The organism is Aquimarina algiphila, assembly GCF_947494415.1.
In the GTDB taxonomy this organism is placed as follows: domain Bacteria; phylum Bacteroidota; class Bacteroidia; order Flavobacteriales; family Flavobacteriaceae; genus Aquimarina; species Aquimarina algiphila.
Window position 1 is genome coordinate 634,388 of the sequence record NZ_CANLVC010000006.1, and the last position, 57,671, is coordinate 692,058.

At 32.1% G+C, this 57,671-nt stretch carries 43 protein-coding genes (2 of these 43 running past the window's edge); 14 read left to right on the forward strand and 29 right to left on the reverse strand.

The features are described from left to right. The 8 genes from PQF96_RS12225 to PQF96_RS12260 form a co-directional block, all read right to left on the reverse strand. Nucleotides 1-121: the 5' end (the start) of a hypothetical protein gene (locus tag PQF96_RS12225; protein ID WP_271766437.1), read on the reverse strand. Its footprint begins 392 nt before the window's first position; only the first 121 of its 513 coding nucleotides appear in the window; the start codon lies at nt 119-121; its stop codon lies beyond the left edge, outside the window. A gap of 192 nt (nt 122-313) precedes the next feature. Further along, complete coding sequence (locus tag PQF96_RS12230; protein WP_271766439.1) at nt 314-1,153, reverse strand: HAEPLYID family protein; 840 nt, start codon at nt 1,151-1,153, stop codon at nt 314-316. Between the two features lie 216 nt (nt 1,154-1,369). Continuing rightward, the gene (locus tag PQF96_RS12235; protein ID WP_109436846.1) at nt 1,370-1,828 is read right to left on the reverse strand and encodes a hypothetical protein; all 459 of its coding nucleotides are present in this window, start codon (nt 1,826-1,828) and stop codon (nt 1,370-1,372) included. A gap of 84 nt (nt 1,829-1,912) precedes the next feature. Then, complete coding sequence (locus PQF96_RS12240) at nt 1,913-3,298, reverse strand: sensor histidine kinase (protein ID WP_271766440.1); 1,386 nt, start codon at nt 3,296-3,298, stop codon at nt 1,913-1,915. After that, the gene (locus tag PQF96_RS12245; protein ID WP_271766442.1) at nt 3,288-3,989 is read right to left on the reverse strand and encodes a response regulator transcription factor; all 702 of its coding nucleotides are present in this window, start codon (nt 3,987-3,989) and stop codon (nt 3,288-3,290) included. The genes PQF96_RS12240 and PQF96_RS12245 overlap by 11 nt, the downstream gene beginning before the upstream one ends. Before the next feature lie 328 nt (nt 3,990-4,317). Further along, nucleotides 4,318-4,722 (reverse strand): glyoxalase, encoded by a 405-nt coding sequence (locus tag PQF96_RS12250; protein ID WP_109436844.1) that lies wholly within the window; start codon nt 4,720-4,722, stop codon nt 4,318-4,320. A 206-nt stretch (nt 4,723-4,928) separates the two neighbouring features. Beyond that, complete coding sequence (locus tag PQF96_RS12255; protein ID WP_271766444.1) at nt 4,929-7,997, reverse strand: WD40/YVTN/BNR-like repeat-containing protein; 3,069 nt, start codon at nt 7,995-7,997, stop codon at nt 4,929-4,931. A 75-nt stretch (nt 7,998-8,072) separates the two neighbouring features. Further along, entirely contained in the window at nt 8,073-8,810 is a 738-nt protein-coding gene (locus PQF96_RS12260; RefSeq protein ID WP_271766446.1) for a LolA-like protein, read from the reverse strand. A gap of 90 nt (nt 8,811-8,900) precedes the next feature. On the opposite strand from PQF96_RS12260, the gene PQF96_RS12265 reads away from it, so the two are divergent. From PQF96_RS12265 to PQF96_RS12275, 3 genes are all read left to right on the forward strand, one after another. After that, a complete protein-coding gene (locus tag PQF96_RS12265; protein ID WP_271766448.1) occupies nt 8,901-9,791 on the forward strand; it encodes a DUF72 domain-containing protein in 891 nt (296 codons plus the stop codon). 220 nt (nt 9,792-10,011) lie between these two features. After that, a complete protein-coding gene (locus PQF96_RS12270) occupies nt 10,012-10,392 on the forward strand; it encodes a hypothetical protein (RefSeq protein WP_271766450.1) in 381 nt (126 codons plus the stop codon). A gap of 86 nt (nt 10,393-10,478) precedes the next feature. Then, complete coding sequence (locus tag PQF96_RS12275; protein WP_109436839.1) at nt 10,479-11,588, forward strand: DEAD/DEAH box helicase; 1,110 nt, start codon at nt 10,479-10,481, stop codon at nt 11,586-11,588. A 22-nt stretch (nt 11,589-11,610) separates the two neighbouring features. On the opposite strand, the gene PQF96_RS12280 is transcribed toward PQF96_RS12275, so the two are convergent. The 14 genes from PQF96_RS12280 to PQF96_RS12345 form a co-directional block, all read right to left on the reverse strand. Then, nucleotides 11,611-12,003, reverse strand: a complete 393-nt coding sequence (locus PQF96_RS12280) for a response regulator (RefSeq protein ID WP_200825117.1) — start codon at nt 12,001-12,003, stop codon at nt 11,611-11,613. Continuing rightward, nucleotides 12,000-14,204, reverse strand: coding sequence for a PAS domain-containing sensor histidine kinase (locus tag PQF96_RS12285; RefSeq protein WP_271766451.1), 2,205 nt, complete (start codon nt 14,202-14,204; stop codon nt 12,000-12,002). Before PQF96_RS12285 ends, PQF96_RS12280 begins: the two co-directional genes overlap by 4 nt. Nucleotides 14,205-14,425: 221 nt before the next feature. Further along, entirely contained in the window at nt 14,426-15,268 is an 843-nt protein-coding gene (locus PQF96_RS12290; RefSeq protein ID WP_271766453.1) for an endonuclease/exonuclease/phosphatase family protein, read from the reverse strand. Between the two features lie 2 nt (nt 15,269-15,270). After that, entirely contained in the window at nt 15,271-16,917 is a 1,647-nt protein-coding gene (locus PQF96_RS12295; protein ID WP_271766454.1) for a sulfatase family protein, read from the reverse strand. Next, nucleotides 16,917-19,181, reverse strand: a complete 2,265-nt coding sequence (bglX, locus tag PQF96_RS12300; RefSeq protein ID WP_271766455.1) for a beta-glucosidase BglX — start codon at nt 19,179-19,181, stop codon at nt 16,917-16,919. Before bglX ends, PQF96_RS12295 begins: the two co-directional genes overlap by 1 nt. Continuing rightward, nucleotides 19,178-19,978 carry a carboxylesterase family protein gene (locus PQF96_RS12305; RefSeq protein ID WP_271766457.1) on the reverse strand — a complete coding sequence of 267 codons (801 nt, stop codon included), beginning with the start codon at nt 19,976-19,978 and terminating at the stop codon, nt 19,178-19,180. The genes bglX and PQF96_RS12305 overlap by 4 nt, the downstream gene beginning before the upstream one ends. Beyond that, nucleotides 19,968-21,335 (reverse strand): glucoamylase family protein, encoded by a 1,368-nt coding sequence (locus PQF96_RS12310; protein WP_271766459.1) that lies wholly within the window; start codon nt 21,333-21,335, stop codon nt 19,968-19,970. Before PQF96_RS12310 ends, PQF96_RS12305 begins: the two co-directional genes overlap by 11 nt. 36 nt (nt 21,336-21,371) lie before the next feature. After that, the gene (locus PQF96_RS12315; protein WP_271766460.1) at nt 21,372-22,796 is read right to left on the reverse strand and encodes a RagB/SusD family nutrient uptake outer membrane protein; all 1,425 of its coding nucleotides are present in this window, start codon (nt 22,794-22,796) and stop codon (nt 21,372-21,374) included. Nucleotides 22,797-22,822: 26 nt separating this feature from the next. Next, nucleotides 22,823-25,933: a SusC/RagA family TonB-linked outer membrane protein gene (locus tag PQF96_RS12320; RefSeq protein WP_271766463.1), complete on the reverse strand. Its 3,111-nt coding sequence runs from the start codon at nt 25,931-25,933 to the stop codon at nt 22,823-22,825. A 242-nt stretch (nt 25,934-26,175) separates the two neighbouring features. Further along, nucleotides 26,176-28,932 (reverse strand): helix-turn-helix and ligand-binding sensor domain-containing protein, encoded by a 2,757-nt coding sequence (locus tag PQF96_RS12325; RefSeq protein ID WP_271766465.1) that lies wholly within the window; start codon nt 28,930-28,932, stop codon nt 26,176-26,178. 236 nt (nt 28,933-29,168) lie between these two features. Further along, complete coding sequence (locus tag PQF96_RS12330; RefSeq protein WP_271766467.1) at nt 29,169-30,125, reverse strand: gliding motility protein GldB-related protein; 957 nt, start codon at nt 30,123-30,125, stop codon at nt 29,169-29,171. Nucleotides 30,126-30,141: 16 nt separating this feature from the next. Further along, nucleotides 30,142-30,573 (reverse strand): SRPBCC family protein, encoded by a 432-nt coding sequence (locus PQF96_RS12335; RefSeq protein ID WP_143915419.1) that lies wholly within the window; start codon nt 30,571-30,573, stop codon nt 30,142-30,144. Nucleotides 30,574-30,799: 226 nt separating this feature from the next. Continuing rightward, a complete protein-coding gene (locus PQF96_RS12340) occupies nt 30,800-31,555 on the reverse strand; it encodes a CPBP family glutamic-type intramembrane protease (protein WP_271766469.1) in 756 nt (251 codons plus the stop codon). An 11-nt stretch (nt 31,556-31,566) separates the two neighbouring features. Continuing rightward, on the reverse strand, nt 31,567-31,923 hold the full coding sequence (locus PQF96_RS12345; RefSeq protein WP_143915416.1) for a VOC family protein: 357 nt from the start codon (nt 31,921-31,923) through the stop codon (nt 31,567-31,569). 315 nt (nt 31,924-32,238) lie between these two features. Here PQF96_RS12345 and PQF96_RS12350 point away from each other — a divergent pair, with 315 nt between their 5' ends. From PQF96_RS12350 to PQF96_RS12375, 7 genes are all read left to right on the forward strand, one after another. After that, a complete protein-coding gene (locus PQF96_RS12350; RefSeq protein WP_271766471.1) occupies nt 32,239-32,883 on the forward strand; it encodes a hypothetical protein in 645 nt (214 codons plus the stop codon). Nucleotides 32,884-32,920: 37 nt separating this feature from the next. Continuing rightward, nucleotides 32,921-33,148, forward strand: coding sequence for a LytTR family DNA-binding domain-containing protein (locus PQF96_RS28645; protein WP_408629610.1), 228 nt, complete (start codon nt 32,921-32,923; stop codon nt 33,146-33,148). Nucleotides 33,149-33,556: 408 nt separating this feature from the next. Further along, the gene (locus tag PQF96_RS12355) at nt 33,557-34,450 is read left to right on the forward strand and encodes a 3-keto-disaccharide hydrolase (RefSeq protein ID WP_271766473.1); all 894 of its coding nucleotides are present in this window, start codon (nt 33,557-33,559) and stop codon (nt 34,448-34,450) included. Nucleotides 34,451-34,494: 44 nt separating this feature from the next. Continuing rightward, a complete protein-coding gene (locus PQF96_RS12360) occupies nt 34,495-36,117 on the forward strand; it encodes a ThuA domain-containing protein (protein WP_271766475.1) in 1,623 nt (540 codons plus the stop codon). A gap of 512 nt (nt 36,118-36,629) precedes the next feature. After that, complete coding sequence (locus tag PQF96_RS12365) at nt 36,630-40,877, forward strand: hybrid sensor histidine kinase/response regulator transcription factor (RefSeq protein WP_271766477.1); 4,248 nt, start codon at nt 36,630-36,632, stop codon at nt 40,875-40,877. 231 nt (nt 40,878-41,108) lie between these two features. Continuing rightward, nucleotides 41,109-42,929, forward strand: coding sequence for an arylsulfatase (locus tag PQF96_RS12370; RefSeq protein WP_271766479.1), 1,821 nt, complete (start codon nt 41,109-41,111; stop codon nt 42,927-42,929). A 6-nt stretch (nt 42,930-42,935) separates the two neighbouring features. Then, nucleotides 42,936-44,453 (forward strand): sulfatase-like hydrolase/transferase, encoded by a 1,518-nt coding sequence (locus PQF96_RS12375; RefSeq protein WP_271766480.1) that lies wholly within the window; start codon nt 42,936-42,938, stop codon nt 44,451-44,453. Between the two features lie 27 nt (nt 44,454-44,480). On the opposite strand, the gene PQF96_RS12380 is transcribed toward PQF96_RS12375, so the two are convergent. The 3 genes from PQF96_RS12380 to PQF96_RS12390 are packed head-to-tail and all read right to left on the reverse strand — an operon-like array spanning nt 44,481 to nt 47,661. Further along, nucleotides 44,481-45,251 carry a LytR/AlgR family response regulator transcription factor gene (locus PQF96_RS12380; protein ID WP_271766482.1) on the reverse strand — a complete coding sequence of 257 codons (771 nt, stop codon included), beginning with the start codon at nt 45,249-45,251 and terminating at the stop codon, nt 44,481-44,483. A gap of 29 nt (nt 45,252-45,280) precedes the next feature. Next, on the reverse strand, nt 45,281-47,101 hold the full coding sequence (locus tag PQF96_RS12385; RefSeq protein ID WP_271766483.1) for a tetratricopeptide repeat-containing sensor histidine kinase: 1,821 nt from the start codon (nt 47,099-47,101) through the stop codon (nt 45,281-45,283). Then, the gene (locus PQF96_RS12390; RefSeq protein WP_271766485.1) at nt 47,098-47,661 is read right to left on the reverse strand and encodes a hypothetical protein; all 564 of its coding nucleotides are present in this window, start codon (nt 47,659-47,661) and stop codon (nt 47,098-47,100) included. Before PQF96_RS12390 ends, PQF96_RS12385 begins: the two co-directional genes overlap by 4 nt. Before the next feature lie 559 nt (nt 47,662-48,220). On the opposite strand from PQF96_RS12390, the gene PQF96_RS12395 reads away from it, so the two are divergent. The 4 genes from PQF96_RS12395 (at nt 48,221) to PQF96_RS12410 (ending at nt 53,858) form a co-directional block, all read left to right on the forward strand. Continuing rightward, nucleotides 48,221-49,816, forward strand: a complete 1,596-nt coding sequence (locus tag PQF96_RS12395; RefSeq protein WP_271766486.1) for an MAC/perforin domain-containing protein — start codon at nt 48,221-48,223, stop codon at nt 49,814-49,816. Between the two features lie 62 nt (nt 49,817-49,878). Further along, nucleotides 49,879-51,036 carry a glycosyltransferase family 4 protein gene (locus PQF96_RS12400; RefSeq protein ID WP_271766487.1) on the forward strand — a complete coding sequence of 386 codons (1,158 nt, stop codon included), beginning with the start codon at nt 49,879-49,881 and terminating at the stop codon, nt 51,034-51,036. A 53-nt stretch (nt 51,037-51,089) separates the two neighbouring features. Then, nucleotides 51,090-53,060 carry a glycoside hydrolase family 38 N-terminal domain-containing protein gene (locus PQF96_RS12405; RefSeq protein ID WP_271766489.1) on the forward strand — a complete coding sequence of 657 codons (1,971 nt, stop codon included), beginning with the start codon at nt 51,090-51,092 and terminating at the stop codon, nt 53,058-53,060. A 15-nt stretch (nt 53,061-53,075) separates the two neighbouring features. Then, nucleotides 53,076-53,858 (forward strand): hypothetical protein, encoded by a 783-nt coding sequence (locus PQF96_RS12410; RefSeq protein ID WP_271766491.1) that lies wholly within the window; start codon nt 53,076-53,078, stop codon nt 53,856-53,858. Between the two features lie 66 nt (nt 53,859-53,924). Here PQF96_RS12410 and PQF96_RS12415 read toward each other — a convergent pair whose 3' ends face one another. From PQF96_RS12415 to PQF96_RS12430, 4 genes are all read right to left on the reverse strand, one after another. Continuing rightward, nucleotides 53,925-55,178 carry an MFS transporter gene (locus PQF96_RS12415; protein WP_271766494.1) on the reverse strand — a complete coding sequence of 418 codons (1,254 nt, stop codon included), beginning with the start codon at nt 55,176-55,178 and terminating at the stop codon, nt 53,925-53,927. 114 nt (nt 55,179-55,292) lie between these two features. Next, nucleotides 55,293-56,588: a TRAP transporter large permease gene (locus tag PQF96_RS12420; RefSeq protein ID WP_271766495.1), complete on the reverse strand. Its 1,296-nt coding sequence runs from the start codon at nt 56,586-56,588 to the stop codon at nt 55,293-55,295. Then, a complete protein-coding gene (locus PQF96_RS12425) occupies nt 56,585-57,061 on the reverse strand; it encodes a TRAP transporter small permease (protein WP_235010972.1) in 477 nt (158 codons plus the stop codon). Before PQF96_RS12425 ends, PQF96_RS12420 begins: the two co-directional genes overlap by 4 nt. Next, a protein-coding gene (locus PQF96_RS12430; protein ID WP_271766497.1) for a TRAP transporter substrate-binding protein crosses the window boundary here: on the reverse strand, nt 57,062-57,671 show its 3' portion. The gene runs 380 nt beyond the window's last position; the window shows 610 of its 990 coding nt (coding positions 381-990); its start codon lies off the right edge, out of view — the gene reads right to left on this strand; its stop codon occupies nt 57,062-57,064. It abuts the gene before it with no gap.

Consider the following 57,671-nt stretch of genomic DNA (forward strand, 5'->3'; position numbering starts at 1 on the left):
AAAATGTAGTATTAGTATTTAACTGTAATCGTTTTAGGTTGAAAAGATGATTCAGTTTATACACATAGTGTTGAGTAATTACATGATCTTTATATGATGAGTCTAAAGAGCTTAGTACCATTGATAAGTGTCTTTGATTTAGCCAATTAGTTGTAAGAACCAAGATTACTACCAAAAATATTGCTTTAATCAGACGAAAATTAAAAAATAAGACTGATTTTATCGCTATAATTTTTTTGTATATTTTCATTATACTATTCATCGAAACTGCAACATAAGGTAGGTTTTCAATACGCTTTGCAAGTATTTAATTTTATTTTTTATGTCCTGGTTCATAAATTAATCTTAAAAATGTACTGAATCTTTCATTCTTTCTACTTATCGGAATACCTGTCACTATTCCGATCAATAAGTCGTTCGCTATTCCAACTCGCATTTGTGGTCTTATCGTCATATCAAAGTCTAACTCATTCACATTTTTATTGAACTCAATACCAATGAAATTTCTGGTACCACTTATCATATAATGTATATTGGAGTTTATTTGCCAATTTGTATCAATAACACCATTAGAAAAATGGTGGATAAATTGAGGTCCAGTATATAGTAATGTATGAAAATTTTGCCCCCATCTCTTTGCAACGATATAAAATGGATTATAGACATTACCTGTAAATAGTGTTTTCTTTCCGTAGTTGTCGAACTCGGTCATCTCAAACTCATGGATATATCCAATGGCCATAGAAGTATTAAGCTTTTCTGATACAAAAAAAGAATATTGTGCTGCAAGTTTTAAACTGTTTAGGTTGCTGGAAGGTGCGTTTCCGTTTTGGGATGATGGATAAATGGAAAAAGGCAGCTCAACTTCCAAACCCAGTCTATCTATAGGGGCCCATTCATATTCTACTAAGGCTTCATATTCATCATATACGTTTCTATCGGTAATACCAAATCCAACGTTCCATTCTTTTTCACCTTTTCTTGCGCCCAAATCTCTTATTAAATCAATATATAGGGGTTCGGCATGAAAATTTTTAATGGGCTCCTTTTTTTCGATTTCTTGTATATAAATACTATCCTTGGTTTGTTTTCCTGATTCTTGCGCCTTGACTTTTGCCAATGCGAATAATGTAAAAATAATTGTAAGTCTCATTTTTAATTTATGATTGCTGAAATGAAGTTTATTAATAACTTTTTACGGTCATTTTATGTGAGTTATACAGGAAGATTAATCTGTAGCTATTTTGCTGTGATTTTTTGCAACTCAATTTTTAAAATAGATTTTTACTATTTCGATAAAATACCTACTACATCTAAGTTAATAAAACCCTTTTTTAGGAGAAAAAAAATGACCTCATATTAACCTTCTTTAATACTGTTTAGCCCAATCTTCCTCTTCCTTTGTAAGATTTATTTGATATACTTTAGGCACATTTTTTAAAATGAAATACAAAGGGTCAAATGTAGAATTATGCGAAAAATCCAAATCTCCTTTTTGAGGTACTACTGCAATTTGTATTTGGTGTTCATCCCTGAAGTTGTTAAAAGCGTATGAATTGACCCCAATGAATAACTCTATTAGAATTGAATTAATGTTTATATAATATCTATTAACAAGTTTGTTTTTTGCTTTAGAAAATTCCTCACTATTAAGTTCAGCTATAATTTCTTTCGAAGAGAATCTGTAAAGATCACCCTCCCAAACAGGTAATCGATATGGATAAACCAGTATAAGATTAACTATTTCTTTAGGGTATAGATTAAAAGCGTATTCTGCTAATTTTAATGATTTGATGCTAAAGTCTGTAGGAATCAATATTTTTTTCATAATGCTCGTATTTTATTTTGATTACAATAGTAATCCCGAGACATTAAAAAAAGATAAGAATGAGATTGGAATGAGATTAAAATTTTAACGAGCTATCGTTAACCCTTGATCAACATTAGGTAACTGTACTAAGACTTGTGTTCCTTGTCCTATTTCTGAATGAATTTTTAGCTCTCCACCGTGAAGATGTATTATTTTATGGGATAGGGGAAGTCCAAAACCAAACCCTTCATAAGCCCTTGCATTCGAGCCTCGGTAAAAAGGTTCAAAAATATTTTTAACATCATCTTTGGGTATGCCGATACCTTTATCCTTTATAGAGATGAGAATTGAATTCTCCTTTGCCTTAACACTAAGGTCAACTTTTGCATTTTTTGAATATTTCAATGCATTGTCTAAAATATTTAGTAAAGCTACCTTTATAAGGTCGTGGTTTCCTTGAAAAATGAGCTTCTCAGGATTTTTGGGCAAAAATTGAAAATCACAATTTATTTTGTTTGAAATGGAAGTGTCAAAACTTGTTTTTAATTCGGTTATAAGTTCATCAGCTCGTATATGTTCAATAATCAAACCTTTTGAATCAGATTCGGTATGGGCCAGTTCAAGAAGAGCATTGATAAGCTCATTAAGCCGTAAAGCTTCTTTTTCAATGGTTTGAAGTGTAACAATATATTCTTGTTTCGTTCTAGTACTGTTAAGCGCAATCTCTGATTGACCAATGATAGCCGTTAAAGGATTCTTGAGTTCATGTGAGGCGTTATGTATAAAACTGCTTTTCATTTCAAAAGAGGTTTCGAGCCTATCCAACATATTGTTGAATGTTCTAGATAGTTCGCCTAATTCATCTTTTTTATGTCCGTTGGCCAATCGCAGGTGAAGATTTTTTGCCCTTATTCTGTTTACTTGATTTGTGATATCAGAAATAGGCTTTAAAACTTCCTTTGCATAATAGCGCCCAATTACCAAAAGTATGATCAAACTCAATACATATCCAGTTAATAGTGTTCTTAAGAGATTTTGCATTTTTGCAGATCCATAAAGATCTTCTGCAGAAAGTACTACAATAAAATCTCCCTGATTATCCTTATAAAGAATAGCCGTATAATGTTTTTTCTCTATTTTGGCCTCTGCATATCCAGAGGCAAAGACTTCATTAAAGAATTCCATTTTCAATAAGGATTCGGGAGATGAAACCAAAGTTTTTCGAACCATATCGACTTTCAAAATATCTTCTTTCTCGTTAGGTAAGATTTGTAAGTGTTTTTTACGTATATCTTCGTATATATTTGTACTTAATTCATCTTCTTCTAAATACGTCTGTGCCGCAATTGATGCCCTTTGCTTTAATCTAAGATAAAATTCATTTTCTGTATAATGTTTTACAGAAAAATAGATAAATAAAAATATTGACAGCAGTAACAAGGCAGTGAGCAATACAAACATTAATGTTATTTTATTTCTAATCTTCATTGTCAGCAGGCTCACGCAAAGTATATCCCATACCGATTACTGTATGGATTAGTTTTGGTTTACAATCCTTATCTATTTTGTTTCTAAGGTAATTGACATAAACGTCAACGACATTGGTTCCTGGATTAAAGCTAATATCCCATACATTTTCAAGGATATCGATACGGCTCAAAACCCTATTCTTGTTTTTTAATAAAAACTCGAGTAAACGGAATTCTGTGGAGGTTAATTTGATTTCATCGCCAGATCTTTTTACTATTTTGGCGTCTTTGTCAAGTTCTAGGTCGAGTATAGTTAATTTTTGATTTATGACAATTGAAGATTCATGTCGTCTTGACAATGCTCGGATACGGGCCAATAGTTCTTTAAATTTAAAAGGTTTTACCAGATAGTCGTCGGCTCCTGAATCTAGACCTTTGACTATATTTTCGGTTGTTCCTAGTGCTGTGAGCATTATAATGGGTAGATTTTTATAACCAAGTTCCCTGATTTTTTCAGCTATTAAAATCCCGCTCATACCTGGTAAAATAACATCAAGAATAAGCAAATCTATTTCTTTCTGTTTTAACAGTTCCAAACCTTGTAGACTTTCATAAGCTAAAAAAACTTCATATCCCGATTCACACAATCCTTGCTTAATAAAAGCAGCTACATTCTGTTCATCTTCTATAACCAATATTCGTTTGACCATGTGTGTGTGCCCGATAGTATTTGGAATAGTATGGGTTTTAAAATCATAAAGCTAAAAATTAAGCCTCAGGGTTCATTGCGAATGAGATTAGAATAGTATTAGAATTTTAAAACAGTATCCGTATGATTTTTAATACAACATGCTGAATTATCCTTTTAATTAGAATCTACCCTTAAGGTCCATAATGTTTTTTAACATAACATAGGTTAATAGTTATTATTCCTTTAAAGATATATGTAAAGCTTTGTTTTTTGATATGGCATTACCACAATTAACAATTTTACAAGAAATGTATAATGTAATGTTTAAAAACAAAGTTACTTAGTAATCAGGCAACTTTATATTCTAATAGCTGTACACTATCATGTAAACGTTCTTTTACAATATTCATCATACGTTTATTTAAAGCCGAAGAATTTTTGATATAAATAAGATATTCTTCTACTGTAAATTGCCCAATAATCATCCCTTTAAGGCTATTCCTGAATTTCATATCCTTTTGAATAGCATTTTCGATGAAATCGAAACGCTTTTCTAAGGTTAATTCGTAGAACGTATTTTTTCTTTTTGTGATATAATTTTTAAATACTTCAATTAATAAGTCTCCTTGTAGTTTTATGATAGGCCGAATTGTTTTATTCTGAAACTGCTCATCATTAGACATGTTTTTAGAAACTTTAGCATTTAATAATTGAGGACGTATTGCCAATAAATTTGATTCCCTGTTTTCCATAATAAAGAAGGTTTACTAAAAATACTTAATTGTGGTACTCAAAATCAAGATCTGAATTAGAGTTTTAAACTAGTTATAAACAATAATGGCTTAAATTTAAATCTAATGTACCCTTTTTATAAGTGTGTTATATTATCTTAATGCTAACTTATATATACATTACACCCCTCCAGGGAGGGGTGTAATAGATCATAAAACTATAGATGTTATTTAGTCAAAAACTTCTCTTTATCTAAAATTTCGGCAGTAGTATTTCCTGATTTTTCCAGATATTTGTTAAGTTTTGCGATTTGTTTGTTATTAATTTTTTCGTAAGCAGTTTTACCTTCATTTAGCCTTTTCTCCAAAACTTCTTTATTCTCTATTTGTGAGAAAGAAGGTTTCTCGAATTGATCCGCAACTTCTCCATACAATTTTGATAGTTTTTCTCTTAGTTGAGGTTCTGCTTCGTTAACATAATTATCTCCTGTTGTAACTACCAGGGTTTCTTTTAGAGCATTTAATGCTGCAATTACGGCAGAAGTAACTTTTTGTGATGCGGGATCCTTTTTAGCAATTCCTTCTGCTTTTTTAATGTTTTGATCAATTTTATATACCAAATATGCTAAATCCTCCATGTCATCAAATAACTCTTTTGTTATTTTACGATGTACAATTCTATCATTTTCTGTAATTAAGGATTTAGGATCATTTTGTAGCGTTATAGTGCTTTCATATTGCTTTTTACCTTTGGTAAGTATAATCTTATAGGTTCCTGAAGGAGCTCGCGGAGCCGTAAATCCTCCAAAAGTAAATGTCTTTCCTGCTGCGACCTTTGGTGCTTTTTTCCTAAAATTCCAATCTACAATATTAATTCCTTTACTTTTACCGGGAACAAGACTAACGATTTCATTTGCATTTTGATCCTGAATAGAAAGAGTCATTTTTCCGAAGGTATGTCTCTTTTTGAGGTAGTAAATAATTTTTGCCGAAGCACTTGGATTATCACCAACAAATTGAAGCTCTGTGCTTCCTCCTCCAAAACCACCTTCTTCTTTTATGGCAAACGACTTGGTATCAAAAAAATGAACATCTTTAATAAGTACCTCTTGGTTTATCTGCCTTAAGGGAGAAATATCATCTATAATAATAACACCTCTACCATGAGTTCCTAAAACAAGGTCATTAGTTTTTTTCTGTAGATCAATAAAATGAACTGCTGTTGCAGGCATGTTATTAGTGAAACGAGACCAGTTTTTACCACCATTAATAGTAATAAATAATCCAAACTCGGTACCAAGGTATAATAAGTCTTCATTAACATAATCTTCTTGGATATTTCTTGCAAAACCAATGATTTCATCAGTAACAATGGATTTCCATGTTTTTCCAAAATCAGAAGTTTTGTACACATAAGTAGTCATATCTCCAGATGCGTGACCATCAAAAACAGCATATGCAGTACCTTTATTATGTGCGCTGGCTTCGATGTGATATACCCATGTGTTTTTTGGCAATCCTTGAATATTTGCAACAGTATTGGTCCAGGTAACCCCGCCATCTTGCGTAACTTGTACGTTACCATCATCGGTTCCTACCCAAATAACTTTTTGATCTATAGGTGATTCTGCAATTGTAAAAATTGTAGTATGTGTTTCTGCACCGGATTTGTCTACCGAGATACCTCCGGACTCTTTATCCTGTTTTGCAGGATCATTGGTAGTAAGGTCTGGGGATATTTTTTTCCAATTATCTCCCATGTCTTCGCTTACATGAAGAAATTGACTTCCCATGTAAAAGCGATCGGGTTGATGATTACTTACTGCCATTGGAGCGTTCCAATTAAAACGTAAATCAGCTTCTCCCTTAATAGGGAGAGGTTGTACATTTTTGGTGTAATTTTTATCCACATCATATCTCCATACATTTTGCGCTCCCTGCATCTCAGAATAAATAATGTTTTTTGATGGATGTTTTAAAACTCTAAACCCATCTCCGACACCTACGCGTTTCCAATCGCGAGCTTCTATTCCCCCGGGAGAGGAAGAGGGACCCCACCATGAACCATTGTCTTGTAGTCCTCCATAAATATTATAGGGTTCTTCATTGTCTACACTAATATGATAAAATTGGGATACAGGCAGATTATCTACCATATCCAAGGTAGCACCACCATCCCAACTTCTGTAAACACCGCCATCGGTTCCAACATACATAGCATCAGGATTATTAATATCAAAAACAATATCGTGTATATCTGCATGCATATCCCCAAGATTTTTGAAGGTCTTTCCTCCATCTCTGGATATTGACCCAAACAAACCTCCTTTTACCAGAATATCTGGATTTTTTGGATGAACTACTAATCTTGAGAAATAGAATGGCCTTACTACAAGTCCAAAATCTCCATTGAGTAGTTTCCAGTTTGCACCAGCATCATCAGATCTATATAATCCTTTATTTTCTTTACTTTCTACAACGGCAAATACTATTTTAGAGTTAGAAGGAGCAATAGCAATCGCAAATCTCCCTAAGTCACCTTTGGGAAAGCCATTATGAATTTTATTCCATGTTTTTCCTGCATCTGTAGATTTATATAATGCGCTCTCTGGTCCTCCAGAATTAAAACCCCATGCGGTTCTTCTAAATTCCCACATTGCTGCATACAATGTATTTGGATCATTAGGATCCATGATAAGATCATTAACTCCGGTTTTTTCATTAACATACAATATTTTATTCCATGTTTTTCCGCCGTCTGTAGTCTTATATACTCCTCTGTCTGGGCTATCTCCCCATAGAGCACCCATGACACCAACATATACTTCGTTCGAATTTTTTGGATTGATCTCGATGCTGCTAATTCGTTCTGAATTTTCGAATCCCATCTTTTTCCAGTTAGCGCCTCCATCTGAAGATTTATATAAACCGTCACCGATAGAAACGCTATTTCTTGTCCAGATTTCACCTGTTCCTACCCATACAGTTTTATCAGGATCATTAGGATCAATGGCAACCACACCAATAGATTGAGCATGGTCATCAAAAACTGAAGTAAATGAAGCACCTGCGTTTTCAGATTTCCAAACACCGCCACCCGCAGTTCCTGCATAAAGTACTTTAGAATTTGTAGGGTGATTTTCTAGATCAATTATTCTACCGCTCATAAGAGCAGGACCGATTTGTCGTGCCTCTAAATTGCCAAAAAGCTCTTTTCCTTTTAAGACAATATCCTGAGATTGTATACTTATAGAACATAGTATACAAATAGCCGCAACAATTGTTTTTTTGTACATAATTGTTTTGATTGGTTTAGTGTGAATAAAAAATCCCCAAAAGATTTATTTTTTGGGGATTGTAATAGATGTAGATTATTTTTTTTCTGGAAAAGCAAAAACTGCAGTGTCAACTTCAGGATTTAACTTAATTTCTTTAAAGCCCATAGTTTGAAATTGATTACTTATAGTAAATGGAAAATATACTCCGTTCACTTCCTGATAGTCACTTACAGAAGATTTTACAGTTTGACCTTTCATTGGGCCTTCATTGATTTCTGATTCTATTATTATAGGAACAAAGTTTTCTGTGTCAAAATAGTAATGAGAAATATTAGGTTTTGATTCTCCGTTAATAAGAATTGGATCTTTAGTAAGTTTTACTTTAAATGTTTCTGTACCATCTATAGTTTCTTTACCTATTAACTCTACAGTATATCCTTTTTCTTTATAATTTAATAAAGGGTCTGGGAAATCTTTGACTTGTTTTTTAATATTTTCGGTTGCTTCGTTATCACTTTTTTCTGCCTCCATAGTCATTTGATTTCTTTGCCATGATGTTTCTCCATCAAAAGCAGACCATACCATTCTATTACCTTGAAGTTCGATTGTGACTACTTGTTTACCATCCTTTGTTGCTACCTGTTCAAAAGGAATTTCCATATTTTGCATTTTCATCACTCCAATCATTTCAATACCTTTTAACTTTTCCCAGTTTTCTTTTCCACCGGTATTTTCAAAATAATTGTTTATGATTTCGTCAGCTGTCTGAGCGTAAAAAGAAGATGATATAGCTAAAACAAAAGCTACCAAAATTGATTTTAAAGCATTCATTGTTGTAAGTTTTTATGATGTTGTTATAAAGTTAGTTAACCAAATCATATTTTTGTTACACTTTATATTAATCTTTTTTTAATAATTGATATGCAGTTTGGCAAAGTAGAATATCCGGAAACAATTGACTTCACCTTACCAGAGGATGATGAGAATACTGGAAGAATTTTAAAAGAAACCGCTACAGGAAACCTATCTATACATGTTGGTTGCGCAAAATGGAACAGACAAGATTTGAAAGGTTTTTATCCCAGAGGAACAAAGGATGAGTTAGAATATTATTCTAGACAGTTTAATTGTATAGAACTTAATGCTACTTTTTATAGGATATTTCCTGAAGAACAATTTAAAAAATGGTATGATAAAACACCTGCGGGATTTAAATTTTTCCCCAAACTTGTACAAAACATATCACATTTGAAAAGATTAAATGAAGATGTACAACCTTATGTAGATCAATACTTGTCTAATGTGATTCATTTAAAAGAAAAATTAGGAACTATATTTTTACAGTTACACGGTAATTTTGGTCCCAAGAATTTTGATAGAGTTATTCGATTTATAGAACAATGGCCTAAAGAAATACGACTTGCAGTAGAGTTTAGGCATACCGACTGGTTTAATGATACTGCGGTAGCCAATGATTTATATACCCTTCTCGAAAATAATAACATTGCTAATATTATTACTGATACTGCTGGAAGAAGAGATTTGTTACACATGCGCTTAACCAATAATGAAGCATTTATACGATATGTAGGAGCAAACCATGAAACTGATTATACAAGACTTGATGATTGGATTAAAAGACTTGGTGAGTGGAAAGAGCAAGGAATTTCTAATATACATTTTTTTGTACATCAGAATATTGAAAAAGAGTCTCCATTATTGTCGAAGTATTTTATTTCTAAATTAAATGAACATTTGAATGTAGATTTAAGTTTACCAAGTCATCTATCTGATGATTTATCTCTTTTTTAGGAGTAAAAAAGGATACCTAATTTTGAATTTAGACGATATAGCGTACAGTTTTTGCGCATCAGATTGTTAAAAAAACAAGATATCTTGTATTTCATCGATTTTATTTGTACTTTGCCGATGTTATTGAGAGAGAAATAAAGTTTAAATCCGTTTTTATTTAAGAAATAGATTTACTTTGAAATGAAAGTTAATAGCGAATAATTATAAAATCATGCCCCATATGACTAAACAACTACGTACTATATCTTTATTTTTTGTTTTATTTAGTTTCTTTGCTATGACTGTACAAAGTCAGCAATTAGCAGAACATTCTACAGACTATTTGGTGTTATCTTCAAAAACAAAAAATGTTTTGAACTCGGCGAAACTTCAAAAGAAAGTTTTTTCTGACAATATTGATTCTCAAGAACACAGTCATGATCATGAAGACGAATTTCATGTGCATGATCATAAAGTGGTATTATTAGATATCATTTCTTCTGAAGAGAACTCAGATTTTAATTGCTCTGGAGGTTTTTGTATGAATAGATCTCATTTTCATAAAAAAGGTTTGACTTTAAAAAGACAACTTTTTGAATACTTCATGAGTATTTCTTGTTAGTTTAGATGACTTAAATACGTTATTTTTTGATTAAGTTGAATTATGAAAAGATATTAAATTACTTTTGCAGCTTAAATCAGATATGTATGACATTTTTAGAGTTAGGGGTCTCCAAAGACCTTAACAAAGGTCTTAAGGAAATGGGGATTAGTATTCCTACAAAGATTCAAGAACAAGCAATTCCGGTTCTGATGAATCGTCAGACTGATTTTATTGGAAAAGCTCAAACCGGAACAGGAAAAACAGCGGCCTTCGGAATTCCGTTATTATCACAAATAGATCCTTCAAAAAAACATGTCCAGGCTTTAATTCTGGCACCGACACGTGAACTAGGACAACAAATAGCAAAACAACTTTTTAAGTTTACCAAGTATACAGATAAGATTTTTACAGAATCTGTTTATGGTGGTGAGAAAATCGAACGACAAATATCCAGACTTACCAGACCGACGCATATTGTTGTGGCGACTCCAGGACGACTTATCGATCTTATAAAGAGAAAGGCGGTAGATATTTCTAAAATAGATACTCTGGTTATGGATGAAGCAGATGAGATGTTAAGTATGGGGTTTAAAAAGGAGTTGACTACAATTCTAAGTCAAACTAAAGGTTATAGGAACGTTTGGCTTTTTTCGGCGACAATACCTTCTTCTTTAAATGAAATTATTGATTCTTATGTGAATAAAAACGCTATTAGAGTCAGCATAGATAAAGATGATGCAGTCAATAAAGGTATACATCATCAATTTGTAGTAGGAGATGAGATTAATAAGTTAGATACGCTTACTTATTTCTTAAAAACAGAAAAAGAGGGGAGAGGTATTATTTTCACAAGAACAAAGGTTGCTGCAAGAACGCTTCACAAACAATTAAAAGCTAAGAATTATGAAGTTGGCTTGCTTGAGGGAGAAATGACCCAGAAAGATAGGGATAAAGTGATGAGAGCTTTTAGAAAGAAAACATTACAGTTGTTGGTGTCGACAGATGTTGCTGCAAGAGGAATAGATGTTGCAAATTTATCTTTTGTACTTCATTATCAATTACCAGATCAAACAGAGTATTATACACATAGAAGCGGTAGAACTGCACGAGCAGGAAAAACTGGAATTTCTTTGGCATTAGTAACCAAATCAGAAGTGCAGACTATTCGAGAATTAGAAAAACAATTAGGAATACGTTTTAGCCAGATTCGATAATTAAAAAAATCTTTGTTGTAAATTAAGAAGTCTGTCTTTTATCAAATGAGGAAGAGGTTATATTTGATATTACAGATATAAGTTTATCAAAATTTACAGGTTTAGAAAAGTAATTATCAAAACCGATATTTATAAAACGTTGTTCATCTCCTGGCATAGCATAAGCGGTTACAGCAAATACGGGTATGTTTTTAAGGATTTCCAATTTGCGAAACCTTTGTAATAATTCGCAACCATCCATTTGATTAAGTCCCAGATTAATATCAACTAAGATAAGATCCAGATTTTCTTCTTTTACTACTTTTAGTGCTTGCGAACCATTTTCTGCAATGATAACATTAGAGTCATTTTTGGATAACATCTTATCCATTACCATTGCATTTATTTTATTATCTTCTACGTAAAGAACATTCATAGGCATTTTGGAATTATAATTTTAAACTCGGTACCCTTACCTATTTTACTTTTGACTTTAATTTTTCCGTCCAGTATTTCAATATATCGTTTTGACAAACTTAATCCCATACCAGTCCCTTCATATTTTCGACTTAGACCAATACTTTCTTGCATAAAAGGGTCAAAAATCTTTTTTAGATTCTCTTTATCTATTCCAATACCAGTATCAGTTATCGAAATATAAACATTATTTTTTGATTTTTCTGATTTGATCTTTATAATTATACTTCCAGTATTGGTGTATTTTATTGCATTATGGATGATATTATTTAAGGCAGTTCTAAAGAGATCTTCATCAACATTTATTTGAGGGCAAGCTTGATCTAATTCTAATTGATATAGTAGTCTTTTTGCTTCTGCCATATGTTTATACTCTCTAAATGAGGTTTCTACGGTGTAGTTGGTGTCTACTTCTTGAAGATTGAGATTATTTCTGATAGCTTCAATCTCACTAAAATTTGATAAGTTGTTTATGGTATTTAGAAGCCTGTTTTTACTTTCTTCCAGGTATTCTAATAATTTTTCTCTTTCTTCAGCTTTATCTTCATCAAGTAAAAGTCTGCTTACGGTCATGATACCATTTAAAGGCGTTCTGATTTCATGACTAAAATTAGATAATATGTTTGATTTCAGGCTATTGAGTTCTTGTTCTTTTATATGAGATTCTTTAATAGCTATTTCTGCAAGCTTTTGCTCAGTAATATCATGAAAACTAACGAGAATAGAATTTACCGTTTTTTCCTGATCCAAAATAGGAGTGTACTTTGATTCTAACCATTGCGTATTACCATTATGTGTAATACGTTCAATTTCTTTTTTTACAATATTTCCTTTTAGTGCCTCATTAAATTCGTGAGCAAAGGAATTTTTAAAATTGAGAGGCATAACATCAATAAACCTAGATTGTACTTTATTAGGATTTACCTTAAAATCTCTCTCTATAATCTTTACAGACTTATCATCTGTCATTAAAATCTCACCTTTGGTATTAAGTAAAACAGTATATGCAAATCCATTATTTACCATTGCCTGTAATCTGTTTTTACTTTCTGCAATAGTACGTTCATTAATTTTTTTTTGATGCACATCGATCAAATTACCAATCATTCTTGTAGTCTCCCCTTTTTTATTTTTTCTACGGAAACCATAAACTTCGTAATGTCGAAATCCCCCCTGAAGATGTTTTAAACGGTAATGATTATAGTAGTGATTACCTTCCTGATTAAGATTTTTGAGATGTCTTTGATTAGCATCTTTCAAATCATCAGGATGTATCATTTTGGTAAATTCTTTTTCGGCAACAAAGTCCTGATCCAGTGGTAGCCCCAGCATTTTTTTGAAATCTATACTGTAAAAAACTTCATTTTTTGCAATATGATGATCAAATAATCCAGATTGTATTCCTTTTAAAGCTAAATGTTTGGTCTCTTCACTATATTTTAATCGTTCAATATAATTATGTCTATCTGTGACATCTGCAATGGTACCGTTTACAAAAATCACTTCATTTTTATAGATAACAGGTTGACCAACTACTTTTACCCACTTTTCATTTCCTTTTTCAGTAATAATTTTTTCGGTATACTCGTAAGGTCTCTTTTCTTTAATAAGTGTATCAAGATAATTTTCTACTCTGGCTCTAGAATCTTTTGGATAAAAACTAGCTCCTTTTTCTCTGGTCATGGAAATATTCGGGTCTGCTTCCTTAATAAGGTAACATCCTTTTGACCAATACATTTCATTATTTTTTGGATTAAAATACCATGCACCAGTTTTAGTAAGTTTAGAAATGGTTAATAAAGCTCGATGTTCTTTATATTCCTTTGTGGTATCAATTCCTGCAGCATATATCAGATTGTTGTGTAGAGTAAAATCAAATTTTAAAGATAAAACACCATCTTTTCCAGAGGGAAAACTAAAAGATTCATTAATCATTCGATTTTTGTCAGAAAGACAACAAACTGAATCTTTGAATATTGGAACATCTTCATCGATAATATAATCGGTAATGTACTTTCCTTTAATTTCACTTTTATCCATTGGAAATAATACTTCGCATCTATTATTGAATGCGACTATCTTTCCATCTTTCTTTAAAATAAAAAGAAAAAGTAATGTTTTTTCCGATAAAATTTCAAATTGTTCTAGAGTAAAAGGCATAAATGTTGGTTAATTCCATTTTAAAGTTACAAAATGATTTGTAATTCTTTGCCAGACCTTGTTTCTAAATTTGAATTTTAGCAAATATTGGGTAATCTTTTAGTCTTCAATTATTTTATGTATACTTTTAACCTAAACCTATTTGGTTGCAAGATTTAAAAACTAGATGAATAGATAATAGAATACTAGTTTTTAAAAGCTGTAAGAATATTTGTCTACTTTTAGTTATTTTTAAAAAGTAGTTCTGTGTATACTGGAAAATGATCTGAAGGATAATGACAATCTTTAGAATCAGATAAGATTCCACTCTTTAGTATTGTAAAATCATCTTTGCCAGAAAAAATATAATCAATTCTTCGTGTTACTGGTTTGTGAAAATGGAAACCATTAAATGTCCCGACAGGACCAAAAGCATTCTTACCTGCTGCCAGATGTGTGTCTTGTAATTCTTTTAGAATTATTCGAATACCTTCGGTATTCATTTCCAAATTAAAATCTCCCATTAAAATAATGGGTAATTTTTGAGTGTTAATTTTTTGAATCTTTTTAAGAATTAACTTAGAGCTTTCTATTCGGGCTTTTTTACCAACATGATCAAAATGTGTATTGAAAACGATAAATCTGTCATTAGAATTTTTTTTCTGAAAAACCCCATAAGTACAAATTCTGTTTAGGGCTGCATCCCATCCTTTAGAAGGTCGGTTAGGAGTTTGCGAAAGCCAAAACGTATTTTGAGATATGAGTTGTACTTTGTTTTTGTTATAAAAAATGGCACAATGTTCACCTTCTTCATCTCCATGTTCTCTTCCTAAACCAAAAAACTGATATTGTTTTAGTGCTATTTGTATATCTTGTAATTGATGAAAAAGAGCTTCTTGTGTGCCAAAGATATCAGGTGAATAGAAACGAAGTTGTGATATCAAAAAGGTTTTTCGGTTTTCCCAATTATTTATACTATCCTTTGGATTATCATATTTGATGTTATACGTTAATAGAGATACATCCTGAGCCCGAAGAACTTGTGATAATAATACAATTAGAGTGGTAAAGAGTAGCTTATTCATTATTATCGTATTGGTTTTCCTCTAAGTCTTTTAAAGCTCTGATATGCTTTTTTGATTTCTTCTGCAGTGGCTTTGTCAAACTCTTTATTAGTAACTCTATATACTTTTTGTACAGAGTCAAGTTTAATTTTCATGGTTTGAATGGTCTCCTTGTAAACTAAATTGTTGATTAAGTTGTTTGATTCTTTTGGATCTTTTTCCAAATCATAAAATTCCCAGGTATCTATATCATCATAGAAATGAATGAGCTTAAAACGTTTGGTTCGAATTCCATAGTGTTTTTTTACCATATGAAATGCCGGAAAGTCATAATAGTGATAGTAAATAATATTTCTAAAATCTTTTTCTTTAGCATTACCCGCTATTAATCCTTTGAAGGATTGACCTTGCATTTCATTAGAAAAGTGGTTGGCATTAGCAAAATCCAGAAAAGTTTGTGCAAAGTCAAGATTCTGAACCATAGTTTCTTTTTTTGTTCCTGGTTTAATTGTTCCCGGGAATTGCATTAACAAAGGCATTCGTAAAGATTCTTCATACATAAATCGTTTATCAAACCATCCCCTTTCTCCAAGATAAAATCCTTGATCAGAAGTATAAACGACTAAAGTATTTTTATCTAAGTCATTTTGTTCCAAATAATCTAACAATTCACCAACACCTTCATCTACTGAAGCCACTGTGCTCATATATTCTTGTAGATATCTCTGGCCTTTCCATTCTGCAAGAGCTTTGCCCGTAAGATGAGCTCGATGCATAGCATTATTTTTAGATATGTAAGCTTTATCCCATATTCTTCGTTGTTCTGTGGTCATTCTTTTAAAATCACTAACCCAGGGATTGTGAGCCAATTTTGTAGACCCTTCGGTAACAGACATCTTAAGATCATGCCCTTCATACATATCGTTGTAAATGGTTTGTAGTTGTTCTTTAGCCGCTTGTTGATTTTTATGTGTTGTGAAATAAGTATCGGGTAAAGGAAATTGAATCGAATCGTATATATTCAAATGCCGTAATGCCGGCATCCAATTTCTATGGGGAGCTTTGTGATGTACCATAAGAAAGAACGGTTTGTTTTCTTTTCGTTTGGTCTTTAACCACAATAGTGATTCTTTTGTAATAATATCTGTTGCGTATCCTGGAATTTGTATAGAATCTCCGTTCTTTATAAAATCTGGGTTATAATAATTCCCTTGATCCTGAATAATGTTCCAGTAATCAAAACCTTGTGGATGTCCATGAAGGTGCCATTTACCAACTATAGCAGTTTGATAACCGGATTTTTGTAGCATTTTTGGTAAAGTTGGTTGGTTTCCATTAAAAAGCTCTCCATTTTGCCTAAAACCATTGATATGGCTATGTTTTCCAGTTAGAATGACTGCTCGGCTAGGTCCGCAAATAGAATTGGTACAGAAAGCATTTTCGAATAAAACACCATTTCTAGCAATTCTATCAATGTTTGGGGTAGGCGCTAGTTGACTAATAGGGTGGCCATAGGCACTAATAGCTTGACTGGCATGATCATCAGACATAATAAATATAATATTAGGTAAAGTTGTTTCAATAGTTTTTTCAAGTGGTTGAGGTTTTTTCTGTTGACAAGAAAAAAAACTAATACCTATAATAACTATGATATACTTTTTGATTAACATTATTTGTCTTCTTCAATTAATTCAAATTCATGTGTAAAAGGTAAATCAGAACTTCCTCCAACAAAAAACTCAAATCTTCCCGGCTCATAAGTGAAGTCTAATTGTTGATTGTAAAATTTTAAATTTTCAGTAGTGATTGTAAAAGTTAGGTTTGTACTTTCTCCTTTTTTCATAAAAACTTTTTTAAACCCTTTTAATTCTTTAACGGGAGGAGTTATACTTCTGGTTTTATCACGGATGTATAGTTGTGCTATCTCTGATCCATCATAATTCCCTGTATTTTTTATTTCTACTGATATGGTTATTTCTTCACCTGGTATAAGTTGTTTACCAGAGGAAGTAACTTTATATTCAAAATTGGTATAACTAAGTCCATAACCAAAGGGATATAAAGGAGTATTGGAAACATCAATATAATTAGATTTATAATCTTCTTTTGGATTTGAAGGATTAATAGGACGACCAGTATTTTTCATATTATAGTATATCGGAATCTGCCCAACATTTCGAGGAAATGTAACTGGTAATTTTCCAGAAGGATTGTATGTGCCAAATAATATGTCGGCAATTCCTAAACCACCCATTGTCCCCGGAAACCATGTCTCTAATATAGTATCAGTTAGTATATGTTCTTCAGAAAGATCTAAAGGTCTTCCATTCATTAGAATTAGAACAATTTGTTTGTTGGGGACTTCTTCAGTAATCTTTTTAATCAATGTTGTTTGTAATCCGGGCAATTTAATATTTGTTCGAGAGGCAGCTTCACCACTCATATGATAATGTTCTCCCATGACCATAACAATAATATCAGCCTTTTTTGCAGCATCTATAGCTTCATTAAATAGATTTTCGTCATTTGATAAAATATCACAACCTTGTGCATAAAATATATTCTTTTCATCAATATACTCAAGGAGTCCTTCATAGATACTAACCGCTTTACCATAGCGATCTCCTGCTGCTGCCCAATTACCAATAATACTTTCCTTATCTTTTGCTAATGGGCCTATAAGGGCGATTGTTTTGTTCTTAGTAATTGGTAGTGTCTTGTTATCATTTTTTAATAATACAGATGAAGCAGCCGCAGCAATTCGTGCGGCATCCAGAAATTCTTTTTTATAAATAACTTCTTTCTCCCGATCTTCATTACTGTATCGATAAGGATCATCAAAAAGTCCAAGTTTGAACTTAGTTTCTAATATTTTTCGACAAGCTTCTTCTACAGTTTCTTTTTTTACTTTATTCTCTTCTATTAATTTTTTTAGATATAATCTATTTACATTTCCCATCATATCCATATCTACACCAGCATTCATAGCTAAGCGAGCAGCATCTTTTTCGTTTTTAGCAAAACCATGGGGTATTAACTCATTAATAGCTGTATAATCAGAAACAACAAAACCCTTAAAATTCCATTGCTCTCGTAATATTTCTCTAAATAAAGATTGATTTCCGGAAGCGGGAATACCATTTAAGTCATTAAAGGCTGTCATAAATGTTTCTACACCAGAATCTACAGTTGCTTTAAACGGAGGTAAATAGGTATTCCATAGTTCTCCATCACTCATATCTACTGTATGATAATCTCTACCTGCTTGAGCAGCACCATATCCTGCAAAATGTTTGGCACAAGCAATAATAGTATTGTTTACAGCAAGGTCATTTCCTTGAAAGCCTTTTACATAAGCCTTAGCAATCTGACTTCCCAGATAAGTATCCTCTCCAGCACCTTCAGATATGCGACCCCATCTAGGATCTCTTGCTATATCCACCATAGGAGCAAAGGTCCAGTGAATTCCTTCTGCAGAAGCTTCCTCTGCGGCAATTCTGGCACTATTTTCAATTTGTTTAAGATCCCAACTTGCTGCCAGACCTAAATTTATCGGAAAAATGGTTCTATGACCATGAATTACATCATATCCAAAAAGTAAAGGAATGCCTAAACGTGTTTCTTCTATGGCAATTTGTTGTAACTCTCTTGTTCCTTTAGCAGAATAGACATTAAGCATTGCGCCTACATTGCCTTCACGAATATGCTTTATATTATCATCGCTTACTTTAGGTCCTGTCTTATCCCAACCTCCACTGTACATCACTGTCTGGCCTATTTTTTCTTCTAAAGTCATAAGGTTCATTAAAGAATCTATTTGAGAAGTGTAGGGTGATTTTATTGTTTTAGAGTGTTTTTTTTGATCACTACAGGAATGAATTATAAAAGTGAGACCAATAATGAGTATTGTATTTATTTCGTGTCGGAAATTCATTCTTTATTCTTTTTTTTATTTGAAAATAGCCAATACAATAGTTCTGGTTCAGCAAAAGCAGTATCCCAACTGTTGTGATTTGCAAAATCGTATAGGCTGAATTTAGGAAAACCGCCAGCTTTTAGAATAGCTTCTACCATATCTACAGAAAAGGTAGGATCTACTACAGTATCTCTAGCACCATGAAAAATCCAAAGAGCAACTTTATTTGCATATTCTGAAACTGAATTTGGATCACCACCTCCGCAAATTGGAAATGCGGCTGCAAACATATTTGGTCTTCTATATAGCATTTCAAATGTTCCCATACCACCCATTGACAATCCTCCAATATATACCTGATCATTCTTGGTGAAATTTTTATTAACCATTTGATCCATCAAATCAATTACTAATGCAAGTGTTGAATTTGGTATTTCTCCATATTTAAAACGGAATTTCTCTCTTCCTTTTTTAGTTCTATCAATACTTATATTGGACCAATAATCGTTTTTGGGGCACTGAGGAAAAATGACAATAGATGGATGTTTTTCCCTGAATTCTGAATCTAGAAATAATCTACTTCCATGTACCAATTGTTTTTGATTATCATTATCGCGTTCACCAGCTCCATGTAAGAATAGAACTACCGGATATTCTTTATCTTCAGTAAAATCAATAGGCCACAGAATACGATAACGAAGAGTATCTTTTCCTTTTATTAGTATTTCTTTTTCATAAGAATTACCACTTTGAGCAATTCCTATACTGACCAGAAATATTGAAAATAAATAACATACTATTTTTTTAGTTTCCATAGCTGAATCCCAATTTTTGAAGACCATTTTTGACATCGTTGTTTTTCATAAAGAGGTTCCATAACAATTGTGTCCTGTGATTTTCTATCATCACAGGTATAGGACCTTGATCAATAGCTAAATATCTTGGGACATACCAATCATGTTGTAAACTGAAAGCATCATAAGGACCATATTTACCAATAAGGCTATCTTGCTTTTCATACATAAACCTCAAGAATTGCATACTCTCTTTTGGAGTATAAGGAAAAGAGGATAGTGCTGCAGTGGGAGATATCACTCCAAGGTCTCTACCAGGTCGATGACTAGAATATCCTTTCATCGAATAACTTGAAGTAAGTCCCCAGCAATCTTTGCCGTAACCCTCAAAATTATTAGGATTATCTAAAGCATAGTTATAATGGATTTTAGCATGATTTTTATTTAATTTCCAATAATCGGCATATTGATCTGTTAGTCCTTTTGGGTTTAATCCAAGATAAGAATAATGCGCCCAAAAAAGAGGACCAATAGGATCATTATCATGTTCATAATGATCTAACTCTGTATCTAAACCATAAAATACTGTTCCTTTTGCAATATCACCATTACGTGACCATCCTTCTTTATATACTTCTTTATCGATAGAGTGAGTGGGGGAGGAAGCAGCGAGAACATACATTATTAAGCATTCATTATATCCTCCAACAGGAAAATTCATTTCCCATTCATAATCAGGAGACCAGTGCCAATACAGTACTCTTTCTCCATTCTTGGTGTACCAATCCCATTCTACTTCTTTCCAAAGTTTATCTATTTTTTGAACTAATTCTTTTTCATTTTCATTGCCTTCTTTAAAATATTCTGAAACAGTTAACAAGCCTTGTATGAGAAAAGCTGTTTCTACGAGATCCCCACCATTATCTTTCTGACTAAAAGGCTTTACTTTACCGGTTTTTCCATTAATCCAATGTGGCCATGCACCATGAAACCGATCTGCCTTTTCTAAGAATTGAACTACTTTTTTAAAATGTAGTACACCTTCATTCCTGGTAATATAATTTCGTTCAATACCTATCAAAATAGCCATTAGTCCAAACCCAGACCCTCCTGTTGTTATAATATCCTCATCATTTTGAGGATAAATATTATCCAAATGGATACGTTCTCTAGCCAATCCAGAATTAGGTTCTGCTCCTTCCCAGAAATAATTAAACGTTTGTTTTTGAATTTTGTCTAGAAGTTCTGTGTCTGTTAGTATCTCAATCGTTTCTTCTTGTTCAGGCGTTGATATTGTATCCGTTTGAGATGTTTTTTGATCATTACACCCAATACATATTATAGTGAAGAAGATCACGGTTATCATGATGATTCGCATAAATAAATTTTAATTAGTATAAATGTTTATAGTTTATTACCATCCCGGGTTTTGCATCATTTTTGGAGTTTGAATTAATTGATCATTTGGAATTGGAAAGAGTTCGTGTTTCCCAGTTTCAAAAGGCTTACCATGTGCAATCATAACCGCTGGTGCTTGACCTGTTCTTAATAAATCAAACCAGCGATCATGTTCCATGGCTAATTCTAATCTGCGTTCGTTCCAAATGATCTGTCTTAATTCAGACTGATTAGTAGTGGTAATATTCTCAAGGTTCACTCTATTGCGAACTCTATTAAGGTGAGTCAAAGCATCAGAAGAGAGGTTGAGCTCGTTTAGTGCTTCTGCGCGAATTAGTAAAACCTCGGCAAAACGAATAATACGAATATTTTTGTCACCATCTCCCTGACCTGCATTAGCACTTGAATACGCTTTTTCATTATATCTTGGATTTTCTACTCCAGCATCGATTACTCTTCCGTCAAACAATGTTTCACCAGCAAATATAATAGTAGCATCTCTTCTTATATCATCACCTTCTACATTGAAGGCATTTAATAAGTCTTCTGATGGCGTATTAAAACCCCATCCCCAACCACTAGGTCCCCTAGCACCTTGTGTAGTGGAATATTGTTGAATCCCATGTGCTACAATTTCGCCTCTTCCTTGTAATTCAAAGACAGACTCTAAACCATTTTCACCAGATACTCTCCATACTTCGGCATAATCAGGTTCTAAATCATACTCACCTGAGGTAATTACTGTATTAGCCATATCTGCAGATTCTTGCCATTTTTTTTGATATAAGTATACTTTTGCCAAAAGGGATTGTGCAGCTCCTTTGGTAACTCTTCCTAAATCTGAGGCGGCATATTCACCTTTAAAAGGTAAGGCAGGTATGGCTTCTAATAAATCTTGTTCTATATAAGCATAGACATCCGAGGTCGGAGCTCTGTTTATGATATCTATGTGTTGTAAAGGAATATCTCCAAAAGAACGAACTAACCAGAAATAATTTAAAGCTCTTAAGAACTTACATTCACCTATAAGGCGTTCTCTTAGTTCTTCGTTTGTCATCTCAAAAGTTTCTGTATATTCTATTGCTTGAGTTGCTCTCCCAATTGTTTTGTACCATTGAGTCCACATTGCTCTAATTGAAGGAGAAGATGTAGTATGTGTAAGACCATCCAGTAAATTTTTATCAGCCCCAGTATCTGTAGGAGCACTTCCTTTATCAGCATTATCCGAAATCATTTCGGTGATGCCAAGAAAAGAAAAGGCATATGCAAAATCGGTATGCCTGCCATACACTCCTGTTACGAATTGAATAGGCTCAAAAACTTCACCACTCTCTTCTGCTGTGGGAGCTACAACTTCTACTTCTTCAACAAAATCATCGCAACCTGTAAAGAAAGCTACAAACAGAAGCGCGAATACTATTAATTTTAGTTTAGCTTTCATAATATTTATTATTTGATTCATTTTAATTATAATTGTAGGTTAACACCGAAAATAAAAGACCGTGTCGTAGGATATGCAGATAATTCAATTCCTGTGGTTTGCGCAGGGTTACCATTTTGATTTAGTTCTGGTGTAAACCCTGAGTAATTGGTAAACATAAAAGGGTTTTGTGCTGTTACATAAAAACGAGCTTTATTTAGAAATCCGATCTTGTTGAACGTATACCCAAGCGTGATGTTATTGATTCTAAAGAAATCCCCATTTTCTAACCAATAAGAAGAGGCAAGTGCATCCCTGTCTGCTCCTGGTGCAGCATTGGTTGAGCCTTCACCTGTCCATCGACTATTAAAAGTCTCTTCTGTAATATTTTCTCCACCTAATCTGGTACTTGCTAAACCATTATATATCTCATTACCTCCAACTCCAAAACCATCTACACTAAAATCAAGTTGTTTGTATTGGATTCCGAATTTTATACCATAATTAAATGTAGGAACATAATTACCAAAAAACTTTTTATCTCTATCATCTATAACGCCATCTGTATTTTGATCTACATAACGTAAGTGTCCCGGAGCAGCATTACCAACAGAGGGATTGTTATCAATTTCATCCTGATTTTGCCATACTCCATCAGCTTCTAGTAACCACCATGCAAACAGTGGTTGACCTTCCTGTAATCTTTTCGTTATTTGTCCATTGTTTAAACTACCTCCAGTTTCTCCATCAAAACCAGGAACTACATTTTCTACTCGATTTTTGTTTGTAGAGAAGTTTACACCAATATTATAAGTCAAATCTTTACCTAAATTATCCTGCCAGTTTATTAAAACTTCGATACCAGTATTGGATACTTCGGCAGCATGAGCTAAAAAGTTACCTTCAGATTCTGAGTTTAAAATATTTTGAACATTGATTATAGCATTTGTATTTGTTCTATCATAATAAGCAACGGTTCCAGATAATTTTCTATTAAGAAATGCAAAATCTAATCCTAATTCCCATTCTTCAGTGATTTCCCATTGTAATGGTTCAACAGGACTACCAAAAGAAGCTCCGAAAATAAGACTTTGTGTAGGTCCGAAGACATAATTTTGATTGCCACTATCTGGATCTGTGTCTATTTGTTGTACATTAAAAGGAACATTAGCATTTCCTAATCGTCCCCACCCTCCAAACACTTTTAAGTGATTTATAAAAGTACTCTCTTTTAGGAAGTTCTCATTAGAAATGTTCCATCCTAAACTAAATGCTGGAAAATTATCAAAGAAATTTTCTCCTGTTACAAAATCACTCGTACCATCTCTTCTCCATACTCCTCTTAAAAAATATTTGTCTGCAAAATCGTATTCTACACGTGCAAAGTAAGATTGTAGATTTGTAGATTGATTAAATTGCTGAACGACGGTGTTGTCAAAAAAAGAAGAGGTTCTCCTGCTTAAATTACGAAGTCTTTTCTCTTCAAACACATCAAACCCCTGAGCTTCTACAAGTTCTCTTCCACCAAATTTTTCTCTACTTAATCCAACAGTAGTGGATAAGCTATGCTTATTAAAAGATTTGTTAAAGGTTAAAAAGCCTTCTAGATTCCATCTAAAAAATTCAACATCTTGTACATTCAATGAATTATTAGCAAACTCTGTAGAGATAGTACCATCTCCATCCTCATCGACTCTTCCTGCTTCGAATTCTGCAATCGTACGTCTTGGGTCAGCGTTTAACCATCTTTCTCTAATAGGATTGTATTCATTTCTTTTAGAATAAAATTGTGTAGCTCCAAATCTAGCAGTAAATGTAAGATCATTTGTGATATCTGTTTCTGTAGCAATTTGACCTTGTAGTGTGGTGGTGTTAATGTCAATATCTTGAAAAAGTACATCAGATACGGGATTTCCATGTGGCGTTAATCTACCTACTGATTCGCCATCTTCAGATTCAAATGTAACTATTCCGGTAGATTGGTTCACAAATGATTGTCCAAACCTTCCGTTAGAATAAAAAACTGGAACTAAAGGAGATTGACGATAAGCATTATTAAATGATCCGAATGGTTTTGGAGCTTCATTGGTATAGGTAATATTGATATTTTGAGTGATTCTAAATTTATTTTCAAATAAATGATATGTATTATTGTTTCTAATGGTTCCTCTACTATACTTATTATCTTTCAAGATTCCTTCCTCTTGATATAAATTATAACTAAAAAAATAATCTATAGTTTCTCCTCCTCCGGATACCGAAAAGTTATTACTATTTATATTTCCCAATTGTATCAACTCATCGTACCAATCAGTATTAAATTGTTGATTTTGCTGTAACTGAAAACCGTCTACAGCTGCGCTTTCTTCATTAAAATACTGAATGTATTGATCTGCGTTAGCCATCTTAACTTGATTAAGTACATTTCTAATACCATAAAAGGAGTCAAAACTAAAAATCGCCTTTCCCTTTTTTCCTTTTTTGGTAGTAACCAAAATAACTCCATTAGCAGCCCTTATCCCATAAATATTAGCATATGAAGCTCCTTTTAAAAATTCTATAGATTCTATATCAGAAGGATTTATGCTTCTTATATCTTGTGTAGGTTGACCATCTACAACATAAAAAGGCTCTCGTCCTGCCTGAGCTGTCCCCAAACCTCTTACAATAACAGTTGGTGTTGCTCCGGGTGCATCATTTGCAATTATGTTTACTCCGGCAACTTTTCCTTGTATTGATTGCAGAGCTGTTAATGCAGGTTGTTTTACAATATCTTCTGTACTTACCGAGACAACAGCTCCTGTAATAGCCGTCTTTTTTTGAGTACCATATCCAACAACAATAATTTCATTTAAAGAATCAGTATTAGGACTCATGGTTACCTCAAGAGTATTTTGATTTTGGATACTAATTTCTTGTGTTTCTAATCCTATATAGGAAAATATCAGAATATCACCTTTTATGGTTTCAATACTAAAATTTCCTTCAAAATCTGATTGTGTTCCTTTGTTAGTTCCCTTTATTAATATGTTTACACCTGGTAATGGTAACTCATCACTATCATTTACTTTTCCTGTAATGAGAACATTATCTTGTGCATATACTATAGTTTGTGTTAAAAAAACTATAATCAATAATAATGCACTTTTTATTTTCATGATTGTTTAATTATTAAGTTAAATTTTTATAAAATTAATAAAGTGGTTACTGTTTAACCGTAAAGAAGAGGTACATAAAAACTACATCAATAGGATTTATAGGCTAGAAGCTACAGTTGATAACGGCTTTGAAGTAATAGGTATCTTAACGCAATGTTAAGTTTTAACATTGTGATGTAGTTATGATGTATTCGAAATTATATGAATTTTAAAAATATACCAGAAAGTATAACCCCATTTATTTACTTAAACGTAATCAAGAAGTTCGAAAGGTTTTTAGAACTATTAATTTTTAATTTTTTTCGAAGACGATATCGATGTATTTCTACTCCTCTTATTGTAATTGCCATTAATGGAGCAATTTCTTTGGAAGATAGATTCATTTTCAAGTATGCACAAAGTTTAAGATCTTTTGGTGTTAGATCAGGATAATTATTTAATAGTGTATCAAAAAAATCTTCATGAAGCTCTTTAAAACTTATTTCAAAACGTTTCCAATCTTCGTTATTATTAATAGCATCATTTGTCTTTCTTAGAATCGCTTTATAGCTTTGCTGACTAGAGAGTTTCTCTTTATTTACCAATAAAACACTTTTTAACTCAAGGATGATCTGATTTTTTTTGGCAATGTTCATAGTAGTACTTGCTAATTCTTTTTGTTTTTGCTTGATTTCTTTTGTGAGTTTATCTTTTTCTAATTGTGCTATTTTTTCTTTTTGCTCTCTTTCAAGATGTTTTCTCAGTTCATTTTGCTTTCTTTTTAATTTTTGCTTGTTATACATTCTAATCAAGAAAATAATCAGAAAAAAGGACAATATATATCCAAGGATACTGAGTTTTGATAAATACCAAGGAGGGGCAATTTTGAATGTGATATTCTTAGGAAGTGATTTTTTATTATTAATACCAACGGTATAGACGTTTAATTCATAATTTCCGTGTGATAAATTCTGAAAATGGATATTTCCATCATTGGTATATGAAGATTGCTGTGTACTTCCAATTAGTTCATAATAATATTTTGATTGTAACATGCTAGGAGTAGATACTTGTATTTTTAGATCTTTTGAATTACTATATGGGATTTCTAGAATATCTATATGCAAAGGATAATTTTTTTTAGTGTCTTTGAAGTAATAAAGATTTGGTTTTGGTATTTTGATCTTTTCTAAGTTACTCTTTAGTTTAGAAAAATTAATCTTGCTAAAACCATTACTCAATGTTAAGAAATTAATAGAATCACTTAATTGTACACTATTTTCTGCATCAGGAATTAGTCGTCTACTTAATTGATTTTCAGATATTGCTAAACTGTCTTTTTTGAGGTCAGTATAAAAGATTTGTTTAGTGTTTTCATTATCAATAAACCAAAAATGTTTTTCATCATAATGAATAAGTTCTTTATTACTATAATTATTAAATTCTTTAAATAGAATAATCTTATCTAAAATTGGATCATACTTATACCACTTTCCTTTACTTTGAAATATAATTTGATTCTTTATATTATAAAGTTTTACATTATAGTCTTTTGCATTGGCATCTGTCTGAAATTCTTTAATATCAAGAACAGCACTATAATCATGATTTAACTGTATTCTATAAAACCCTTTATAAGGATGTGCAGCCCATATAGTAGATGGATTTTCAAAGAAGAGTTGTTTTACAGGGAAATTGATTCCTTCTACTCGTGTCACTCGCCATGAATTATCTTCAAGTTTATGATATTTTGCTATACCCGTATATATTCCTTGTAAAAATGTAGTTTTTTGTTCAGGTACCTTTATAAATTGATATCCTCCAGAGAAGGATGAAACTTTTTGTAACGTATTTTTATTAACTATGAATGTGCCGGTATTATGGCCGCAAAATAATTGACCGTCCAGAATTTCCATGTCCCAAACATGTCCTTGAGAACCTTCTATAAATTGTAATTGATCGTGATCTAGATAATAAATTCCTGTATTACTACCAAGATATACGATATCCTGATAATTGGCAATATCATATACAGTTCCTATTGTACCAGAATTATCGGTATAATATTTTATGGATGAGTCTAATAGAACCCTGTCAATACCTTGATCTAGTCCGATCCATAGTTGATTGCGAAATGTGGATAAAGATAAAACTGTATTATTTTGCAACCCTATCTCTTTATTAAGCTGATCAATAGTTTTGGCGGTAGTGTCATATAAATAAATACCGTTTTTAATTGTACCAAAAGCAATAGAGTTAGGACTAACTTTTTGGATTTTGTTTAATTGATGTTTTTTTAGTTCCTTGTTTATAGCATTATCCCATATTGTAGTTTGTCCATTTAGATAAAGGTAACAACCATTAAGTTTTGTCCCAATAAGAAGTCCATTTTGATAAGACACCATATCTATTATAATCTTATGGTTAAGAAGTTCTTGGTTTTGTATGGCAACTAATTCATTATTAATAAGTTCAAAAAGCCCTTTGTTATCACTGGCTACAATAATTTTATTATTTAATAAAGTTATATCGGTAACAATAAAATCAGGATCGATAACTGTGATTTTATTATCCTTATAGATATATATACCAGAAAAAGATCTAAAAATTATAGTATTTTGATAAGGCAGTATTTGCCAAAATTCTTCGCTAGCGAATTCATGATTTTTAATCAGATTAGTAAGTGAGAAATATTCGTATTGACCAATTTTATTTTTTTTCCAATATCCAAATTCTTCATAGGATCCAGTAAATATTTTATCCTTCATTATACATACGGAGCGTACAATGGTTTTGTTTGGAAGTTTATAAAGAGTCCATTGTTCTCCATTAAAAAGTAAAAGCCCTGCATTGTTAGCAACAAAGAGTTCTCCGTTCTCACTTACATCCATCCCCCAATTTTGACTAGCAGCCTTATACTCAAAAATCTCGTAATTGTAAATAGGAGGTATAAGTTTTTGAGCTATTACTTCTGGGATAACAAAGCATAATAGCGTAATACAGTAAATAAAAATTCTCATTCCAATTACAAATTAAATAAAACATTCAGAGGAAGATAATAAAAATAAGATTTATGAATTTTGAAATATATGCTTTAGGTGTCGTTCATATTTATTTAGCTTTATGGTTTATAGTTTCCTTATCGTGGATATGTAGTACTTCGTTATCCTCTAAAATGTCTTCGTATATTAACAAAGAGAAGAAAGATAAAAAAATGTTTACCACCTTATAAGGAGGTGGATATTGAAGATAATTATCACATAAAATCATCTTCAATACCCGAATCTTCATAAAACTTCTGATAATTATTTATGTTCAGGATATCTTTAATTGCTTTTTTCTTATCATCCATCAAATCAAAATATGATTTCACTATTTTGTAACCTATCCAATATCCAAGGTTTTGTGGTCTTCCATCAATAGTTTCACTACCTAACCAGGGAGAAAGTTCTTCCTTATTCATTGTTTCTTTAAATTCTTCAAAGAGTTTCTTAAAATTCTGCTCACCATATTCATATACATTTGGTCCATTACAATATTTTACCTTTTCGCCAGCAATCATTTCTGCAATAAAATCTGCACTACCTTCTCTAATACAATGCTTTAAGAGTGTTTCATTATTTTGATCATCTTTTTGTAAAAAATGAATGATTTCATGAGCTGTTAAAAACGGAAGTAATTCAATATCCAAACTTGGCCTACCGTAGGCAGTCCTTGCTTGATTATCTGAAAATATCTCAACACCAATACTCAAACCAGCATCAGATGCAGTACCTCCAGAAGTAGTTCGACCAATGAGTATGTATGTAGGAGGGAAAACCGCCTCCGGATATAGATATTTTAGTGCATAAAAAGATGCTTTAATTTGATTTTTGAAACCGACTGCTTTATATGAAGAACTTCTGATATTTGAATAATATTTTTTTTCAGAAAGTACAAGTTCTTTAAGCTCATCTGGTCCTACTATGCGTTGATTACTAATGAAGTTTTGTAAACCGGGACTTCCTTCTTTTATATATCTTTCAAAAGGATTTTGAATAGTGTCTCTTAAGAGTTCATCAAATGTCTCCCAAAACAAATCAACATCAGAAGTTATAATTTCTGCATGCATAGGATTCGTTGGAAACGTACTATTTATACTTGAGGATTGATTATTAGTACAACCATACAATATAAAAATGAGGATGATGAGGCGAATATAGTTTTGTGTCATTGCTATCCTGTATTATTTATTCTCGTTCATGGAAAGGTATGATAATTCCTTTTTCTATATAATTTTTCAAACCAGAAAGTAGCATAGCCCAGCAGAATGAAGACTGTCTAAATTCATCATTACATTTTGGCCAACCTTTATGCCAGAATTTAAGTTGCACACCGTCTTTTATTTCTTCTAAATCGAATCCAAATGACGTGCCATTCCAATCGTCATCAGATTTTGTCATCATTATATGAAAACTCTTGTGAGGATCACAAGCGCTAACTCTACCATACCAATCATATTCTGGAGCAAAATAAAAATTGTATTCTTCTCCTTTTTTGGGTATCCCAGAACATTTTAATGGCCACCAGTTAATTAAATGATCAGGAATAGCAACAGCATCAAAAACTTTGTTTACAGAAGCTTTAATGAATACATCGTGGTAGATTGAAAATGTTGACATAATTTTATTATTTTAAAAATTTTGTTTCGTTACCCATTTTTATAACCCAAATAATACTTTTCTATTACCCTTACATCCTTACAAATACAGAGATAGAATGAATTGCGATCTTTGATGATATTTACTTTATTTGTTTTAATAATTAAATATAAATTAATTCTGCTATTAATTTCTCAGGTATCAATTATTTGTTTCATTTTTAGTTTTAATAATAGTGACTAGAATATTATGTTGAACCAACAAATTGAGACATATCTAGAGCATAATGCACCATAAAAAACCACCAGACATCTTTTGACTTACTAATAACAGTTAATATTAGAATACCAATACATGTATCGATCAATAGACTAGATAACTCAATTAGTGTAGCTCCACCTGCCACAAAACTTGGTATATGTCCGCAAGCAAAAAGAATTGCAACTAAAATAATTGTCCATTTGCGATTAATCCAAGCAGAAAGCCTTACGAATAGTAGTGCTATGGTTATATCCTCCATAAAAACCTGCATAAGAAACGCAAGATTTTTTGAATGATAAATACGAAATAACATTTCACCAAAGCTTCCAATATCTTTTCTTGTGATCCAATATGCGAAAAGGCTACATATAGCAATACAAAGACCAATAGTTATGCGAAGTAAGATTTTTGATTTTGGAAGCCATATAGTATCAAAAGATTGTTTTCTTATAAATATTAAAATTAGTGTTGGAGAAAAAATCAGAAACTGATTTATTGTATCTATAATTACACTTGCATTATTTGGATTAGGGATTAAGAGATGATTTATGTATAACTGTCCAATTCCCAATATTGGAATCATTGCTATTAAGGCGTATATAAATTCCAAATATGGTTTGCTGAAATTCAATTCTTTTTTTTCAATATTCCATATTGATTTTATAAAAAAGTTAGTAAGTAACCAAAGTAGTGCAGCTAAGGCATAAGCTATGATTAGTGAGACATAATGGGAATTAAGCATAAAAACATATTTTAGTGTTGATCAAGCATGATTTGATTTCCATCGGGGTCAGCTAGAATTATAGATTTGATTGCATCTGATGCTTTAGCCTCCTTTATAAAAGATATTCCTTTCTCTTTTATAACTTCCTGAAGTTTAAGAACATCTTTAGGATTAAAAGTTAGGATGTTAGAATTGAACATTCCTTGAAACAAACCAATCTTAACTGATGAATTTGCTAAAATTCTCCATTTCATAGTTTCAGAATCTTTAAATCCTTCATTTAGGTGACCACCATCCACTACTTTAAATCCTAGATGGGTATAAAAAGAAATACTTTTATCAATGTTTTTTACTGCTAGACTAATAGAAAATGTTCCTAGATTCATATGTTAGTTCTGTATAAAAATTAGTTGTTTTTAAACAATGTTAAAGAATATCGTATAAGCGCTACTCATACTTTAGTACCATTTATACTTTTTTGCAATGTATCTATTGAGTTTTAATTTGAGATTTGAAACCATAATAGAGATACTATATAAATACTATAAGTGTGATTTGGTAGCGTTAAAGATATAGACAATCTGAGGTGTAATTTTATTAGATTTGTCTGAAACCTATAATTTATGAATTGAAAAGTGGGTTAAAAAGGAAGTTTATCTAAATTGAAGTACAGTAATTTACTTTTTGTTTTTTTAAGCTAGATGAATCAAATACAAGAAAAAAATATAACTCTATTATATACATTTATTCAGAAAGGAAAAGTGATTGTTCTTGTCACTTGTATAACCATGTTTTTTGTGTTGAGTGTTTTTTACCTGCATCCATCAAATATTAATTGGGTTTCGCAGGATAATTTCAGTATTACAAATCTTTTGCAATTTATTTTTATAGATCAGATCTTAATTGAATTAATTACAACTTACTGTATTGCTTTAGCTATTGGTAACTACGCTGGTTTTTTTAAACTGAATCAATTAAAAATATCATTATCAGGTTTGGTTTTATATGGTATAAAGTTTCTTCCACTTTTTTTAATAGCATATTTTTTGTTTTCACCTATTACAACGAGTATCCGTTATTTATATCATTATTATATTTTGGATAGAAAAACTATTGATTATTTTGATTCCTATTTTTTCTTAAATGGTAAGTTGTATTTAACTTATTTGGTTCCGGTAGTCAGTTCAGGAATATTATTATTATCTATAAATATCATAAGCACAATTCGTAAAATAAAACTAGGGAATACTATGGTGGGAATAAAAAATCTTTCTTTAAAAGTAAGAACTAAACGGGGAGAACGATTAATTAGCACAAAAAACATTTCCTATCAAAAAAAAAGGTAGAAAGTACATTGTCAAAAGTAGAAATGAAATCTATGAGATAAATAAGAATTTATCAACTCTAGAGAAAGAACTTGATAAAAATTTCATTAAAGTCAATAGATCAACGATAATAAACCTTGTTTTCTTTAGAGAATATTCGTTTTGGGAGAATGAAAAATATATTCTAAGGATGAAAGATGGTGAAGAATTTAGTGTTACTAGAGAACGACTTAAGTCAATTAAAGCCAGAATAGTATTTTACAATGATAATTTTGATATAGGGTAAAAACAGGATTGTTTTTTTCATAAAGACATTAAAATTATACAATCAAAGTTCATATACTGGGTTTTTATCATGAAACATACAACCTGAAAATATTTAGATCTAGAAATCACATGAGGATCTAATTACACGCCAAATTTTGTAATCAAATAAGTCATATGTTATCATATTTTAAACATTAGGCATACCTAATAATGAATAAAAAATCTAATTTTAAGTAGATTAATATGAATTAGAGAATCTCTGTGTCTAATAGAAAAATCAATGATGATTTGTTGAAGTTTTCTAATAGTCTACAAATAAAAATATTACCCCCAGGTGTGGCCGGCGTGTCATGCTTGGGGTAACTCTTTTTAATTAGTATATGATTAATCGTTTAAAAAAACATTATTTACGAATTCCATCTTTATTATGAAAAAACTTATTGGTATACTATTCATAAGCTTAACAGCTTTTTGTTTTGGACAACAAACCTCTCAGCATAGCTTCGAGATTAATGACAATTGGCAAAACCTTCTTGATAAAGATTTCTCAAATTGGGAAACATTTGTTGGGGTACCCCATACAAGTGTAGAATTAGAAGGTCATCCCAAAAGTGAGAACGTGCATAACGGAACTCCTATTGGATTGAATAATGATCCTAAAAATGTATTTTCTATTGTAGATGAAGAAGGGGATATGGTTCTTAAAATTACAGGAGAAATTTATGCAGGTTTAACTACGGTTCAGGAGTTTGGTAATTATCATTTAAAAGTTCAGTTTAAATGGGGAGAAAAGAAATGGGAACCGAGATTGGATAAAAAAAGAGACAACGGAATTTTATATCACTGCCATGGAGAACATGGTGCTTTTTGGAATGTTTGGATGTCTGGATTAGAGTGTCAAATACAAGAAGGAGATACAGGAGATTTTGTAACCTTGGTAAATGCTAGGGCGAATGTGGTCTCCACAAAAATAAAAGATAACCTATATAAAGTGACAGGAAAAAAAGATAAATCAATAACTTATGGTGCAGGAAATGGAAATCCGGGATACTGTCATATAAATTCACCTAATGAAAAACCAAATGGAGAGTGGAATACAGTTGAAGTTATATGTGTGGGTAATCAAAGCATTCATGTTGTTAATGGTAAAGTAGTAATGATTGTCAAAAATGCTCGCAAAGTGATTAATGGAGAAGAAATAACACTTACAAAAGGTAAGATACAATTACAGTCAGAAGGAGCTGAAGCGTATTATAAAGATATTCAGATTAAATCAGTTAAAAAATTCCCTAAGGAGTATAAGAAACAAGCAAAATTATAATCCTTTGTTATAAATAATATATTAATTAAAATTAGATAGTGACTATGTTACAATTTATTAAGTTTACTTTTCTTGCAATTTTGATGTTTTGTTTAGTTCCAGAGAATGCAATGGCTCAGAAACTTGAAAAAGATGAGTTACCATCTTTGAAGGGGAAAAAAGTTATCATGGTTTATGGAGGGTGGGATGGACACCAACCTAAAGTGTTTGCAGACAGAGTAAATGCTTGGTTAAAAACAAAAGGAGCAGAAGTGACTGTTTCAAACTCGTTGGATATTTATACAGATGAGAAAAAAATGTCTGAGACCGATCTTATTATCCAATATTGGACAATGGGAGAGATTACTAAAGAACAAGAAAAAGGGTTACTTCAAGCAGTTAAAAATGGAACTGGCCTTGCAGGATGCCATGGAGGGTTAGGAGATTCTTTTAGAAAAAATACAGAGTATCAGTATATGATTGGTGGCCAATGGGTGGCACATCCAGGAGGAAAAATTGATTACAAAGTTGATATTGTAAATATTGATGACCCTATAACAAAAGGACTTACTGATTTTGATATCAAAGATACAGAACAGTATTATATGCATGTAGATCCAAATTCAAAAGTATTAGCGACGACCACATTTGGAAATAAGCATAACGGTTGGATAGAAGGAGCAGTAATGCCCGTTTCCTGGAAAAAACACTATGCAAAAGGACGTATTTTTTACCTTTCTATAGGGCATGATCCGAAGGATTTTGATACTCCGAGTGCTTGGAAACTTTTAACAAGAGGAATACGATGGGCAAGCGGTAGTAAATACCAACCAAAAGAGAATACCCTTAATCCAATATATTCTCCTAGAACAGGAGTTAATATGAATCAATGGAAAAATTTGATTGATAAAAAACTTTCTATGTGGGATGTCTTTATGGGAGCACCTCATACGAGTACGGAAGTAGAAGGGTATAAAAAGTTTGACGATGTAACAAAAGGCACACCTATTGGACTCAATAAAGACCCTAAAAAAGTATTTTCTGTTATAGAAGAAAACGGAGAAGAAATTATTAAGATTACGGGAGAAATTTTTGCAGGACTAGTAACCAAAAAAGAATATGAAAACTATCACCTTACCTGGAAGTTTAAATGGGGAGATAAAAGGTGGCAACCTCGTTTAGAGAAAAAGAGGAATAGCGGAATTTTATATCATAGTATTGGTGATTATACCGATTTTTGGAATGTATGGATGACTAGTATAGAATGTGAAGTTCAACAAACAGATTGTGGTGACCTAATTACTTTGGGTAATGTAAAAGCAAAGGCACCTGCAATTAAAAAAGAAAAGAAATATTATTTTACTCCGGGTGCAGATTTAGTAGATTTTTCATGGAATAAAGGTTTTGAGACAGGAAGGTGTTTTAAGCCTAATGATCCAGAAAAAGAACATGGAGAATGGAATACAATGGAATTGATATGCGTGGGGAATAGATCTATTCATTTACTCAATGGGGAAGTGGTTATGGTTGTTGTTGATCCAAAGGCTAACTTGAACGGCGAATGGAAACCTATGAATAAAGGCAAAATACAAATACAATCTGAAGCTGCCGAAGTGTTTTATAAAGACATTCAGATTAGGTCAGTTAAAAAATTTCCAGAAAAATATGTGAAATTTGCTGTTTTGTAACAGTGTACTTTGGGTTATGAGAAATATCTAAAGTATAATTAGAAAGGTATTCTATGTTTTTTTTAGTACTATTAATAAGTATAATAAAGAGTGTAGAAAAGAATATTACTCAAAAATAGTTTAATATCTCCTTCAATATAATTGAAACAAAACTCCTTTTAGGATTCAGATTACCCTAACTATATAGCATATGATTGATTTTGTACCACATATGTTCATAAGTACAAATCCTATCGTATGAAAACCTAAAAACCAAATAATTGTTTAATATATTTCGATAGTCAGAAATCAAAAATAATTTGTTTGTAGATAAATCCTCCTATTGCTAATCTGTGTTTTACAGAAGATTTAAAATGATAAAACTAGGTTTGTGGGATTGCATCTAAAACAAATAATTATTTGATAGTATGAAGTCCCATCAGATTTTGATACTATGACATAGACAGGTTTAGAATTTTGACTCGTTTGTCTATTTTTAATTTAATACATTTAAGTAACGTAATGGCTAGACTATGGATATTAGATTACATAAAATTTTAATCATTTGTATTGCTCTTGTTGGTTGTATAATGACCGGGTATACTCAAGATCCAATCCATTTTGATCATATCACAACCGACGATGGTTTATCCCAGAGTGATATCAATAGTATTTATCAGGATACTCGTGGGTTTATGTGGTTTGGTACTCATGATGGATTGAATAAATATGATGGATATGGTTTTTCTGTATATAAACCTGATAATGATCATTTGGGTAATATAAGTAGTAATTTGATTTATGCAATTACAGGAGATCAAAATGGTAATTTGTGGGTAGGAACAACAGGTAGTGGATTGAACTTTTTTGATCGATCTACAGGAAAGTTTACCCAGTATAAACACGATGAAAATAATAAAGAGAGTCTTAGTAATGACCATGTCGCATCTATCTATAAAGATAGAAGAAATCGATTATGGGTCGGTACTATCGGTGGGCTTAATATGGTTGATCTTAATAAATCTACGGATACGTTAAAGTTTACACATTTTAGCCCAGAACAAGAATCGTTAATTCCTGGTTGGGAAAGAAATTCGATTAGCACTATTTTTGAAGATAGTAAAGATCAATTATGGGCAGGTGGCCGTAGTGGATTATATAAACTATCTAGAGACACTAATGGAGATTTATACTTTAGGTTAGTCAATGCAACTATTGGTTTGCCAAATATACAAGTGCAATGTATTGGTGAAGATAAATCAGGAAGATTACTTATAGGAACAAGTAATGGGTTGTATTGTCAATCCAAAAATAGTGATTCTGTACTTGTACATAGAGTAGATCAATCTAATATTAATGTGCTTCAGGTTGATAATAATAATAATATTTGGTGTGGCTCAAATAACGGATTGTTATATTTTAATAATTCACCAGGAAATGAATTTCCTCAATTTGTAAATAGATTTACATACGATTTAAGAAGTCCAAGTAGTATTACTAAAAATATTATTAAATCTTTATATCTTGATAAAACAGGTATCATTTGGGTTGGAACCAATGGAGGAGGCGTAAATAAATTTGACCCAGAAAGAAAACAGTTTCGACATATCAGAAAAACATTAGATCCCACAAGTCTTAGTTATGATAAAATTAGATCTATGTATGAAGATAGTAACGGTACTTTATGGATAGGTACAGAAGGAGGAGGACTCAATATGTTGCTCAAAGACAATGATAATGATGAATATACAGGGTTTAAAAATTTTCCAACAATTTTCAAACCATTTGCTCTTACCGAAGTTCAATACAAGAAAAAGAAAACGTTATTTATTGGAGTAGAGGATGTTCCAGGGTTATTATTGTTAGATATTTCAAACCCTAAAAGAGTTGTAGAAAGTGATATAATATCAATGCCAGATGTCAATCAGAGTGTATTTACTTTACTAGAAGATCATCAGGAAAATATTTGGATAGGAACGTATGGGGGAGGAATTCATAGATGGACTTATAAAGGAGATGATAAAGAGTATGATAAAGATGTTTTTCAGGAAAACCCAAGCAATGCTAATTCGATATCAAGCAATATCATAAGAAATATCCTTGAAGATAAAAATAAAAATATCTGGTTCGCTACAGGAAAAGGCTTATGTAAACTTACAAAAGAAGAAGCAACCAAAAAACACCCAAAATTTGTAATTTATAAAAATGTTCAGGGAGATTCGAGCACAATAAGTCATGATTATATCCTCACGGTCTACGAGAGTAAAGCTGGTGATATCTGGATTGGTACATTTGGAGGAGGACTCAGCAAGTTGATTTCATCTTCAGATGGAAAACCAGAAAGATTCGTATCCTATTCAGAGAAAAACGGATTGCCAAATAATGTTATTAAGGGAATTCTTGAAGATGAGGAAGGTCATCTCTGGTTATCAACGAACAAGGGGCTTTCAAGATTTAATCCAGAACAAGAAACTTTTAAGAATTATGATGTAAATGATGGATTACAAAGTAACGAATTTCAAGAATTAGCTTGTTTAAAACGAAGTAATGGAGAAATGCTGTTTGGCGGAATTAATGGTTTTAATGCGTTTTATCCAAAACGTATAGGAGATAACACGTATGAATCTGAAACCGTTATTACGGATTTTATGATCTCAAATAATTCGGTACAAATAGGTGAGGAAATTAATGGACGTATTCTTTTAGAAGAACCAATAAATGATACAAAAGAAGTTCAATTAAAATATTGGGAAAACAGCTTTTCCTTTGAGTTTGCCGCATTACATTATGCAGCACCACAAAAGAATCAATTTGCATATATGTTAGATGGTTTTGATAATAATTGGGTGTTAACAACTGCCGATAAACGATTTGCTACATATACAAACTTAGAACCAGGTATGTATACCCTGAAAGTGAAAACCTCTAATAATGATGGAGTCTGGGATAAAACACCAGCAGAACTCAGAATCAACGTTATACCACCTTTCTGGAGGACTAAAATAGCTTATGTGATTTACGGTCTTCTTGGATTAGGGTTATTAATTGGTTTTTGGAGGAATATTGTTAATCGCACTACTAGAAAACATCAATCTGCACTAGATGACTTAGAAAAAGATAAACATGAAGAAGTGCAGCGAATGAAACTAGAGTTTTTTACTAATATTTCTCATGAATTTAGAACTCCATTGACTTTGATTAAAGGACCTTTAGAATATCTTCAGAAAAGCGGTTCTATGATAGAAGAATCGGTGTTACAAGAACAATATGGGTTGATGCATAAAAATACAGACTACCTACTTAGACTTGTAAATCAATTGCTTGACTTCAGAAAGATGAATCAAGGAAAAATGCGATTAGTTGTTAGACCAAGTAATATAACAGATTTTATAAAAGAAGTAGGTGAACCTTTTCAGTTTTTAGCACATAAACAACAAATCGATTTTGCTATCAATACATCAAACGATTCTCTTATCACCTGGTTTGATCATGACGCCTTAGAAAAAATTATGAATAACCTTTTATCTAATGCTTTTAAATTTACTCCAGAGAATGGAACTATAACCATAGATATCTCTGAAGATAAAGAATTACAACATGTTGGTGTTTTAAAAGCAAAACCGGATACTACAAAAAGATATGTCGTTATACAAGTAAAAGATTCTGGTGCAGGGATTTCAAAGAATAAAGTAGAAAACATATTTGATAGATTCTACATGACAAAAGATAAAGATAAAAGAAATCCAGAAGGAGTGGGTATTGGTCTTTCTTTTGTAAAGAATCTTGTAGAACTTCATCAAGGAGCGATTAATGTAATTAGTGAACGCGGAACAGGAACCAATTTCATAGTGAGATTACCAATGCATAAACAAGCCTACGAAGATATTCAAGGTATAAGCTGTAAAGAAGACACAGAAAATGATTATTTAGTGCGTTCTTCTGAGACAGAATCTTTTGCAATTGGTATTAATGATGAGATTGTAGATGAAAACTTATCGCAATCTAGATCAAAATTACCCGTGTTACTTGTGGTGGATGATAATGCCGATATTAGAACTTTTATTAAACAAGCATTAGGTGAAAATTATACTATTCATGAAGCTGAGAATGGACAACATGGTTTTGAAGTAGCTTCAAAACTAATCCCGAATATTATTCTTACAGATGTTTTGATGCCGGTTATGGATGGAATTAAGTTTTGTAAAAAACTTAAAACTACCAAAGAGACCAGTCATATTCCAGTATTAATGTTAACAGCCAAATCTTCTCAAGAGAGTGAAGTAGAAGGACTTAAGACAGGGGCTGATGACTATATCAGAAAACCTTTTGATATGGATCTGTTACAATTAAAACTGACTAATATTATCAAACATCGGGAAGAATTAAGAAAAGTGTTTAATCGTAAAATTACATTAAAACCCAAAGAAGTTACAGTAACATCAACTGATGAGAGATTTTTACAAAAAGCAATTGAAATTGTAGAAAAACATATGATGAACACTGATTTTAATGTAGAAATGCTTGTAAAAGAGATGAGTCATAGTCGAAGTAATCTATATTTAAAATTTAAGGAACTTACAGGACTTTCATCTAGTGAGTTTATAAGAAATATCCGATTAAAAAGAGCAGTACAACTTTTGGATCAGAGTGATATGTCTGTAAAAGAAATTATGTATATGACAGGGTTTAATACAGCATCATATTTCTCTAAATGTTTCAAAAAACAGTTTGGGGTAGTTCCTAGTGAGTATGTTCGACAAATAGAAAAGGTAAAAAAATAAAAATATCATTATAATTACTAATACACCTGTGTATGAAATGAGTGTAACAGCTTTTTAATTGCATAATTCGTTATTTATAGAACAGCACTGGTAATAGTGCTGTTTCTTGTATACATACTAATCATTTGTGGTAAAAAATTAGACATTAAGGAAGTGCTAGTATCATCGAATTATGGATATTTATAGCTCATAATTTTTTATTGTGATAAAACGGATAAATATTTAAAACAAATGAATTTAATTAAAAAATTGTCATTTTTAGTACTAACAATTATATTAATTTCTTGTCAGGAGAAACCAAAAGAAAGTAAAATTGTAGATAGTGATATTACTTCTTCTAAACCTAATGTTATCCTAATCGTAACAGATGATCAAGGATATGGAGATATAGGAGTTCATGGTAATTCAATTATTAAAACACCAAATCTAGATAAATTTGCAGGAGAATCTTTAGAACTCACTAATTTTCATGTGGGCACAACATGTACTCCAACAAGAGCCGGTATTATGACTGGTAGGAATGCAAACCGAAATAATGCATGGCACACTATTGCAGGATGTTCTATACTACAAGAGGATGAGGAAACAATGGCAGAAGTATTTGTTCGTAATGGATATCAAACCGCAATGTTTGGTAAATGGCACTTGGGAGATAATAAGCCATTTCGACCTCAGGATAGAGGTTTTCAAGAAGCGCTATATAATGGAGGCGGAGGAGTAGGTCAAACTCCGGATTATTGGGGGAACGATTATTTTGATGATACCTACTTTAGAAACGGAACTCCCGAAAAATTTAAAGGATATTGTACAGATGTATGGTTTGATGAAGCAATCCAATATATAGAAGGTCAAAAAGAAAAACCGTTTTTTATGTATTTGGCAACTAATGCAGCTCACGGTCCTTTCAACGTTCCTAAAGAATATATGGATATGTATAAAAAAGACACGTTGAATGAAAGTCAAAAACGCTTCTACGGAATGATCACAAACATTGATGATAACTTTGGAAAACTGACTTCTTATCTTGAAAAATCAGGACTTTCAGAAAATACAATAATCATTTTTACTACAGATAATGGTACTGCTAATGGTATTAATTATAATAAAGCAACAAAACAAACCTTAGGATATAATGCTGGATTAAAGGGCACAAAAGGGAGTCATTATGATGGAGGTCATCGTGTTCCGTTTTTTATTCGCTGGCCAAAAGGAAAAGTGTTGAAGAAGTCTAAAATTAATGAATTAGTAGCTCATGTAGATTTGTTACCTACCCTAACCGAGCTTGTTGGAATTGAATACCAATCTAAGAAAACATTGGATGGTATAAGTGTAGTTTCATTACTCGAAGGGAAAACCAAAACAATTGGAGATAGAATGTTGATTGTAGACACACAACGTAAACAATGGCCAGAAAAAGGAAGAAACCCTTGTGTGATGTCTACCCGATGGCGTTTGGTAAATGGTAATGAATTATATGATTTTGTAAATGATCCAGGACAAAAGATAGACCTTTCGAGTAAACATCCTGATGAGGTAGTAAAAATGCAAAATTTTTATGATACCTGGTGGGAGAGTATACAGTCAGATATTAAATATGCTCAGATTCCTGTCGGAGGAGAAGATAAAGATCCAGTTCGATTAACCATACATGATTTACATACCGAAGAAAATCTGCCATGGCATGAAGGACAAATCAGAAATGGAGAGTTTCATCCAGAAGGATATTATACTATCCGAGTAGAAGAAAGTGGTAATTATCAATTTAACTTGAGAAGATACCCAGAAGAGTCGGGATTATCAATTGACCAGGATATAGAGTCTATTGCATCAACGCCTTATAAGGATGGACAACCAGTAGGTAAAGGCCTTCAGGTATCTAAAGCAATAGTTAATATAGGTAATCTTAACCTTAAAACAGATGTAGATATTAATGCAACCTCTGCAATACTTAGTGGACATTTAGAAAAAGGAGAGTACAAGCTAAGTTGTACTTTTGTGAATACTGAAGGGAAGAAATTTTCAGCATATTATACTTCAATCGAGAAATTATAAAATCACATGAATAAGTTAGTTGCATTATTTTTTTTAATTTTTCTAGTGGGATGTTCTAAACCTGAAAAAACACTTAAAAAAAAGCCTAATGTTGTGTTTATTTTTGCAGATGATTTAACATATTCTGCAATACATGCTTTAGGTAATACCGAAATACAGACTCCAAACCTTGATAGATTGGTAGAAGGAGGGACTACATTTACACATGCTTATAATATGGGAGCATGGAACGGAGCGGTTTGTGCAGCATCGAGGGCTATGATCATTTCGGGACGTAGTGTTTGGAATGTAAATCAATTTCGTCAAAACTGGAGTAATGGACGTGAGCTTGATAAAACCTGGGGGAAACTTATGGAATCTCAGGGATATACAACATATATGACAGGTAAGTGGCACGTTGATGCTAAGGCAGATAGTGTTTTTCAAAATGTAACTCATGTAAGACCTGGAATGCCCGGAGATGCCTGGGATCATTTTAAAATGGTTGAACGATTTGAAAATATAAAAGGAACAGATACGCTTCCTAAAGATATTATGCCAATTGGATATAATCGTCCTACTAATGAAAATGATACTATATGGTCTCCATCAGACCCAAAATTTGGTGGATATTGGGAAGGAGGAAAGCATTGGAGTGAAGTGTTAAAAGATGATGCTCTTACTTTTATAGATAAAGCAAAAAAAGAGGATAATCCGTTTTTTATGTATTTGGCCTTTAATGCGCCACACGATCCTCGACAAGCCCCACAAAAATACATTGATAAATATCCATTAGAATCGATTAGTCTACCAAAAAGTTGGTTGGCAGAATATCCTTTTAAAGATGGCATGGGTAATGCAGAAGACCTTAGAGATGAAGCGTTAGCACCATTTCCAAGAACAGAATATGCCACCAAAAAACATATACAAGAATATTATGCTTTGATAACCCATATGGATGATCAAATAGGCGAAATTCTAAATACATTAGAAAAAACAGGTGAAATGGATAATACATATATCATTTTTACCGCAGATCATGGTTTGGCAATGGGAAAACATGGGTTAATAGGTAAGCAAAGCCTTTTTGATCATAGTATACGTGCGCCTTTTATGATTATGGGACCTGATATTCCTAAGGGAAAAAAGATAGAAGAAGATATTTATCTTCAGGATGCAATGGCAACGAGTATTGAATTGGCAGGTGTTGATAAACCTGAGTATGTTGAGTTTAATAGTATCCTGGATATGATACATAAGGAAGGAAAAAGCTCTTATGAAGCTATATATGGCGCATATATTGATTTACAGCGTATGATTAGAAAAGATGGCTATAAATTGATTATATATCCCAAAATGGATAAGGTACTTCTCTATGATATGCGAAAAGATCCTGAAGAAATGAAAGATCTTGCAACTAACCCTAATTACAGAGCAAAGGTAGATGAACTTTTTAAAGCATTAATCACAATACAAAAACAAAAAAAGGATCCTTTGGATTTAGAAAATCTCTATAAACAAATTACAATATCTAATGTTAAATAATAATGTATTGAGTGATTATTATTATTATTATATGGTATGAAATAATTTAAAAACATGATCTCTATGTGTTTTGCTTACAGGTACCTTTTTATCTCCGATAAAAAGCATGTTGCCTTCAAATCCACTAACTAGATCAATATTGACGACATAACTTCTGTGTGTTCGTAAAAATCGATTTATAGGGAGCTGTGCTTCTATGTTTTTTAACACCGTAGAATACACAAATCTATCTGATTTGGTATATACAGTGCAGTAGTTACTATCTGCCTGTAAAAATAGTATTTCGGCTAAAGGCACACGTTCAAAATGGTGATCTTTTTTTAAAAATAAACAATCTTTGATTTGTAAAACTTGATTTTCATTAGCAGTAAAATCTTGAGGTTCAAGCAAATCTTTTCCCGGTGTTTTCTTAGAAAAATTTAGCAAAGCTAATTCTATAGCGACACTGACTTGTCGATCATTAAATGGTTTAAGGATATAGGCATAAGGATGCACACTCTTTGCTCGTTCTACAATGTGGGTATCAGCATGAGAAGTTAGAAAAATAAAAGGAATATGATACTTATCATTTATGATGCGAGCAAGTTCAATTCCATCTCGATCTCCTTTTAAAATAATGTCGATCAATATTATATCAATATCTTGATTTTCTGTAATTAATTGTAAAGCATGATTTACTGTTTGTGCTATTCCGGTGACATGGTAATTAATTTCAGTTAATCTTTGTGAGATATCCTGTGCTAATAATATCTCATCTTCTACAATAAGAATTTTTACTTTTGACGATTGATTAGACATTCTGTATTTAGGTTATAAGAACCACTAAATTAAGCTATTTTTATATCTATTTCCCAATGTGTCCCTTCATTACCTGTTTTTTTTATAGTACCTTCTAATTGTTGAATTAGAGAATTGATAAGTTTAATCCCAAAAGAGTTGTTTTTTTTGGTTTGAATAGTTGTAAAACCTACTCCATTATCTATAACTTGGATATGTAAACGATCTTTTGTGTCATTAGTTAGAGCTACTTTAAGCATTGGATCCGTTGTATTTTCATAAGCGTATTTAAGAGAATTTGTAATGAGTTCGTTAATAATTAATGCCAAAGGGATGGCCATGTCTATATGAATACTAATGTTAGCAATATCAAAATTAGGTTTAAATTTGGCATTATATCCATGAAAAAGCCCTAATACCAACTCTTCAATATACTCTTTTATCATGATTCGAGTATCTACGCCATCTTGATACAATTTTCTGTGTACAAGGGATAAGGCTTCTACTCTGGACTGTCCAGATACAATAGCTTCTTTTGCCGGGTGTCCTGTAAGCTCATGACCTTGTAAATTTAATAAGCTAGAAACCATTTGTAAATTGTTCTTTACTCGATGGTTTAGTTCTTTTAATAATAATGCTTTCTCTTGCTCACGTTTACTAATAATCTCCTTTTGATCTAATAAAATGTAATTTGCTTTTTTAATTTTTGTATTACCTCGATAAAGCAGATAAGCAAAGAAAAGTAGTAAGAAAACCCCAGCAGCCAATATAAAAACCAAATTTTTTTGATTGGTATTTATAGTATTAAGCAGGCTTATTTCTGACTCACGTTTATCAATTTCATATCCAGATTTAAGTTGTTCTATTTTTTGAACATTCTCTTTGTTGACCAAACTATCTTGATATACTTGAAATAGTTTTTGATACTCCAGTGCTCTAGGGTATTGTTGTTGAGTTTCATAAAAATTAACTAGCATGATACTAAAATCCCTAATTTGTTCTTTAAGTCCAGCTTGTTTGGCCATAGTCAAAGCTTGCAGGAATTTTTCTTCAGCAAATTTTGATTCATTTTCTTTTTGATGAATCCCCCCTAATTCGGCTAAATATATAGATGTAGAATATGAATCTCCTAATTTATTAAGAATATTAATAGCTTCATGTAGGTTGTCTTTTGCTAATATAAATTCGTTTTGTGTGGTATATACCATTCCTAGATTTCCTACAGCATACCCTTGTATAAGATTGTTTTGTATGACTTTGTTAAGATTTATAACCTCTATGAATGATGCTTTGGCATCATCTAGATGATTAGAAAGCCGATAAGTTTCACCTAAATTAATGAGAGTAAGCGCTTTTTGAATTGTGTTTTTTGATTTAGTATATATACTATCTGCTCTTTTGAAATAAGTAATTGCAGAAGTATACTCTTTTTCACCTACATAATGAGCTGCTATTTGTGCATAAGATGCTCCTTGTCTTTCAGTAAGATTTAATTTTTCATATATACGTAAAGCCTTTAAAGCAGCATTTAATGACTGGCTACTATTTCCTAATCGATCTTCAATATGCCAAATTTCTTCCCAGGCTTCAGCTTGTAAAATAGGATCGTTAATCTCAATTGCAATTTGCAGAAATTGATTTGCATATTGTGATCCAGAGTCTAATTCTGGATGATTTGAGACGATAGCTTTTAATACAAGAGCTTGTTCTCTTTTAGATAGATTTTCTTGTTGTAAAACAGTTAATAAGCTGTCTGTTATATGATTATTTTGAGCAACAACATGTAAACAGTTTAAAAAAAATGAACACAGTAAAAAAGAAATCAAATGGATATTATATCTAGAACGTATATTGAGATCTAATATTTTCATTTTTTATTTACGGAACCAGGATTCGATACGATCTTTATTAAAGGATCAAGGATAAATACGCACTTTTGTAATGGTTTATTATCTTCAATTGGTAGCTCTAAAGAAAATACGAGATTGTAAGAGATAAAAGTAGCTTCTTTCTCTTTTTTAAATTTAATTTTATATTCATCATTACTACTAGATTTTATGAATAAAGAAGCATTAGGTGCTGGAATATAGTTGCCTACATCGATAATGTCACTCCATTTTGTTTCATTATTTGTCCCATTACAATAATTAACATTAAACTGTTCGTCCATATTTTTAATCTCAATAAAAATAATTTTAGGAGAATATAATTGAGGATCATTAGTCGGAATAATTTCTATGGATAGAGTTTCGTTTCCTTTTAGAGAAGGTATAGGTACAGCAGCTTCTTTATCTATAAATGGATTTATAGATATTGGATTCGCAACAGTTCCAAAAGATTTTAAAACCTTTATTGCACTTATTAAGTCAGGTATATTAGCATACAATGCAGTTAACGCCGTATTTCCATTTTTTTTTAAGCAAATTTTCATAGGGGTAATATTTTAAGTTGGATTACATAAATTCTAATTATTAATTATAATTAGGAAATTCTTTTTGTGCACTAATAAGTTTTCAAATTAGTGAATAGTTTTAATGTTTAACATCTTGAAATTATAAAATTTTCTTAATTCCTTGTGTATGATTGCGATACGTTTCAGTTTTTAATGTTGATAAGCTTACTAAGAACATATATATTAAAAAGGAATGTTCCTATTACCGCTAGTTATTTTCATGACAAGTTATGATGATTGAAATAGAAAACATAGTGAGATAATGACATTGGCAGTTTTTCGATAAAAGATGTCAGTTATTTGACAGTGTGCAATGAAATAGCAATGCTATTACACGCTTAAGAACCGAATAGATTTCTAATAGGTATTAAGACCTCTTTTATTCTTAAAACCTTTTGCTAAGAAAAGAGTAACATGCTTAAACCTTTTACTTCCTTTTTCTAAACATTTACTCATTATATCTATTCATTCACTCATTTGGTTTCTTTTTGGATTGCTAATTAGACATATTTGATCTAATCATTAAATCATTATTATCATGAGCACACTAACAAAAACAAATTTTGAAGAAGCTGTTAATTTATCAGCCTCTAAAGGAGAAATAATGCCTTATTTAAGTCAGAGTAATGGAGTAGGACAGGGTTTTGATGTGTTTGGAGCTGCCAATGCCAATTCATTTATTAGACCGTTATTAGATCCAGCTAAAGTTCAAAAGAGAGTCTTTTCTCTACTAGGAAAGAATTTTCTTGTTCCAGACTACATTAATCCTATAGAGAAATCATCTGCTTATTTTGAAGGAGGAACGTATATGACAAGAAGTGAGTTTCAAAATAGTATCGCAGCAAATGCAAAAGTAGAGATTGGTTATGGTCTCTTTAGTGGAGAAATGGAAGCAGCGTATAGTAACGAGAAAGAATCAAGTTCAGAATATGCGTTTACATATAATAATTCGTTTATCGGAGTTGCTTCTTTACAATTAGGAGAATTTGAAAATGCTTTAAGAAATTCATTTTTAGAAAGAGTGGCTAAGCTTCCAGGTGACGTATCAGAACAAAATTTATCAGATTTCATCTCTTTTTTTAATGATTATGGTATTTATGCTACAAATCAAATAGAGCTCGGAGGGGCAATGAAGTATTATGTTTCTGTAGAAAAATCAAGTGAGCTTGGAGAGGAAGAAATTGAAGCGATGATGAAAGCCCAGTATAATGGACTTTTTGTTTCTGGTAGCATTAGTGCAGATATAAAAAAGAAAGATACGTGGAAAAAATATTCAAAATCCACTAATTATACTATTAGCGTCGTTGGAGGTGATCCTTCATTAGCAATTAAACTTGCTGCTGTTGATCCATTAGAACCGTCCAAAGAAACTGTTGAACTCTATTCCAAATGGAGTGACTCTGTTTCTTCTTACCCAGCCATGATGGATTTTAAACTTACCGGTATTTGGACTTTATGTGGAGATAAAAAAAATGTAGTTGAAAGAGCTTGGACTTTATTCTCAGAACAGATTCATCCGGCAATTACTTTAGAAACGACTTCAACAATAACACGATGGCCAATAAGTGTTTCTCCAAAAACACCAATTATAGCGCTTAATGGAAATCCTATAAAACCAAAAATTGCTGCAACAACCCCAGTAGGTTATCAACTTTGTATTCTTTCTAATAATGGATTTCTACCCAAAGTACTCGATAACAAATATTTCTGCTTAGATGATAGTAAGCAGTTATGGAGTCCAATCTCTTACCGTAATCTTTATTCTGAATTGAGTGAATATGTAACTAATAGTAAATTCAATAAAAAGGATAACATATTACTATTGATATCATTTGGGATGGGGCAAAGTGTATTTCCAACCCAAAACTTTTATGAGGTCTTAAAATTAAATGGAGCAGGAGAGGAATTAAACAACTGGAGTAACCATAGTGGTCACGGAAGTGATAGCTCTCCTTCTTATATATGGATGAATCGTCCAATAAACTATGTACTAGTTAGTCTGATGGGGTATGGGCCAAATATTGGAAATGAAGTATACATGAATAAAATAACATTTAATGGAGAAGTGAATACACAAAAGATTTTTTATTTGTTTAAAAATTCTATTACCGGAACCTACACTGTAGGTTCATAACGTATAATCTAGAAGTCAGAGATTTACTCCAAGATCTCTGACTTTTTTTACTTTACTTAATTATGGAACATGCATGTGATATCCTAGCAATTGGACAGGCAGAAGATAATTCTGGTTTTTGTCGTGTCTTTAATAATCTGTTCGAATACTTATCACTAAAATATAATATAGTTCATTTTGGAATTAATTATAAAGGAGAATGTATCAAACATAAATGGATTGTTGAACCTAATATTGTGGGAGATATTATGGGAGAAGTACGTTTTGAAGTATTAATTAACGAGTATAACCCTAAGCTTATCTTCATGTGTCATGATCATTGGTTGTATGGTTTTCATTTAGAAACGCTTAAACGCTTAAACTATAGGCATAAAACTATATTTTATTGTCCAATAGAGTTTGAGGTAAGTGATTCTAGTAGGATAGATTGTTTTAAAGATATAGGTAAGCTAGTTTTTTATACAAACTATGGATATAATACATTTATAAATGAGTGTAAACGTTCATATACAGAAGATTTTTTCTTGGAGAATAGAGAAAATGCCATAGTACCTCATGGTGTTGATACTTCGATTTTTTATCCACTTACAATTTCTAGACGACAAATTCGTAAAAAAATGTTTCCAAACCGTCCTGAGCTTTGGGATGCCTTCATTTTTTTAAATGCAAATCGAAATACCTCTCGTAAACGAATTGATCTAACAATAGAAGCTTTTGCAAAGTTTAATAGAAAACAGAAGGAGAAAGCATACTTATATCTTCATACTGAAATAACCAATTCTGGAGTAGATTTATTACGTAAAATTAATGAATTAGGCATTCGGGATCAGGTTATCTTATCAGAAAAAGGAAAGAACCATGTTGCCGCCAATAAACATATGAATTTGATTTATAATGCTTGTGATGTTGGTTTAAATACATGTTTAGGAGAAGGTTGGGGATTAATTGCTTTTGAACATGCTGCTGTAGGTAAGCCTCAGATCCTTCCTAATCATATTGTTTTTAAAGAGTTATGGGATAATAATGCATTATTAATAACCGTGGACTATGAAAATTGTATCCATCTAGATGAATTTAGCACTTGCATGCAAAAATTAAAATCAGATGATACTTTTCGAAAAAAGATAGGAAGATCCTGTCAGGAAGTAGCTCTTAATCCAAAGTATTCTTGGAAAATTATCGCAAAACAATGGGATCGACTTTTTCAAAAGCTACTGTGAATTTTACATGTTTAACAATTTTATACATAAATCATTCTTTAAATTCATAACCGATGAAAAATTCAAAAAATATACTATTCCTAACTTTCTTCGTACTATTTCTTAGCATTTGTTGTAAAAAAAACAATTCAGATATAGGAGGTATAGAACCTAGAGCTTTTATTGAAGATTCAATCAGGAAAAACTTACATATTCCAGATGATGCAAAGCATGTTTTGATATTAAGCCATGCAGCCCATATGGATTGGGATTGGTTAAATACATTTCCATATAATGCTAATAAAACTGGTACAGTATATTGCCAAGGTTATTTTAGACCCGAAAGACAACCGGGAGATAGTATTTTGACCTATGCGACACAGAATCTAAAAGATACAGCATATTACTATTCAGTATGTGAGATGGCATTTTTAAGAGCATTTGCAAAAAACAAACCAATGCTTTTTGATCAAATGAAAGCATCTAAACGTATGAGAGTAGTAGGAGGAGGAATCACATCTCCAGATAACTTATTGCCAAATGGAGAAACATTTTTTAGAAATTTTTTGGTTGCGAATCAATGGCTTGATGAGGTTAATGTTCCTTGGACTCAGCAGATTTGGATACCCGACGATTTTGGTCATGATCCTCAACTCCCAGTTATGTTAAACGCAATGGATGCTATGGGAGTTGGATTTTCTAGGATACCTGGAGGGTGTAGTGGAGGAAATCAAGCTTTTAAAGCTCCAAAAAATCAATTATTAAATCTACAAAATGGAGGAGTAGATTTTATCTGGAAAAGTACTGATGGTTCTAAAGTGATTGCACATTGGTTAGAAGCCCATTATAATCAGGGAGCAGATATTGATAGTTCAGAGAAAGATTATGCAAACCCGGAAGCCATAAATATTTGTGGACCAAAGGTGAATTTTGTTACCCCACAAGGGCATATAAAATCTTATATAGGAGCTAATAAACCTGTATCACCAACACCATACATCTATGTTCAGGTAAGTGATGATTTTATGATTCCTTATCAGAAAATTGTGGAAGATGCCAAATTATGGAATTCAGATTCGGATGGGTATTTTAAAACAGGGGTGTACGCCGTAGTAGCAACTTTTGATCAATATACGAGATTGGTAAATAGTCACTCTAAAAAATTAAAGACACGAACCTATAATCCGCCCTCCAACCAAACTCAGGTCGACTCATTTTCTCCAAATCCTTACTGGATGGGGTTTTATGCAAGTAGACCAGCATTAAAGATTTTACATCATAAGGCAACAAAAAGCCTTTTGGGAGCAGAAACTTTTCAAGTTATGGCCAATAGATTGCTATTATCAAATGCTCTTAAAAAACAGGAACAATTAGATGCTTTGTATTCTGCATGGAATACACTTGTTCCAAGTACCCATCATGATTACATTACAGGAACTGCAATCGACGGTGTTTGTATTAATGAACAATTACCGCTTTTGAAAGATGCTTTAAAACGAGGAAACAATTTGAGATCTTCTTTTATGAATAGTGTAGTAAATAAACTTCCTCCGGCAGCATCTCAAGTAGCTGTATTTAACCAATTAGGGGTGGATAACTCAGGTGTCATTGAGTATTCTCCTGGTACTAGTGATACCACATATATTAATGTAAAAGCACCTTCTATGGGATATATGGTGAATAATTTAACAACAGCCTTAAAAGGAAATGGTAGTCTAAAAATGAAGACACTTCCCAATGGATATTATTATTTTGAAAACAGTTTACTAGGTGTCATATTTAATAATAAAAATGGAAACCTTATTAATTTGGTTGACAAATATACTGGCAGAGATATTCTTTCTGGTATAGGAAATGAAATAGAATTTTATGAAGATAATGGAAATATATACCGCTTTGGTTATGAGGACGGAAATTGTAAATTTAAAAAAGATACTACAGTAACATATAAGACCGAATCTATTACATTAAATACTAAAAACCCCTTAAATAAGTCAATAAAGGTAAAAAGAAAATACATTTTAGATGGTAAAACTTTCTTATAATCAATTATATACAGCTTGCGACAAGGAGAGCCCTATTTAAGAATTATAACTGAAGGGAAAGCCCCTTCGAGCTATACGGTAATGGTAAAATTTCCTTTACGATCTACTATCGAATCGATGGATGTTGGAACTCCCTATCATTGGAATAAAGTATATCCTATGGATTATGGTACTAACAAAGATTTTAATGCCACGATGTGGGCAACTCATGATTTTGTGGTTCCTAATGCTAGTCAAGTGCCTCTAGCCGCTATTTATCATAGTGCTACTTCTGCATGGACATCTAATGATAATACACTATATGGTGTGGTTTTAAGAAATACGCCTGGTGGTCATGGTTGTCGAGGATATGGAGCAGACGGTAGTGATGATGAAATTCATGTTCAGACATATGCTTTAAGAATTCCTAGCGGGATTCCAAATCCACAATCCGGAAAATTGCTAAAAGAAGCAAGGCAATATAATACTCCTATGCAGGCTATCCCTGTACCTAGTAATGGAACCGGTAATTTACCTTTAACATATTCTATAGCTACCGCGACAAAAGGAAGTTTAGTTACAAGTGCAAAATGGTCTTATACCGATCCCAATGATCTTATCCTTCGTTTATATCAAGCGAGTAATAAACCAGTTTCTGAAATTGTGACAGTATCAGAGAAACCATCAAGTTGTGATATTGTTACAGCACTAGAAAAACCATTTAAGAATTCGAATAATATACCTTCTTGTTCGACAACTTCAAATACGGTTATGGTAAAAATGCCTAATGCAATAGCAACTGTTAAGCTAGAATATTGAGTTAAATATTACTATAGAAATGTCAATACGCAATGAAATAATTGAGAATATTTTGAACTATTCGTTCTATTTCCTATACAGTTTATAATAATACCAGGCAGCCAAACCACCAATAAAAGAAAACAAGGCTAACATCCAAAACACATGTTGATGTCCTTCTGGACCTGGTGAATTTTCTAGGAGATATCCTATAGCAGGTCCTGCAAATATATCTGGAGTATACCCTATAAGAGAAATAATACCCACCGCAGTTCCTGTTAGGATCAATGGAATTTTCCCTCGCTGCATTACAGCAAAGTATAAGGAACGGGCTGCATATACTCCAGTAGCAACTACCAAAATTGATATAAAAAATAAAGCTGTAGAAGAATCCGAGATTACTCCTGTAGCAAACAATAACGCTCCAAAGAATGAAACTATAAAACTAATCAATAACCAGAAAGTAGTTTGTGAACGATCGGCCAATATTCCTATTAAAACACCAATAACAGGTCGGATAAATAATAAAAATGTACCTACTTGTGCAGACTTTACTTGGTCATACAACATTACATCTTGAGCATATAATGAAAATACATCTGTAATTTTGTAACCTACATAGGCGCATAGAATAATGATCATAAGTAACCATACAGATGGTAAGTGCAGGACCTCTTTTACCTGGGATATTGTGATTTTTTCTATTATAATTTCTTTTTCTAATTTATGATCCATTTTCATAAAGAACCAAACCAATATTCCAACAAAACTTACAATACCAGAGGATACTAAAATTACATATCTAAAAGCAGCTCTGCTTTCGGAGGCAGTTGCTTCAGAAATTTCTGCAGTAATAAATAGTGAAAATATAAGTACTCCTAAAGCCCCAAAGAGAGCCCCTACTAATCCACGTCCACCATCTAAAAAACCAAATGCTTTACCTTGAGAAGTAGTACCTCCCCAGACACGAGTAGCTTTTATCATGGGAGCCCAAAATAAAAATATAGTAGTAAAGCCCCAATATCCATACAATATTTTTAGTGTCAAATAATCAGGAAAAGTAGCATACACCAATCCCCCCAAAGCAGTCATCCAAAGGGCAACTGCAATCAATTTTCTTGGAGGAAACTTATCTGCTAATGCTCCTCCAAAAAGGTAGGATATCAATGCTACAAAGCCATATATAGAGAAACATATTCCTAACTGTATATTGTCTAAATTAAAAACTTTGAGTACCGTTGGTCTAAAAACTCTTGCAAGAACAAATGGAAGAATAAAAACAGATTCCCCAGCCAAAATAACAAGTAAAAGAAAGTACCATGGAGTTTTTGTTTCATTCATCTAATTTGTAAATTAAAATTTTAAGTCTAAATATATAGATTTCTATACTAAAATAGTTCTAATAATAGATTGAGATTCCCTGGTTAAACAGTTTTCATAGTTTTAAGATAGTTTTTATAATCCAAACTGTCTGGGCAACCATAAACTCAATTCAGGAATATAAATGATAAGTAATAACACCAAAATCATAACCAGGAATAGAGGTAACAATGGTTTTAAAACTTTCTGAATTGAAAGTTCGGCAACACTACATCCTACAAAGAGTACAGAACCTACAGGAGGAGTACATAATCCAATACAAAGATTCAAAATCATAATAATCCCAAAATGTATAGGATCTAAACCAATCTTAGTTGCTATAGGTAAGAAAATAGGTGTAAAAATTAAGATTGCCGGAGTCATATCCATGAATATACCAACGAATAATAAAATCAAATTTATAATAATCAAAATAACAATGGGATTATCGCTTATCCCTAATAAGGTATTACTGATTTCCTGCGGAATGTTTTCATATGACATTACCCATGACATAGCAATAGACGTAGCGATAAGTAAAAGTACTATTGACGAAGTTTTTACAGTTTCCAGGAAAATAGGAGAGAAGTCCTTCCATGTAATTTCTTTATAAAGGGCTGCCAAAATTAGTGTATATAGTACAGCAATTGCTGAAGCTTCTGTAGCGGTAAAAATACCAATAACAATTCCACCGATAACCACCACAAGAAGAAGTAAACTAGGAAAAGCAGCTATAAAACGTTTTAAGAACTCTGTAAATCCTACTAACTTTTCGGTAGGATATTTTTTAATGATTGCATAAATTGTTGCAACAATCATAAGTGTTACTCCAATTAAAATCCCGGGAAGATAGCCTGCTATAAATAATGCAGCAATAGAAACTCCACCACTAGCCAGAGAGTAAACAATAAGGACATTACTAGGAGGAATCATTAATCCTGTTGTGGCACTAGTGATATTTATGGCAGCACTATACGCTGGATCATATCCATCTTTTTTCATCATAGGATGCATAAAACCTCCAATAGCAGAAGCAGCTGCAACAGCAGATCCAGAAATAGCTCCAAAAAGCATACATGAAATAATATTTACAAAAGCAAGACCTCCTGGTAGTGGTCCTACTATAGCTTTAGCAAAATTGATGAGCCGCACTGCAATACCACCTCGATTCATAATTTGACCAGCTAATATAAAGAAGGGAATTGCAGAAAGAGTGAAGCTATCCAAAGAAGTTGCCATACGTTGTGCCAAAGTAGTTACCGAAGGTAAAAAAGGCATTGTAGTAATTAATGTGAAAAAAGCTGCTAAACCAATAGAGTATGCAATAGGAACCCTTAATGATAAGAAAATCAGGAAACTAATTACTAATATCAATACCTCGGTATAATTCATAATGATGTAGTGTTAGTATTGTCTTTTTGAAAGTAAATGTAAATGCAGTAATAGCAGATTAAAATTCCAGAAATCGGAATTACGAGATAAATAATCCCTAGTGGGATACTTAGTGCAGCTGAGTTTTGCTCGAATTGAAACGAAAGTATACATAAACGAATTCCTCCTATAATCATTATCGCAAAAGCAAATAGACAGATAGCGCCATAAACAATACCATCATAAAGAGACCTTTTTTGTTGTACAATTGCAGTCGGAATTAAATCAATAGCTAGATGTAATTTTTGACCGGTAGTATATGCAGCTCCAAGCAAGCCGAGCCAGATTAAGGAAAAACTAGAAAGTTCATCAGTAATCGTACTTGGTGATTTTAAAATGTATCTGGAAAAAACTTGCCATACAACACTAACTAGCATAACAAACAGTAAAAAAATTACTGTTTTTTCTAAAATAATATCTATACGATTTTTCATTTAATACGCTGATTTTATAATTTTGACGAGCTTTAAAACCTCTGGTTGATCTTTAAAAGTTGTAATGACTTCTTGGGTTTTTTGTTCAAAAAGAGATTTATCGGGACGTGTAATTTGCACTCCGGCTTCAATCACTGCATCTAATGATTTTTTTTCTGAAGCGGCCCAAAGTTTACGTTGTTCTATTTTAGATTCAGTACTGGCTTCTTGTACCCATTTTTTTTCTTCGTCGCTTAGTCGTTCCCAGGTATCAAGACCAATTAATAACACATCCGGAATAGTGGTATGTTCATCTAAACTATAATATTTACAAATTTCGTAATGTTTTGAAGTGTAGAAACTAGGAGGGTTGTTTTCTGCGCCATCAACTACGCCTTGTTGCAAAGCAGTATATAACTCTCCCCAAGAAACAAGAGTAGGAGCTCCTCCCAATTGATTAACCATATCTATGGCCATATTACTTTTCATTACACGTATTTTTTTACTCTCTAAATCTTGGGGTGTAGTAATTGGTTTTTTTTTGGTGTAAAAACTTCTACTACCAGCATCATAAAAAGTGAGTCCTCTTAATCTGAATTTTTCTCCCTGAGTTAACATTTCTTCTCCTAGC

What these genes read in the sequence shown, in the direction of transcription:
- PQF96_RS12340 (WP_271766469.1), bottom strand. Translation starts at nt 31,555, where the DNA reads ATGCTTAATTCCCATTATGTCTCACTAATCATAGCTTATGCCTTAGCT.
- PQF96_RS12370 (WP_271766479.1), top strand. Translation starts at nt 41,109, where the DNA reads ATGAATTTAATTAAAAAATTGTCATTTTTAGTACTAACAATTATATTA.
- PQF96_RS12400 (WP_271766487.1), top strand. Translation starts at nt 49,879, where the DNA reads ATGGAACATGCATGTGATATCCTAGCAATTGGACAGGCAGAAGATAAT.
- PQF96_RS12305 (WP_271766457.1), bottom strand. Translation starts at nt 19,978, where the DNA reads ATGGAAACTAAAAAAATAGTATGTTATTTATTTTCAATATTTCTGGTC.
- PQF96_RS12345 (WP_143915416.1), bottom strand. Translation starts at nt 31,923, where the DNA reads ATGAATCTAGGAACATTTTCTATTAGTCTAGCAGTAAAAAACATTGAT.
- PQF96_RS12390 (WP_271766485.1), bottom strand. Translation starts at nt 47,661, where the DNA reads ATGAAAATTTGCTTAAAAAAAAATGGAAATACGGCGTTAACTGCATTG.
- PQF96_RS12280 (WP_200825117.1), bottom strand. Translation starts at nt 12,003, where the DNA reads ATGAATGTTCTTTACGTAGAAGATAATAAAATAAATGCAATGGTAATG.
- PQF96_RS12385 (WP_271766483.1), bottom strand. Translation starts at nt 47,101, where the DNA reads ATGAAAATATTAGATCTCAATATACGTTCTAGATATAATATCCATTTG.
- PQF96_RS12380 (WP_271766482.1), bottom strand. Translation starts at nt 45,251, where the DNA reads ATGTCTAATCAATCGTCAAAAGTAAAAATTCTTATTGTAGAAGATGAG.
- bglX (WP_271766455.1), bottom strand. Translation starts at nt 19,181, where the DNA reads ATGAATTTCCGACACGAAATAAATACAATACTCATTATTGGTCTCACT.
- PQF96_RS12240 (WP_271766440.1), bottom strand. Translation starts at nt 3,298, where the DNA reads ATGAAGATTAGAAATAAAATAACATTAATGTTTGTATTGCTCACTGCC.
- PQF96_RS12395 (WP_271766486.1), top strand. Translation starts at nt 48,221, where the DNA reads ATGAGCACACTAACAAAAACAAATTTTGAAGAAGCTGTTAATTTATCA.
- PQF96_RS12270 (WP_271766450.1), top strand. Translation starts at nt 10,012, where the DNA reads ATGACTAAACAACTACGTACTATATCTTTATTTTTTGTTTTATTTAGT.
- PQF96_RS12330 (WP_271766467.1), bottom strand. Translation starts at nt 30,125, where the DNA reads ATGACACAAAACTATATTCGCCTCATCATCCTCATTTTTATATTGTAT.
- PQF96_RS12230 (WP_271766439.1), bottom strand. Translation starts at nt 1,153, where the DNA reads ATGAGACTTACAATTATTTTTACATTATTCGCATTGGCAAAAGTCAAG.
- PQF96_RS12310 (WP_271766459.1), bottom strand. Translation starts at nt 21,335, where the DNA reads ATGCGAATCATCATGATAACCGTGATCTTCTTCACTATAATATGTATT.
- PQF96_RS12335 (WP_143915419.1), bottom strand. Translation starts at nt 30,573, where the DNA reads ATGTCAACATTTTCAATCTACCACGATGTATTCATTAAAGCTTCTGTA.
- PQF96_RS12375 (WP_271766480.1), top strand. Translation starts at nt 42,936, where the DNA reads ATGAATAAGTTAGTTGCATTATTTTTTTTAATTTTTCTAGTGGGATGT.
- PQF96_RS12425 (WP_235010972.1), bottom strand. Translation starts at nt 57,061, where the DNA reads ATGAAAAATCGTATAGATATTATTTTAGAAAAAACAGTAATTTTTTTA.
- PQF96_RS12355 (WP_271766473.1), top strand. Translation starts at nt 33,557, where the DNA reads ATGAAAAAACTTATTGGTATACTATTCATAAGCTTAACAGCTTTTTGT.
- PQF96_RS12235 (WP_109436846.1), bottom strand. Translation starts at nt 1,828, where the DNA reads ATGAAAAAAATATTGATTCCTACAGACTTTAGCATCAAATCATTAAAA.
- PQF96_RS12290 (WP_271766453.1), bottom strand. Translation starts at nt 15,268, where the DNA reads ATGAATAAGCTACTCTTTACCACTCTAATTGTATTATTATCACAAGTT.
- PQF96_RS12275 (WP_109436839.1), top strand. Translation starts at nt 10,479, where the DNA reads ATGACATTTTTAGAGTTAGGGGTCTCCAAAGACCTTAACAAAGGTCTT.
- PQF96_RS12365 (WP_271766477.1), top strand. Translation starts at nt 36,630, where the DNA reads ATGGATATTAGATTACATAAAATTTTAATCATTTGTATTGCTCTTGTT.
- PQF96_RS12420 (WP_271766495.1), bottom strand. Translation starts at nt 56,588, where the DNA reads ATGAATTATACCGAGGTATTGATATTAGTAATTAGTTTCCTGATTTTC.
- PQF96_RS12295 (WP_271766454.1), bottom strand. Translation starts at nt 16,917, where the DNA reads ATGTTAATCAAAAAGTATATCATAGTTATTATAGGTATTAGTTTTTTT.
- PQF96_RS12360 (WP_271766475.1), top strand. Translation starts at nt 34,495, where the DNA reads ATGTTACAATTTATTAAGTTTACTTTTCTTGCAATTTTGATGTTTTGT.
- PQF96_RS12265 (WP_271766448.1), top strand. Translation starts at nt 8,901, where the DNA reads ATGCAGTTTGGCAAAGTAGAATATCCGGAAACAATTGACTTCACCTTA.
- PQF96_RS12245 (WP_271766442.1), bottom strand. Translation starts at nt 3,989, where the DNA reads ATGGTCAAACGAATATTGGTTATAGAAGATGAACAGAATGTAGCTGCT.
- PQF96_RS12255 (WP_271766444.1), bottom strand. Translation starts at nt 7,997, where the DNA reads ATGTACAAAAAAACAATTGTTGCGGCTATTTGTATACTATGTTCTATA.
- PQF96_RS12260 (WP_271766446.1), bottom strand. Translation starts at nt 8,810, where the DNA reads ATGAATGCTTTAAAATCAATTTTGGTAGCTTTTGTTTTAGCTATATCA.
- PQF96_RS12325 (WP_271766465.1), bottom strand. Translation starts at nt 28,932, where the DNA reads ATGAGAATTTTTATTTACTGTATTACGCTATTATGCTTTGTTATCCCA.
- PQF96_RS12250 (WP_109436844.1), bottom strand. Translation starts at nt 4,722, where the DNA reads ATGGAAAACAGGGAATCAAATTTATTGGCAATACGTCCTCAATTATTA.
- PQF96_RS12350 (WP_271766471.1), top strand. Translation starts at nt 32,239, where the DNA reads ATGAATCAAATACAAGAAAAAAATATAACTCTATTATATACATTTATT.
- PQF96_RS12285 (WP_271766451.1), bottom strand. Translation starts at nt 14,204, where the DNA reads ATGCCTTTTACTCTAGAACAATTTGAAATTTTATCGGAAAAAACATTA.
- PQF96_RS12315 (WP_271766460.1), bottom strand. Translation starts at nt 22,796, where the DNA reads ATGAAAGCTAAACTAAAATTAATAGTATTCGCGCTTCTGTTTGTAGCT.
- PQF96_RS12415 (WP_271766494.1), bottom strand. Translation starts at nt 55,178, where the DNA reads ATGAATGAAACAAAAACTCCATGGTACTTTCTTTTACTTGTTATTTTG.
- PQF96_RS12320 (WP_271766463.1), bottom strand. Translation starts at nt 25,933, where the DNA reads ATGAAAATAAAAAGTGCATTATTATTGATTATAGTTTTTTTAACACAA.
- PQF96_RS12405 (WP_271766489.1), top strand. Translation starts at nt 51,090, where the DNA reads ATGAAAAATTCAAAAAATATACTATTCCTAACTTTCTTCGTACTATTT.